This window comes from Streptomyces sp. TRM68416, from assembly GCF_014596915.1.
Classification (GTDB): domain Bacteria; phylum Actinomycetota; class Actinomycetes; order Streptomycetales; family Streptomycetaceae; genus Streptomyces.
In genome coordinates this window covers 169,298-225,807 of the sequence record NZ_JACVWU010000015.1, presented here as the reverse complement: position 1 = coordinate 225,807, position 56,510 = coordinate 169,298, and the positions used below count along the sequence as shown (strand labels likewise).

Sequence of the window (56,510 nt, the reverse complement as noted above, 5' to 3'; positions counted from 1 at the left end):
ATGAAGCTGCGGGCCGTCGTCATCCCGGCCACCCCGCTGCTGGGCCCCGCCGACCTGCGCGACCGGGTGGAGCGCGGACGCGTCCGGCATGTGATCGCCCGTGCCGCGGACACCGGCAAGTTCGACGACGTCCCCGGCGACTACACCCGCATCACGGTCGGCGGCCCCCGCGAGGGCTGGCAGCGCTACGAGGACGCCTACGCCGCCTCCCCGGACTTCGCCCCCGACGGCGAGACCCGGGCCGACGACCCGCTGATGCTCTACTTCACCTCGGGCACCACCGCCCGGCCCAAGCTGGTCGAGCACACCCACACCTCGTACCCGGTCGGCCACCTGGCGACCATGTACTGGATCGGCCTCAAGCCCGGCGACGTACACCTGAACATCTCCTCGCCCGGCTGGGCCAAGCACGCCTGGTCGAACCTGTTCGCCCCCTGGAACGCCGAGGCCACCGTCTTCCTCCACAACTACACGCGCTTCGACGCCGCCCGCCTGATGACGGAGATGGACCGCGCGGGCGTGACGACGTTCTGCGCCCCGCCGACGGTCTGGCGCATGCTCATCCAGGCCGACCTGACCCAGCTCCGCACGCCCCCGCGCGAGGCCGTGGCGGCGGGGGAGCCGCTCAACCCCGAGGTCATCGAGCAGGTCCGGCGCGCCTGGGGAGTCACCGTCCGGGACGGCTTCGGGCAGACCGAGACCGCCGTCCAGGTCTCCAACAGCCCCGGCCAGCCCCTCAAGACGGGTTCCATGGGCCGGCCGAGCCCGGGCTACCGGGTGACACTGCTGGACCCGGTCACCGGCGCGCCCGGCGTCGACGAGGGCGAGATCGCGCTGGACCTGTCGGCACGCCCGGTCGGCCTGATGACCGGCTACCACGGCGACCCGGAGCGTACGGCGGAGGCGATGGCCGACGGCTACTACCGCACCGGGGACGTCGCCTCGCGGGACGAGGACGGCTATCTGACCTACGTCGGCCGCAGCGACGACGTCTTCAAGGCCTCCGACTACAAGATCAGCCCCTTCGAGCTGGAGAGCGCCCTGCTGGAGCACGAGGCGGTGGCCGAGGCGGCCGTCGTGCCCGCGCCGGACGAGCTGCGGCTCGCCGTGCCCAAGGCGTACGTCGTCCTGGCGGACGGCTGGGAGCCGGGGCCCGACACCGCGAAGGTGCTGTTCGAGCACGCGCGGGAGACGCTGGCCCCCTACAAACGCATCCGCCGCCTGGAGTTCGCCCCGCTGCCCAAGACCGTCTCCGGCAAGATCCGCCGCATCGAACTGCGCGAGGCCACCGCGGCCGGTTCGGACGCCGAGTACCGCGAGGAGGACTTCCGCTGACCCCTGCGCTCAGGGAACCGACGGGACCGCGCTCCCCGGCGACACGGTCGGTGTCCGGAAAGGTGCGCAAGATCGAGCTGGGGGAGAGGTACGCCGACCGATCCACCGCCGGGGCGGGGCGCGGCCCGTAAGATCAGGTGCCCTTGGGGGTGATTATGGGCAGGCAGCGTCTCGGCTCGCCGACGCTGGAGCAGGTCGCCGCCCTCGCCGGCGTCGGGCGAGGGACCGTGTCGCGGGTCATCAACAACGCGACGGGCGTACGGGATTCGACGCGCCGCGCCGTCGAGCGGGCCATCGCCGAACTGGGCTACGTGCCCAACCTGGCCGCCCGCTCCCTGGCCGGGCGGCGTGCGGACGCCGTGGCGCTGGCGATGACGGAGCGGGACTGGCGGCTGTTCGGGGAGCCGTTCTTCGCGGAGATCGTCCGGGCGGTCGGCGACGCCCTCGCCGACACGTCGGTGCAGCTGCTGCTCACCCTGATCCGCACGGACGACGAGCGGCGGCGCTTCGTGGAGTTCGCGCGCGGCGGGCGGGTGGACGGGGTCCTGCTGATGTCGGTGCGCGCCGACGACCGGCTGCCGGACATGCTCGCCGAGGCCGGACTGCCCACCGTGCTGCTGGGCCGGCGCTCGGGTGACGAACACGTCACCTACGTGGACGCGGACAACGTGGGCGGCGCCCGCGGCGCGGTCGAACACCTGCTGCGCGGCGGGCGCAGGCGGATCGCCGCCGTCACCGGGCCGCTCGACATGTACGTCACCCAGTGCCGGCTGCGCGGCTACCGGGAAGCGCTGGTCGCCGCCGGTCTGGAGCCGCTGACCTCGCTGGTCGTGGAGGGTGATTTCACCGAGGACAGCGGCCGCCGGGCGACGACCGCCGTCCTCGAACGGCACCCGGACGTCGACGCCGTCTTCGCCGCCTCGGACACCATGGCCGCCGGGGCACTGGCGGTGCTGCGGGCGGCCGGCCGCCGGGTGCCCGACGACGTCGCGGTGATCGGCTTCGACGACTATCCGCTCGCCCGGCACACCCACCCCGCGCTGACCACGGTCCGCCAGCCGCTGGAGGAGATCGGCCGGACCCTGGTGCGGCTGCTGCTGGAGGAGACGGAGCAGCCCGAGGTGGCCTGGCGGCATGTCATCCTGCGCACCCGGCTGGTGGTCCGCGACTCGGCCTGAGAGGCCCGCATCGGGAGCGCTCCCAAGTTTCGCGGTGAATGGGGCGGTCGCGCGCCTCCCTGTGACCTGCGACTTCGAAATACCTTCGACGCATTCGTGCGCGCAGGGTTGTCAGGGACATGGGCGGACTCCTACAGTCCGGACCGAACCGGTGGGGTGGGAGCGCTCCCATCAGTGGGGAGGTGGGAGCGCTCCCGTACCGACCTCCGTATCGGCCCGCACCGGTCCCGTACTGGCTCCGTCGAATCCGGACCCACCTCCGAGAGAGGCACCCGCATGCGACTGTTACCGCACCGTCCCCGCACCGCGCGCGTCCTGTTCACCGCACTGCTCTCCGCGCTCGCCCCCGTCGTGGCACTCCTCGTCGCGACGCCGCCGGCCCAGGCCGACACCACGATCTGCGAACAGTACGGCTCGGCTGTCATCCAGGGCCGGTACGTCGTCCAGAACAACCGCTGGGGCACCAGCGCCCCCCAGTGCGTCACCACCACCGACACCGGCTTCCGGGTCACCCAGGCCGACGGCTCGGTCCCCACCAACGGCGCCCCGAAGTCGTACCCCTCGGTCTTCAACGGCTGCCACTACACCAACTGCTCACCGGGCACCGCCCTCCCCGCGCGCATCAGCACCATCTCCAGCGCGCCCAGCAGCATCTCCTACGGCTATGTCTCCGGCGCCGTGTACAACGCCTCGTACGACATCTGGCTGGACCCGACGCCGCGGACCGACGGGGTGAACCGGACCGAGATCATGATCTGGTTCAACCGGGTGGGCCCGGTCCAGCCGATCGGATCCCCGGTGGGCACGGCCAACGTCGGCGGGCGTTCCTGGGAGGTGTGGACCGGCAGCAACGGCTCCAACGACGTGATCTCCTTCGTCGCTCCCTCGGCGATCAGCAGCTGGAGCTTCGACGTCATGGACTTCGTCGGCCAGGCCGTCGCCCGGGGGCTGGCGCAGAACAACTGGTACCTGACCAGCATCCAGGCCGGGTTCGAGCCCTGGCAGAACGGTGCCGGGCTCGCGGTGCACTCGTTCTCCTCGACCGTGAACACCGGTGGTGGCGGCCCGGGGCCCGGTGACCCGACGACCACCTGCCAGGTGTCGTACGCCACCAATGTCTGGCAGGGCGGCTTCACCGCCGACGTCACGGTCAGGAACACCGGCACCGCCGCGGTCGACAACTGGCGGCTCGGCTTCACCCTGCCCTCCGGCCAGAGCGTGACCAACGCGTGGAACGCCACGCTGTCCGGTTCGTCGGGTGCCGTCACCGCGAGCCCCGCGGCGCACAACGCGCGGATCGCGCCCGGCGGCAGCCAGACCTTCGGCTTCCAGGGCACCTACGGCGGCACCTTCGCCAAGCCCGCCGGGTTCAGCCTGAACGGAACGCCCTGCACCACCGCGTAACCCCAGCCGGTGCCCCACGGCACCGCCCCCTTCCGGGGCCCGCCCCACTTCCCCCACGCCACGAGGGCGGGCCCCGGACCCCCCTCCCCCCTCGCCCCTCCGGCCCGCACCCGGAAAGGCCCGCCCCATGACTCCGAGCCGAAGCCCGTCCGTCGGCCGCGCTGCGCGCTCCGCCGGACATGGCGTGATGTGTCGTCGTTCGCCGCGGGTCCGTCGTGGCTGGTCGCGCAGTTCCCCGCGCCCCTATGGGGCGCTGCCGGACCGCAGTCGAATGAGCCGCGTTGCCCCGGGCGGGGGTGTGTCGGCTGCCGGTGTTCGGTCGGTGCAGGGAAAGGATGGTCGCCGATGACTCCGTCCCGACGCCCGTCCACCGGCCGCCGTGCCCGGGCTGCCCGTCGCCCCACCCGCGTCGCCGTCGTGCGCCCCGTGTCCCTTGCCCCGACCGGTTGCGCCGCCGCACGGCCGGTCGAGGTCCCGGTGGCGGCAGTCGCCGGGTTCGCCGGGGCTCCGCTGCCTGTCCCGGTCGTGTCCGCCGGGGGTGTGTCGGCCGCCGCCGTCCTGCCCGCACCCGGAAAGGCCCGTCGCCCATGACTCCGAGCCGAAGCCCGTCCGCCGCCCGCCGCGCCCTGCCCGGCCGCCGCTCCACCCACGTCGCCGTCCTGTGCGCCGCGGCCCTCGCCCTGACCGGCCTGGCCGCCGTACCTCCCACCGAGGCGTCGGTGACGGTCGCCGCCGGGCGTGCCGCGGGCCCGGCGGCTCTCGGCGCCCCGCCCGCCGAAGGCCGGGGTGCCGCCGCCGTTCTCCCGTACCAGGACCCCTCCGTGCCCGTGCCCCAGCGGGTCGCCGACCTGCTCGGCCGGATGGCGCTCGACGACAAGCTCGGGCAGATGACGCAGGTCGAGAAGGACGCGCTCGTCCCGCAGGCCGACCTCGCGGCCCACCGCATCGGGTCGGTGCTGTCCGGGGGCGATTCCACCGTCAGCCCGAACAACGCGCAGACCTGGGCCGACACCTACGACTCGCTCCAGCGCACGGCCCTGGGCACGCCGCTCGGCATCCCGGTGATCTACGGCATCGACGCGGTGCACGGCCACAACGCGGTCCGCGGGGCCACCCTGTTCCCGCACAACATCGGCCTGGGTGCCACGCGTGATCCGGCGCTGGTGCAGCGGGTCGGGCGGGCGGTGGCCGAGGAGGTGGCGGGGACCGGCATCGACTGGTCGTTCGCGCCCTGTCTGTGCGTGGCGCGCAACGACCGGTGGGGCCGCACCTACGAGTCCTTCGGCGAGACGCCCGAACTGCCCACGTCCATGGCCACGTTCGTGACCGGCATGCAGGGCACGGCCCTGGGCGCCGACCGGGCCTCCGTGCTGGCGACCGCCAAGCACTACCTCGGCGACGGCGGCACCACCGGCGGAGTCGACCAGGGCAACACCGAGCTGTCCGAGGCGGAGCTGCGCGCCATCCATCTGCCCCCCTTCCAGGAGGCGGTACGGCGGGGCGTGGGCTCGGTGATGCTCTCGTACAGCAGTTGGAACGGCGTGCGGTCGCACGCCCACAAGTACCTCGTCACCGACGTGCTCAAGGGCGAGCTGGGCTTCACCGGATTCGTCGTCTCCGACTGGGCCGCGGTCGACCAGCTCGACGGGCGGACCGGCTTCACGGGCGCCGAGATCGCCACGGCCGTCAACGCAGGCGTCGACATGGTGATGGTCCCGCACGACTACCGGAAGTTCCTCACCCTGCTGCGCGACGAGGTGACCGCCGGGCGGATCACGCAGGCGCGGATCGACGACGCCAACCGCCGCATCCTCACCAAGAAGTTCCAGCTCGGTCTCTTCGAACGGCCGCTCACCGACCGCTCGTTGACACCGGGCGTCGGCTCCGCCGAGCACCGGGCGCTGGCCCGGCAGGCCGTACGGCAGTCGCAGGTGCTGCTGAAGAACGACGGCGTCCTGCCGCTGGCGAAGGGCGCGAAGCTGTTCGTGGCCGGCAAGTCGGCCGACGACATCGGCAACCAGAGCGGCGGCTGGACCCTGGGCTGGCAGGGCCGCAGCGGACCGGTCACCGAGGGCACCACGATCCTCCAGGGCCTGCGCGCCGCCGCGACCGACCCGTCCCGGATCACCTACGACCGCTACGGCAACGGCATCGACGGCAGCTACACGGCCGCTGTGGCGGTGGTGGGGGAGACGCCGTACGCCGAGATGCACGGCGACCGGCCCGGCGGGATGGGCCTTGACCAGGAGGACCTGCAGACCCTGGACCGGCTGAAGGCGAGCGGGGTGCCCGTCGTGGTGGTCCTGGTGTCCGGGCGGCCGCTCGACATCGCCGCTCAACTCCCCGACTGGAGCGCCCTGTTGGCGGCCTGGCTGCCCGGCACCGAGGGCGCCGGGGTCTCGGACGTGCTCTTCGGCGACCACGCCCCGACCGGCAGACTCCCCGTGACGTGGATGCGCAGCGCCTCCCAGCAGCCCATCAACCACGGCGACGGCAAGAGCCCGCTCTTCCCCTACGGGCACGGCCTGACGTACGGCACGACCCCGGGACCGGATCCGGACCCGGACCCCGACCCGGAGCCCAGGGCCTGCACCGCCCGGCTCAAGGTCGTCTCGTCCTGGTCCGGCGGCCACCAGGCGGAGGTGACCGTCGAGAACACCGGCACCGGCCCGCTCACCGGCTGGTCCGTCGCCTGGGACCTGGGCGGGGCCACCGTCTCCAGTCTGTGGAACGGCTCCCTGACCGTGACCGACGGCCGTGCGACCGTGCGCAACGCCGCTCACAACGGCGCCCTGTCACCGGGCGCCACCACCTCGTTCGGCTTCACCGCGAGCGGCAGCCCCGGTACGCCCGCTCCCCGGTGCACCGGTTCCTGACGTACGGCCCGCACCACCCCCATACTCCCTCGCCCGGTCCCGAGCGGCGTCTTCCTCGGGCGGGCGAGGGGTTCCACAGCGGACGGCTACGACGAACGAGGAGGCACCATGGCTCGACGCAGCAGAAAACGGCTCCTCTCCTGGGCGGCGGTATTGGCCACCCTGCTCAGCGGGCTGGGCCTGGCCCTGCTCGGTCAGGGCAGCGCACAGGCGCACGGCGTGGCGATGATGCCCGGATCGCGGACCTACCTCTGCTATCTGGATGCCAAGACCACCACCGGCGCGCTGGACCCGACGAACCCGGCGTGCAGGGCGGCGCTCGCCGAGAGCGGTGCGACGGCTCTGTACAACTGGTTCGCCGTGCTCGACTCCAACGCGGGCGGGCGCGGTCCGGGCTACGTCCCGGACGGCAAGCTGTGCAGTGCCGGGGACCGGTCCCCGTACAACTTCACCGGGTACAACGCGGCCCGCGCGGACTGGCCCCGGACGCACCTGACCTCCGGGGCGACCATGCGGGTGCGGTACAGCAACTGGGCCGCGCACCCGGGCGACTTCCGGGTGTACCTGTCGAAGCCCGGTTACTCGCCCACCAAACCGCTGGGCTGGGGTGACCTGGAGCTCATCCAGACGGTCACCGACCCGCCCCAGTCGGGCGGACCGGGGAGCGATTCCGGTCACTACCACTGGAACCTCAACCTGCCCTCGGGCCGGTCGGGCGACGCGGTGCTGTTCATCCAGTGGGTCCGCTCCGACAGCCAGGAGAACTTCTTCTCCTGCTCCGACATCGTCTTCGACGGCGGCAACGGCGAGGTGACCGGCATCCGCGACCCGGGCGGCACCACCCCCACCCCGACGCCCACGCCGACCCCCACCCCGACGCCCACCGACCCGCACACCGGCTGCATGGCCGTGTACGCGGTGACGAACTCCTGGAGCGGCGGCTTCCAGGGCTCGGTCGAGGTGATGAACCACAACACGGCCGCGATGAACGGCTGGGCCGTGCGCTGGCGGCCGGGCGACGGCACCCGGATCAGCAGTGTCTGGAACGGCGCGCTCAGTACCGGGACCGACGGCACGGTCACGGTGAGGAACGTCGACTACAACCGGACCGTCCCGCCGGACGGCAGTGTCACCTTCGGCTTCACGGCCACCTCCACCGGCAACAACGTGCCGGTGGGCTCGATCGGCTGCGTCAACCCGTAGGCGCGTCTCCCTTCACCGCGGCGCCGGCTCCCACCCCTCCGGGAGCCGGCGCTGTCGTCAGCCCGCGGGGGACTCCAGCGCCTCGGCGTGGTCGTTGACCGGCTTCGGGGTGCCGGTGAGGTCCAGGACGAACAGCGGGACGCGCAGGGCGTCGGCGCGGACGCGGGCCTCGGGGGCGTATCCGGCGAGGGAGAAGTAGACGCAGTCCGACGACTCCGTCATGGCGGTCAGCCACAGGCACTCCACGTCCCGTACGCCGGCCGGGCGCACGGTCGGGTCCACCTGGGCGAGCAGGCCGCGGGCGGCGAGACCGATGCCGTGCGGGGGCCGCTGGTCGGCGCGGCGGATCTCCCGGTAGCCGAGCCACCGCAGGTACAGGGCGGCGGCCGTGACGGCGTCCCGCGCGGTGCGGATCGTCACGGGCTGGAAGGGGGCCCGCCGCCGCGGGGTGTCGAGGACCTGGGTGCCGGGGCGGGCCGGGGAGAGCGTCCCGGCCACCGCGATCCGCACCACCGTCCCGCACGCGCATCCCAGCTCCGGATGGGGCCACTGGTCGCTGCGGCCGCAGGAGGCGCACTGGACGGTGACCCACTCCTCGGCCCAGGTCCGGTGGGTGACGGCCGTCGGTGTCCCGCGCGGGTCGAGCGGCGGGGCGACGGGTGCTCCGCAGGCGCACGGGTAGGCCGGCGCGGCGTACTGGTGCTCGCGCCGGCAGGCCGGGCAGCGCACCGACACGCTCTGGGGCATGTCCCCATGGTGCTGCAGGAGTCCCCCGCTTGTCCGTCGCTTGTCCGTCTCTTGACGGCCTTGGAGCCGCCACTTACATTGATTCCAGATAGTAGAAGTTAGTTTCCGTAATGCGGAATAAATACGGAAGCGATACGGAACCAATACGGAAGAGCTCAACCGCGGGGCGCGACGGGAGTGCGAATCCGACAGCCGAAGCAGGAGTACTCGATGGCTCGAATGACCGCTGCCCGTGCGGCAGTTGAGATCCTCAAGCGCGAGGGCGTCAGTAACGCGTTCGGTGTGCCGGGGGCGGCGATCAACCCGTTCTACGCCGCGCTCAAGGCGTCCGGCGGCATCCACCACACCCTCGCCCGCCATGTGGAGGGCGCCTCGCACATGGCCGAGGGCTACACCCGCACCCACGCGGGCAACATCGGCGTCTGCATCGGTACGTCCGGCCCCGCCGGCACCGACATGATCACCGGCCTGTACTCCGCCATCGGCGACTCCATCCCGATCCTGTGCATCACGGGCCAGGCCCCGACCGCCGTGATCCACAAAGAGGACTTCCAGGCCGTCGACATCGCCTCCATCGCCAAGCCGGTCACCAAGATGGCGGTGACCGTCCTGGAGGCCGCGCAGGTCCCCGGCGTCTTCCAGCAGGCCTTCCACCTCATGCGCTCCGGCCGACCCGGCCCGGTCCTCATCGACCTGCCGATCGACGTGCAGCTCACCGAGATCGAGTTCGACCCGGAGACCTACGAGCCGCTGCCCGTCTACAAGCCGGCCGCGACCCGGGCCCAGATCGAGAAGGCGATCGGCATGCTGAACGCCGCCGGGCGCCCGCTGCTCGTCGCGGGCGGCGGCGTCATCAACGCCGACGCCGCCGAACTCCTCGTCGAATTCGCCGAGTTGACGGGTACCCCGGTCGTCCCGACCCTCATGGGCTGGGGCGTCCTGCCCGACGACCACGAGCTGAACGCCGGCATGGTGGGCCTGCAGACCTCGCACCGCTACGGCAACGCCACCTTCCTGGAGTCCGACTTCGTCCTCGGCATCGGCAACCGCTGGGCCAACCGCCACACCGGCAGGCTGGACGTCTACACGGCCGGCCGGACGTTCGTCCACGTCGACATCGAGCCGACCCAGATCGGCAAGATCTTCGCCCCGGACTACGGCATCGCCTCCGACGCGAAGGCCGCCCTCGAGCTGTTCGTCGAGGTGGCACGGGAGTTGAAGGCGGCGGGCAAGCTGCCCGACCGCTCCGCCTGGGCCGCGTCCGCGCAGGAGCGGAAGGCCGCCCTCCAGCGCCGTACGCACTTCGACGACATCCCGATCAAGCCGCAGCGCGTCTACGAGGAGATGAACAAGGCCTTCGGCCCCGAGACCCGGTACGTCTCCACCATCGGCCTCTCGCAGATCGCCGGCGCCCAGATGCTGCACGTGTTCAAGCCGCGGCACTGGATCAACTGCGGCCAGGCGGGCCCGCTCGGCTGGACCGTCCCGGCCGCGCTGGGCGTGGCGAAGGCCGACCCGGACGCCCAGGTCGTGGCCCTGTCCGGCGACTACGACTTCCAGTTCATGATCGAGGAACTGGCGGTCGGCGCGCAGCACAGGATCCCGTACGTCCATGTCCTCGTCAACAACTCCTACCTGGGCCTGATCCGTCAGGCGCAGCGGGCGTTCGACATCGACTTCCAGGTCAAGCTGGAGTTCGAGAACATCAACTCGCCCGAGCTGGGCGTCTACGGCGTCGACCACGTCAAGGTGGCCGAGGGGCTCGGCTGCAAGGCGATCCGGGTGACCGACCCGGCGGAGCTGGGCACGGCCCTGGAGCAGGCGAAGAAGCTCGCCGCCGAGTTCCGGGTGCCGGTCGTCGTGGAGGCGATCCTGGAGCGCGTCACCAACATCTCGATGTCGACCACCAATGACATCAGCAACGTCGTGGAGTTCGAGGAGCTGGCGACCGAGCCCGGCCACGCGCCGACCGCGATCAGGACACTGAAGGTCTGACGCGGTACACACGACGAGGGGCGGTCCGGCCTGACGGCGGGCCGCCCCTCGTCGTGTGCTCCCCCGTGGTACCGCTCGCGGTACCGCTTCCCCCGTGGTACCGCTTCCCCCGTGCGGAGCCCGCCGCCCCCGTGCCGGCGGGCTCCCCTGTGACGGCAATCTGCCCCACTCCGGGGGTGGTTGAAGCCTCCCGGCGCGTCTTCAGAGGATGATTTGAGGGTTCCGTAGCCCGTGTACGCCATGGTGCGTACGCGGGTTCAGTCGTCGTGGTGCTCGTGGAGCCCCGGCCAGTCGTCCGGGCCGCCGCCCTGCCACTCGACGAGGTCGCTCTCCGCCACGTCGGTCACGTACAGATCGGCCAGTCTCAGGAACTCGCTGACGTCGTCGATGTGCGAGGCGACGCCCAGGGTCTCGTCGCCCGAGGTGACCCGGCGAGAACCTCCCCCACTGCCTTAAGGGCGTGGGAGGTGCCCCCATCGCGCCGGAGCGTGCACCACGATGTGCGGACCGTCCATGCCTCAAGAGTGCCGCCGGGGCCACGGGAACGCACGTCGGAGGGAACGCGAAAGCGCTCCCTGTGCCGGTCGCGCGGACCGGCACAGGGAGCGCCGTGGACATGTCTGGGACCGCGGCGGGCGGCGACGGTGCCGGGGCTCCTTCCCCTCAGGTCGAAGAAGGAGGCCTCGGCCCTTTACCACCGCACTGGCTCGCACGCCGCCGCGGTCCGCACCCTGTCCGTGCCGTGTACTGAGGACCACCCCTCATCCGGGTCGCTCAGTGGCCGGGCGCGGACAGGGAGTCTCAGTCCTCGCGCAGGGCGCGGACCGCCTCCTCCACGCGCCTGCCGTACTCCGGGTCGGCGGCGTGGAAGTGGGCCAGGTTCTTCTCGATCACGTCGTTGCGGGAGACCTGGGAGAGACCGCCGGCGATGTTCGCGATCAGGCGGGACTTCTCCTCGGCGGACATCAGCCGGTACAGCTCGCCCGCCTGCACGAAGTCGTCGTCCTTGGTGTGCTGCGGAGCCTCGTGCGTGCCGGTCCAGCCGGTCACCGCCAGCGGCGCCGACAGCGGGCGGCCGGTCTCCACGGGGCCGTCGTAGGAGTTCGGCTCGTAGTTCTTGGCGTGCCGTCCCTGGCCGTTGACGGCCATGAAGCCGTCCCGGCCGTAGTTCTGCGCGGTCGTCGCCCGCGGGGCGTTCACGGCCAGCAGGGTGTGGTTGACACCCAGGCGGTAGCGGTGCGCGTCCGCGTAGGCGAACAGGCGGCCCTGGAGCATCTTGTCCGGCGACGGGCCGATGCCGGGGACGAAGTTGTTCGGGGAGAACGCGGCCTGCTCGACCTCGGCGAAGACGTTGTCGGGGTTGCGGTTCAGGACCAGGCGGCCCACGCGCCGCAGCGGGTAGTCCCGGTGCGGCCAGACCTTGGTGAGGTCGAAGGGGTTGAAGCGGTAGTCGGCCGCTTCCGCCGCCGGCATGATCTGGACGTACAGGGTCCAGGACGGGTGCACGCCCCGCTCGATCGCCTGGAGCAGGTCCGTCTGGTGGGAGGTCGGGTCCTGGCCCGCCTGCTCGGCCGCCTGCTCACTGGTCAGGCAGCGGATGCCCTGGTCGGTCTTGAAGTGGTACTTGACGAAGAAGGCCTCGCCCTCGGCGTTCGTCCACTGGTAGGTGTGCGAGCCGTAGCCGTTCATGTGGCGGTACGACGCCGGGATGCCGCGGTCGCCCATCAGCCAGGTCACCTGGTGCGTGGCCTCGGGGGCGTGCGCCCAGAAGTCCCAGACGTTGTCCGGCTCCTGACGGCCCGTGAACGGGTCCCGCTTCTGCGAGTGGATGAAGTCCGGGAACTTGATCGGGTCCTTGATGAAGAACACCGGGGTGTTGTTCCCGACGAGGTCGTAATTGCCTTCCCGCGTATAGAACTTGACCGCGAAGCCGCGCGGGTCGCGGACGGCGTCCGCGCCGCCGAGCGAGTCCGCCACGGTGGAGAAGCGCAGGAAGACCTCGGTGCGCTTGCCGACGGTGTCGAGGAAGTCGGCGTGCGTGTAGCCGGTGACGTCGTCGGTCACCTCGAAGTGGCCGTACGCGCCGGAGCCGCGGGCGTGCACCACGCGCTCCGGGATGCGCTCACGGTTGAACCGGGCGAGCTTCTCCAGCAGGTGCTGGTCCTGGAGGAGGAGCGGGCCGCCGACGCCGGCGGAGGCTGAGTTCTGGTTGTCGGCGACCGGGGCGCCGGACTCGGTCGTGAGCACGCGCTTCGACATCGTGGACCTTCCGTGCGGGTGTCAGCGGAAAACTGTTTCCGCTTTGTGGAGCCTAGGAGGGGGTGGACCGAGCGTCAACAGTTTGTTGAAGTGGATTCCGGGCGGCGCCACCGCCTGGGCGCGACAGGACAGGTGTCAGCGGCGACGCCGCCCGGAGTTCTCGGGGAGGGTCAGACCTGCGCGCCGGAGAGGCGCTCGACCGCGCGCAGCAACGCGGAGTGGTCCAGGCCCCCGTCGCCCTGTGCCCGCAGCGACGCCACGAGCTGGGCGACCACGGCCCCGACGGGCAGCGCGGCGCCGACATTGCGGGCGGCGTCGGTGACGATGCCCATGTCCTTGTGGTGCAGGTCGATGCGGAAGCCCGGCTTGAAGTCGCGCTGCAGGAAGTTGTCCTTCTTGCGCGTCAGCACGGTCGAGCCCGCCAGGCCGCCGTTGAGCACGTCCAGGGCGGCCTTCAGGTCCACGCCGGACTTCTCCAGGAAGACCACGGCCTCGGCGCACGCCTGGATGTTGACGGCGACGATCAGCTGGTTGGCGGCCTTCACGGTCTGGCCCGAGCCGTGCGGGCCGCACAGCACGATGGTCTTGCCGAGGGCTTCCAGTACGGGCTTGGCCTCGTCGAAGTCGGCCTGCTCGCCGCCGACCATGATCGACAGTACGGCCTCGACGGCGCCGGCCTCACCGCCGGACACCGGGGCGTCCAGTACGCGGATGCCCTTGTCCTTGGCGGCCTCGGCGAGGTCGACCGAGGTCTGCGGGGTGATCGAGGACATGTCGATCAGCAGTGCGCCGGGCTTCGCGTTCTCCAGGATGCCGTCGGGGCCGTAGGAGATGGCCTCGACCTGCGGGGAGGCCGGGACCATCGTGATGACGACGTCGGCGTCCTTCACGGCCTCGGCGATGGAACCGGCGGCGGTGCCGCCCGCGGCGGCCAGGCGGTCCAGCTTGTCCTGCTCCAGGGTGAAGCCGGTGACGTCGTAGCCCGCCTTGATCAGGTTCTCGGACATGGGGGAGCCCATGATGCCGAGGCCGATCCACGCAATCGCCGGGCGGGTCGGGTGGGAAGAATCTGCGAGGTTGTTGCTCATGGTCGGGGATGCCTCTCGGTGCAAGGGGGTCAGCGGGACAGCCAGTCGAACGCCTGGGCGCTGGGGCGGTCGCCCGGCTTGTACTCCAGGCCGACCCAGCCGTCGTATCCGGCCTTCCTCAGCTGGTCGAGCAGTTCCTCCAGCGGGAGGTTGCCGGTGCCGGGGGCGCCGCGGCCCGGGTTGTCGGCGATCTGGACATGGCCGGTTTTCGCCGCGTACTCCTCGATCACCGACGGGAGGTCCTCGCCGTTCATGGACAGGTGGTAGAGGTCCATCAGGAACTTCGCGTTGCCGAGGCCGGTCGCCTCGTTGACCTTGTCGGCGATGCCCACCGCGGCCGGGGCCGAGACCAGGGGGTACCGCGGCGACTCGGGCTGGTTCAGGGCCTCGATCAGCAGGATCGCGCCGATCCGGTCGGCCGCCCGTGCCGCGAGGACGAGGTTCTCCAGCGCCAGCGCGTCCTGCTCGGCCGGGTCGACGCCGTCGACGCGGTTGCCGTACAGGGCGTTCAGCGCCGTGCAGCCCAGTGACTGTGCGAAGTCGGCGGTCACGTCGATGTTGGCGCGGAACCGCTCCGACTCCTCGCCCGGAATCGACAGGGCGCCGCGGTCGGGGCCCGGCAGCTGTCCGGCGTAGAAGTTCAGCCCCGTGAGCCGGACGCCCGCGTCCTCGATCGCCTTCTTCAGGGCGTCGAGCTCGGACCGCTCGGGGGTCGGGGAGTCGATCCAGGGCCACCACAGCTCGACCGCGGTGAAGCCGGCCGCGGCGGCGGCCGCGGGGCGCTCCAGGAGCGGGAGTTCCGTGAAGAGGATCGACAGGTTGACGTTGAAGCGCTGCTCGTCGAATCCCATGGGGTCCGGCGCTCCCTTCCGTTCTGGCTATTCCGTATTGCGGAAGTTGCTTTCTGCTTAACGGAAGACTGCCCGTGGAGGGGGAGGGCTGTCAAGGGCCGTACGCGCAGAACACCCCCGCGCGTGATGCGCGGCGGCAGGCTCGAACGGCTGATCGGCGCGGCGGTCCGGGAGTGAAAACCCGGCGTTAGTGAATGCAATCCGATGGTCCGGCGCCTGCAACCCGCAGCGCCCGAGAAGTGTGTTAGAGAGCGAGACTCGTGCGCGTCCTGACCAGCGCGCACACGGGAAGGAAACGGGGTGCACCCTGGTGCGTGTGATGACCGGCGACGCTCTCTTCTGTGCGTACGCCGTCGGCGAGGAAACGGCCGACACGGAGGGGCGGGGGCGATGAGCGGAGTACTGATTCATCTGCCGCAGGAACCCGCGGTGACGGTGCGGCTCGGCCCGGGTGAGTCGGCCCGCTTCGGCCGCGGCTCGGGCACCGCCCCTGTGGACCTGCGGCTCGACGACCCGGCGGTGTCGCGGTTGGCCGGGGAGGTTCGCGTGCGCGACGACCACTGGCTGCTCAGCAACTTCAGCGCCACGCAGAGCTATCTGGTGGAGAACCCGGAGGGCGCCGGGGAGTACCTGAGAGTGCCACCGCGCCGGGTCGGGGCCCCCGTCCCGTTCGAGTTCGCGCGGATCGTGCTGCCCACGCGGGGAACCGGGGTGAGCTTCCAGGTCTTCGCACCCGATCACGTCTACCTCGATCCGGACGGCCCCGAAGGCGGCGTACGGGGCACCCAGACCCTGACCGCCTACTCGCTGGACGAGACGGCGACGTACTTCCTGGTACTGGTCGCCCTGTGCGAGCCGCGACTGCGGGACGAGTCGGCGCTCGCGGTGCCGACCACGCCCGAGATCGTCGAACGGCTGCGCGCACACCCGCGGTACGCGCAGCTGACGGCGCGCGCGGTGAGCGCGCACATCGACTACCTCGCCGAGGAGAAGCTCCGCGTCCACGCCCCGGCCGGGGGAGAGGCCGCCCGGGGCGGCCGCCGCAACGGCAAGCGTGAGGCACTCGTCGCCGTCGCCCTGCGCTTCGGCCTGGTGGGCGAGGGCCATCTGCGGCACCTGCCGGCGCGCGCTCCGGCCGGGCCCTGCGGGGTCCGCGTCGGCGGGGCGGTGCACCGGTGAGCGCGGCGGCGGCCGAGCGGGTGCCGCGTGGATACCGGGTCGGCGCGTGGGAAGTCGGCGAGCCGATCGCGGACGGCGGCTGGGGGTGGGTCTACGAAGGCCGGAGCATGAGCGGGGCGGACGCCGACACCGTCGTAGCGCTGAAGTTCCTGCCCACCGCGGGTCTTGCTCCCCGGCAGGTCAGAGGGCTGGTGGAAAGTGCCCGCAGGGAGAGCGACTTCGGGCGCCGGACCAGCCATCCCCGGCTGATCCGGCTGATCGACTCCGTCGTGCTGGCGGACGCGCACCGCCCCGAACTCGACGGAGCCGTCGTGCTGGTGATGGAGCGGGCCGAGCGCAGCCTGCGCGAACTGCTCGAACGGGAAGGCGAGTTGCCGCCGGACGAGGGGGAGCGGATCCTGACGGAGGTCTGTGAGGGGCTCGCGCATCTGCACGGCCTCGGCTGGGTGCACGGCGACCTCAAACCCGACAACGTCCTGCTGATGAAGGACGGTTCGGTCCGCCTGTCGGACTTCGGACTGGCCGCCGAACTCGACGGCACACACGGCACGCACGCGTGGATTCCGCCGCTGGGCACCCCGGACTACCTGCCGCCCGAACGCTGGAAGGCCCCGCTCGGCGAGCGGGGCGTCCAGGCCCGCCAGAGCGGGGACATCTGGGCCCTGGGCATCATGATCCACCAGGTGTTCGCCCGCGGTGCCTCTCCCTTCCCCGGCGCGACGCCGGCGGGGCGCGGCGCCGCCGTACAGGAATACGCCGCCGGACGGGCACCGCTGCGCCCGGACCCCGCCGTACCGGCACCCTGGCGTGACCTGGTCGGAGACTGCCTGGCGCCGACCCATGAGCTGCGTGCCGGGCACACCGCGGGCGATCTGCTGGCCCGCATGGCCCGCGTCCGGGCGGCGGCCACGGCCGGCCGTCGCGCGAACGCGATGTCCGGTGCCCGACGGCGGAAGCGCGCGTTCGTGGCGGCGGCCGCCACCACGATGGGCATGACCACCGCCCTGGTCTGGTCGTTGGCCGCGCACGACCCGGGCGGCGGGGCGGACGACCCCCCGGTCCACGCGCAGAACCTCGCCGACTCCACCGACCGCGTCACCGTCTTCAACGTGGAGCGGGTCTGCCGGAACCGGGCGGCCGCACGCGAGCCGCAGTGCAGCCTCGGGCTGGCCATTGATCCGTCCCTTCCGTACACCGTTGACAACGTTGTAGCCACGCGCGTGTGGCACGGAGACGCGCTCCCCGTGGAGTGCCGACTGCGCCGGGGCAGCCCGGTCACGGACGAGACGGGCACGCGCTCCGCCGAGTGGTACCGGGTCCGGCTGCCGGACGGCGCCGCGCAGCCCACCGCGTGGTTCCCGGCCGTCCGCACGAGGGACCGGCCCGCTGTGGCCGAGTGCGGGTGAACGCCGTGGTCCGGCCGGAGGGCACGGGGTGACCCGCCGTGGTCCGGCCGGGGGTGCAGGGTGGCCCGCCGTGGTCCGGCCGGGGTGCAGGTTGGCCCGCCGGCCGGATCAGTCGCACCTGCGGATGTCGCGGCCGTCGTTGTCCCTGGCCTCGTCGTTGCCCCATTTCTGGAGGTAGTAGGCGGAGACGTACGCCCGCCCCCGGCCGCCCGGTGCCACCTCGTCGAGGTCGGTGAGCAGCCACCAGTGGTTGTACGTTGCGTCGTTGCCCACCCGGTCGCCCCACTTCTTGCACAGGACGTAGTTGGTGCCCTTGCGCAGGGTGCCCTGGGGTGCGCAGCGCGGGGTGGTGTCGCCCACGCAGTCCACGTCGGGGTAGCCGGTGGCGTCGGCGTAGGTGTCCACCCAGAACCGGTCCGGTTCGCCGCCGCCGCCGTCGCAGGCGTTGGTGCTGGTGACACGCGGGAACGGGCCGCTCGGGCTCAGCCGGTACTCGGTGCCCTGAAGGACCGGGTGGACCATTTCGTCCGTCTCGCCGTCGTTGTCGCCGTTGGAGTCGTAGAGCTGCTCGTAGTGCAGATGGGCCGAGTCGGTGCCGACCAGCCCGAGCCGCCCGAGGGGGGTGCCGGAGGCGACGCGCTGCCCCAGGCGTACGTCGATACGGTCCAGGTGCAGATAGACCGTGAACCAGCCGTCGCCGTGATTGATCTCCAGGCCGCCGGGCTCGAAGAACTCGGTGACCGTGCCGGCGGCGGAGGCGACGACCGTCCCACCGAGGGTGGGGCCGCCGACCCGGTACATGTCGAGCTTCTTGTCGTCGGGCGCGTGGCCCGCGTACGTCTGGAGCTGCCAGGTCTGTCCGCACGGGAACGGCAGTCTGAAGTCCGGGCGGGCGGCGGGCGCCGCCGACGCGGCCGGTGCGCTCGCGCACAGCCCCACCGTCATCAGCAACGCCGCCACCCGCCCCGCATTTCTGCGCAGCCACAACCTCACGGGCCCTCGCCCTCCTCCTCGACGGTGCACCGGTGATCCGGTGCGCTGGTGCGACAGTGCCGCACCGGGGCGGAGAAGGGACTCCGGCACGTTACGGGGTGACGCGGGTCAGGTGCCGCACCGGCGCGTCACACCGCCGGTCTCGTCGCCCTTGAGATAGATGCCGCTGACGTATCCCACGCCCCCTGCCCGCAGCGGGAGTTCGATCCACTTGTCGCTCGTGTAGCCCTCGGCGGTGATGCTTTGGCCGGTCTTCCAGCAGTTCGCCGGGTAACTCTCGTTGGGGTAGACCTTGCTGACGATGTCGCAGTTGGTGATGCCGGCACAGGAGCGGACGTTCGCCTCCGCCCAGGCGGTCACCGTCGTCTGCCCGCCCCCGCCGCCGTCGGCGGGCTGGAACGTGACGTCCACCCAGTCGTTGTCCGTCATGCCGAGGCCGTCCCAGAAGGTGCCGTCGGCCACGTCGATGCCGGCCGGGTTGGCGACCCGGCGGCCGAACTCGTCGAGGCCGCCGTTGTAGCCCGACTGGTAGGCCGCCTGCGCCTGCGGGGTGCCCTGCGGCAGGTCACGCCACATCTGGCGCTCCCCGGGCGGATTCCAGTAGTCGTCCCGGGTGTTCCAGGGGCCCACGTCCCACACGGGGGCGGTCTCGCAGCGTCCCGTGCGCCGGTAGCAGAGCCGCACCTGGTACTCGCGGCCTCCCTTGCTCGCCAGCATCCGCCGGGAGGGCAGGGCCACGAAGTGGTCGCGGGGCTGGATGACATGGCCGTTCGCCGTGGTGTGCCCGGTCAGTCCCTCGCGGGTGGCGAAGAGGCGGTACGTCACCGATGCCGTCGCCGTCGCACCGGTGCCCGCACGGGCGGTGCGCGTCGCGGGGTCGGCGTGCACGGAGACCTCCGAGACCACCGGGGAGGCACTCCGGGTGCCCAGCAGGGTCAGCCGCACCTGGAGGACCGAGACGGCCTCCGACAGCCGTAGCCTGCCCGTCGTACCGGCGTCGGTCCACTGGGTCCACCGGCCGGGATGGCTGCTGCCGCGCACCTCGGTCAGGACGCGGGTTCCGGACGGCGCGTCGGCCCGGGTGCTGACGGTGAAGGCGTCGGTCTGCCGGCCGAGGCTCCGGGCGGGGGCCGTGTAGAGGGCGAACGCCTTGCCGGGCTCGGACGGGGTGCTCAGGCGGCGGTCGCGGATGGCGAGGCCGCCGTCGGCACGACGGGAGATGTTGTGCCGCTCGTCCGCCGTACCGGCGAGATCCACCTGCCAGTCGGTCACGGGCCGCGCGGCGGCGGGTCTCTCGCCGTCAGTGGCCGCGGCGGCGGTGACGGGTGTCAGCCCGCCCACTATGAGCAGGGCGCACAGGCCCCGTAGCAGTCTCCTGCTGGTGGATCGCACGATGAATCTCCCCGATCGGGCTCGCGGCACCCGGCGTGTGCCGAGGTCCTGTGTCTGCCGAGGTCTTGTGTCTGACCAGGCAGAGGCCTATCGGGTCGCGCCGGCCGCTGTCATTCCGGAACGTTCCGGATGTCGCCCCCGCGGCGGGCGCGGATAGCTTCCGAGCCGTCCTCGCAACGAACCAGGAGAGGAAGCTTCGTGCGTCTGTATCAGCGCGCCGGACTCGTCACGGCGGCCGCAGTGGCCCTGCCCCTGATCGGGGCGGTACCGTCCGTCGCCGCACCGGCCACCGCGGCGGCCGCGTTCGCGGCGTCGTGCCCCGCAGCCGGAGTGGTCACCCAGGGCTACAGCAGCGGCCATGACGGTGTCGACATCGCCAACGCCCAAGGCACACCCATCTACGCCGTCGGCGCCGGCGAGGTCATCGCCTCCGGCCCCGCCAGCGGCTACGGCCAGTGGATCCGCATCCTGCACAACGACGGCACGGTGACCGAGTACGGGCACATGTACCAGCGGGACGTCGCCGTGGGGCAGCACGTCCAGGCCGGACAGCGCATCGCGCTGATGGGCAGCGAGGGCCAGTCGACCGGCCCGCACCTGCACCTGCGTGTCCGCGTCGGCACGTCCACCACGGTCCGCGGCATCGACCCGGTGCCGTACCTGCGCGACCGAGGGGTGAACCTGCCCTGCACGCCGGGCGGAGGCGGCGGGGGCGGGCAGACCACGGTGACCGCCTGGGCGGAGGCGAACGTCCGCTCCTGCGCCGCCGTCACGAACTGCGACATCGTCAGCAAGGTCTACCCCAACGAGAGTTACCCGGCGAACTGCTGGAAGACCGGCCAGAGCATCACCGCCGAGGGCTACACCAACGACAAGTGGATCGAACTCCCGCTGCGCGCGGGCGGCGTGGGATACGTCAGCGCGATCTACCTCAAGGGCGACGACAAGGGCAACGTCAGCCGCGAGTGCCGCTGACGCCACCACCCTCCGCTTCGCCCGACCGCACCTTCTCCCGCCTGTACCTCACCTCACCTCATCTCGCCACACCGCACTTCACTTCACTTCACCTCACCGAAGGGAACACCATGTCCATCTCCAGCACCCTCGTCCGCGCGGCGGCGCTCGGCACCTCTGTCGCGGCGCTCGCCTTCCTGCCGGCGACCACGGCGTCGGCCGCCGACGTGATCAACACGTTCAAGAACCAGGCCACCAACCGCTGCATCGACGACACCAACCAGGGCTTCCGCACCTGGAGCTGCAACGACTCCAATGCCCAGAAGTGGATCGTGCACAAGTGGAACGACGGCACGGTCCAGCTGAAGAACGTCAACACCAACCGCTGCATGTACGACAGCGACCAGGGCTTCAAGACCCTGCCCTGTGACGACAGCCGCAACCAGAGCTGGTACGTCAAGAAGTGGGCCGACAACACGATCGAGCTCAAGAACCAGGCGACCAACCGCTGCATCGACGACAGCAACGTCGGCTTCCGCACCCTGGGCTGCAACGCCGGCACGTTCCAGAGCTGGTTCTAGTAGGTTCCGGAGCTGGTTCCCGCAGCTGGTTCCAGTACCGCCTCCAGTTCGTCTGCCGCCGAGGGCCGTCGCCTCCACCACCAGGGGGGCGGCGGTCCTCGGCCGTATGCGCCGTGGGGGAGTCCGTTAAGGTCGTGGTCGGGGCGCATCGACGCTGCGATGATCCTGCACGTCTACAGCGGCCTCCTCCCTGGGGAATGTGATGATGCGACTGAGAGTGGAATTCACGACCGAGCCCTTCGACCTGGACGAGGCCCCCGCGCACGCGCTGGTGGCCCGTGAGGTCGTCGAGGCGGCGGAGCTGGACGCGGTGGACGTCGGTCCGTTCGGGAACACCGCGGAGGGCGGGGCCGATGCCGTGCTCACCGCCGTGGACGCGCTGCTGCGCAAGACCCTGGAGGCCGGGGCGACCCGGGTCTCCCTCCAGGTCAACGTGATCGGGGAGGAGGCGTGACCGGCACCGGGGGCGACTCCTTCATCGCGGCCGTCAAACCCCTGGTCGACGCCATCGGCGGCGAGATCGTCCCGCCCGACGAGGCGGGACCGGACGACGTCGTGCTCGCCTGGGAGGGCGCCGACATCGTCGCCGTACGCCTGCCGCAGCTCGCGGACTCCCTCGACCACATCCTGGCCGCCATGGAGCGCAAGCGGGGCAAGCCGCTGGCCGACCTGGACCGCAAGTCCAAGCAGGAGGTGGTACGGATACTCGAGGCGCGCGGCGCCTTCTCCGTGCGGCACGGGGTGGAGACCGTGGCGAGCGCCCTCGGCGTCAGCCGCTTCACCGTGTACAACTACCTCAACCGCGACAAGGAGGCATGAGGGGCCAGGGGGGTCGCCGGGTTTCGTAACCCGGAATTTTCAACAAAGTGTTGACGTCGCCTCGTGGAGGGCGTTAGCTATCCGCAGCCCGTACAGCACAAGGCCACGGAGGCTCCCGTGACGTCCACATCCACGCCGGGCCTGGTCCGGTTCAACGCCCTGGAGGAGCACGCGGCCCGCGCCGCGCTCCACGAGGCGTGTGCCTCCCGGGCGTGGGGCGAGCGGCTCCTCGCCGCCCGCCCGTACCCCACCGTCGAGGCCCTCTACGCCGCCAGCGACGCCGCCATGGGCGAGCTGACCGCCGCCGACCTCGACGAGGCGATGGCCGGCCACCCACCGATCGGCCGTCCCAAGCCGGGCGACCCGACCTCGGCCCGCGAACAGCGCGGCATGGCCGGAGCCCCGGAAGAGCTCAAGGCGGAGATGCTGGAACTGAACCTTGCCTACCAGGACAAGTTCGGCCACGTCTTCCTCATCTGCGCCACCGGCCGGACCGGCGAGCAGATGCGCGACGCCGTCAAGGAGCGGATCGGCAACGCGCCGGAGCAGGAGCGCGAGATCGTCCGCGCCGAACTGGGGAAGATCAACCGCATCCGACTGGCCCGACTCGTCGAAGAGGAAGCCTGACCCCATGAGCACCAGCACCACCGCATCGGTGTCCACGCACATCCTGGACACCAGCATCGGCCGCCCCGCCGAGGGCGTCGCCGTCCACCTCTCCGCCCGCTCCGGGCGCGAGGCGGACTGGCAGGCGCTCGGCGGCTCCGCGACCGACGCGGACGGGCGCTGCAAGGACCTGCCGGCCCTGCCGGAAGGAACCACCCACGTACGCCTCGTGTTCGAGACCGAGACGTACTTCGCCAAGAAGCAAGCCGCGGCCCAGCAGGACGCCCCCGCGCTTCGGGACAGCGAGAACGGACGGCCCGTGTTCTTCCCCGAGGTCACCATCGCCTTCGCGGTGGTGCCCGGCGAGCACTACCACGTTCCGCTGCTGCTCAACCCGTTCGGCTACTCCGTTTACCGAGGGAGCTGACCGACACATGACCCGCTTCGTCCTGGGACAGAACCAGTACGGCAAGGCCGAGAACCGCGTCGTCAAGATCACGCGAGACGGCGACACGCACCACATCAAGGACCTGAACGTCTCCGTCGCCCTCTCCGGCGACATGGAGGAGGTCCACCGCAGCGGATCCAACGCCAACGTCCTGCCGACCGACACCACCAAGAACACGGTGTACGCCTTCGCCAAGGAGCACGGCATCCAGAGCGCCGAGGACTTCGGCGTCCGGCTCGCCCGCCACTTCGTGGACAACAACGAGCCCATCCACCGGGCCCGCATCCGCGTCGAGGAGTACGCCTGGGAGCGCATCGAGACCTCGCAGGGCGGCGCCCGCTTCGTCGGCGCCGACGAGATCGCCCACTCCTTCGTCCGCAAGGGCCAGGAGACCCGCGTCGCGCAGATCACCTACGACGGCCACGGCATCCAGGTGCTCTCCGGGTTCAAGGACCTCACCGTCCTGAACACCACCAACTCCGAGTTCTGGGGCTTCCTGAAGGACAAGTACACCACCCTGCCGGAGGACCGCGACCGCATCCTCGCCACCACCGTCTCCACCTGGTGGCGGCACAACTGGGACGGCATCGACTCGCACGCCCCCGACTGGGACCGCTCGTACAACGGGGTGCGCAAGCACGCGCTGCAGGCGTTCGCCGAGACCTACTCGTACTCGCTCCAGCAGACCCTCTTCGAGATGGGCGTACGGGTGCTGAACACCCGCGACGAGGTCGAGGAGATCCGCTTCTCGATGCCCAACAAGCACCACTTCCGCTCGGACCTGTCGCCCTTCGGGATCGACAACGAGGCCAAGGACGGCGCGGTGTACTACGCCGCCGACCGCCCCTACGGCCTGATCGAGGCCACCATCCTGCGGGACGGGGCCGAGCAGCTCATCCCGGTCGACATGACCAACCTGTAGACACCCCCCTCTCGGCACCCGCGGCCGGGCCTTGTGAACCCGGCCGCGGCACTCAAATCTCCAGGGTCCTGCCGTGCCCTCTCCACCACAGCGCAAAGGACGAACCATGGCAGCAGACCAGCGCATCGTCATCGAGAACTGTGCGATCGCGACCGTCGACGCCAACGACACCGAGTACCCGAGCGGTCACCTCGTCATCGTCGGCAACCGCATCGAGTCACTCGGCGCGGGCAGGGCCCCCGAGGGCCTGGAGAACGTCGTACGCCGCATCGACGCCACCGGCCACCTCGTGACCCCCGGCCTGGTCAACACCCACCACCACTTCTACCAGTGGATCACCCGGGGCCTGGCCACCGACCACAACCTCTTCAACTGGCTCGTCGCGCTGTACCCGACCTGGGCGCGCATCGACGAGCGGATGACCTACGCGGCCGCGCAGGGCTCGCTCGCCATGATGGCCCGCGGCGGTGTCACCACCGCCATGGACCACCACTACGTCTTCCCGCACGGCTCCGGCGACCTGTCCGGCTCGATCATCCGCGCGGCCCGCGAGATGGGCGTCCGCTTCACCCTCGCCCGTGGCTCCATGGACCGCAGCGAGAAGGACGGCGGCCTGCCCCCGGACTTCGCCGTCGAGACCCTGGACGGAGCCCTCGCCGCCACCGAGGCCACCGTCAAGGAGCACCACGACGCCTCCTTCGACGCGATGACCCAGGTGGCCGTCGCACCCTGCTCGCCCTTCTCCGTCTCCACCGAACTGCTGCGCCAGGGAGCCGAGTTGGCCCGCAACCTCGGCGTACGGCTGCACACCCACGGCTCGGAGACGGTCGAGGAGGAGCAGTTCTGCCATGAGCTGTTCGGCATGGGCCCGACCGACTACTTCGAGTCCACCGGCTGGCTCGGCGAGGACGTGTGGATGGCGCACTGCGTCCACATGAACGACTCCGACATCGCCGCCTTCGCCCGCACGAGGACCGGCGTCGCCCACTGCCCCTCGTCCAACGCCCGCCTCGCGGCCGGCATCGCCCGCGTCCCCGACATGCTGGCCGCCGGTGTCCCCGTGGGCCTCGGCGTCGACGGCACCGCGTCCAACGAGTCCGGCGAACTCCACACCGAGCTGCGCAACGCCCTGCTGATCAACCGCCTCGGCGCACACCGCGAGGCCGCGCTGAACGCCCGCCAGGCCCTGCGCCTCGGCACCTACGGCGGCGCCCAGGTCCTCGGCCGCTCCGCGGAGATCGGCTCGCTGGAGGCGGGCAAGCTCGCCGACCTCGTGCTGTGGAAGCTCGACACCCTCGCCCACGCCTCCATCGCCGACCCGGTCACCGCGCTGGTCTTCGGCGCGGCGGCCCCGGTCACCGCGTCCTTCGTGGGCGGCGAGCAGATCGTCGAGAACAACCGACTGCTCACCGTCGACGAGGACGCCGTCGCCCGCTCCACCCGGGAGCAGGCCCAGCGTCTGGCGCGGATCGCCGCCCAGAGCTGACCGGTTGAAGATCTCCGGCCGGGAGGGACGGCTCCCGGCCGGTGGCCGTGGACCCGAGCGGGGTCCGTGGCGGCCGTCTCCGGGGCGCGCATGGACGTGTGCGCCCCGGAACGGTCTTCCGTCCCCCTTCTGGAAACGGTCCCGCACGACCGCAGCACCACCTCCTTGACACCCACCGCCGCGACTCGCGTGGTGGTGTAACCGACCGGAGGAGAGCCGCCGTGTCCGCCCCACCCGTCCACCCCGTCGACGAGAAGCTCCCCGCCCTGAGAATGGCGACGACCGGCCTGCAGCACGTGGCCGCCATGTACGCCGGAGTCGTCGCCCCACCGCTGATCGTCGGCGCGGCCGTCGGCCTCAGCGCCACCGACCTGACCTTCCTCACCGGCGCCTGCCTGTTCACGGCCGGCCTCGCCACCTTCCTCCAGACCATCGGCATCTGGAAGATCGGCGCCCGGCTGCCCTTCGTCAACGGCGTCACCTTCGCCGGCGTCGCCCCCATGACCGCGATCGTCGCCTCCACCGACGACAAGTCCGACGCGCTGCCGATCATCTTCGGAGCGGTGATCGTCGCGGGTCTCCTGGGGTTCATAGCGGCCCCGTTCTTCAGCAAGATGGTCCGCTTCTTCCCGCCCGTCGTCACCGGCACCGTCATCACCCTGATCGGCGTCTCCCTCCTGCCGGTGGCCTTCGGCTGGGCTCAGGGGCCCAACCCCGCGGCGGCCGACTACGGTTCGACCACGAACCTGACCCTCGCCGGGATCACCCTGCTGCTCGTCCTGCTGCTGCGCCGCTTCACCCGGGGCTTCGTCAAGCAGATCGCCGTACTCCTCGGGCTGGTCGGCGGCACCCTGATCGCCATCCCCTTCGGAGTCACCGACTTCGGCCCGGTGGCGGACGCGAACGTGATCGGCTTCCCGAGCCCCTTCCACTTCGGTGCCCCGCAGTTCCAGCTCGCCGCGATCGTCTCGCTGTGCGTGGTGATGGTGGTGTCGATGACCGAATCCACCGCGGACATGCTGGCGTTGGGCGAGATAGTGGACCGCCCGGCCGACGAGAAGACGATCGCGGCCGGCCTGCGCGCGGACACCCTCGGCTCGGCGATCAGCCCGCTCTTCAACGGCTTCATGTGCAGCGCCTTCGCCCAGAACATCGGCCTGGTCGCGATGACGAAGATCCGCAGCCGCTACGTCGTGGCCGCGGGCGGCGGCTTCCTGGTCCTGATGGGCCTGTGCCCGATGGCCGCCTCCCTCATCGCGGTCGTACCGCGCCCGGTGCTGGGCGGGGCGGGCGTGGTGCTGTTCGGCTCGGTCGCGGCGAGCGGCATCCAGACCCTGGTCCGGGCCGGCCTGGAGAAGGACAACAACGTTCTGATCGTGGCCGTCTCCCTGGCCGTCGGCATCATCCCGATCTCCGCCCCGGAGTTCTACCACTCCTTCCCGGAGACCGCCCGGATCGTCCTGGACTCGGGCATCTCGACCGGCTGTGTGGTCGCGGTCCTGCTCAACCTCGTCTTCAACCACCTGGGCCGGGGCGGCGACGCCCAGGACGTGACGCATCCGATGGAGGCGGGGGAGGAGATCAGCGGCGTCTCCAAACCGGCCGCGGCAGCGCCGTGAGCACGACGAACACCTCGACGGGGAGAGCGTAGGGGTCTTCGCACGGGAGGCGCTCACCGTCGGGGTTCGCCGACCGTGAGCGCCTCCGGCTGCAGGTGCCGCTACGGGGTCATCAGGGCCGGGGCCGCAGTACCGCCGCCGCCAGCCCCAGGGCCGCCGCCGCGATCACCGCGGCCACCCGGAACGCCAGCTGGTAGCCCTCGGCGGTGGCCGCCACCGCCTCGGCGCCGCCGCTCAGCAGCCCCTCAGTCCGGCTCGCCGCCAGCACCGACAGCACCGCAAGACCCAGCGAACCGCCCACCACCTGCGTGGTGTTGAACAGTCCGGACGCCGCTCCCGAGTCCTCCTCCCGGGCCCCCGACATCGCGAGCCCCGTCAGCGCGGGCATCGCCGCGGCGAAGCCGACGGAGAGCAGGAGCATCGGCGGCAGGACGTCCGCCCCGTACGAACCGTCCGCCGGCGCGCGGCTGAGCAGGCCCATGCCCACGACGATGAGAGCGAGCCCCGCCAGCAGCACCCGGTACGGTCCGAAGCGCCCGACCACCCGCGCCGACAGGGTCAGCATCAGCACCCCGATCACGACCGGCGCCGGCAGGAATGCCGTACCGGTGAGCAACTCGCCGTATCCCAGCACGCGTTGCAGGTACAGCGCCCCGATGAACTGGAAGCCGTACATGGTGGCGACCATCAGGATCTGCACGGAGTTCGCGCCGGTGAGCAGTCGGGAGGCGAACAGGCGCAGGCGCAGGAGCGGACGGGCGGCCCGGGACTGGCGGACGGTGAACGCCACGAACAGGGCCACGGCCACGGCGGCCATCACCAGTGTGGTGGTGAGGTCACGCTCGCCCGACCCGACGATGGTGTACACCGTCAGCATCAGCGCACCCGTCACCAGTGCCGCCCCCGGGTAGTCGGCTCCCTTCCCGAGCCCCGCGCCCTCCTCCCGGTCCAGCACCCGCACCGCCGCCGCCCACGCGGCCACCCCGACGGGCAGGTTGATCAGGAAGATCCAGTGCCAGTTCAGGGCCTCGGTCAGCGCCCCGCCGAGGAACGTGCCGAGCGCCCCGCCCGCGGCGCCCACCGCACTGAACACCGCGATGGCACGCGCCCGTTCGCTCGGCTCCGGGAACAGCGCCACCAGCATCCCCAGCACCACTGCCGAGGTCATCGCCCCGCCCACGCCCTGCAGTGCCCGCGCGGCGATCAGCACCTCCTGGCTCGTCGCCACCCCGCACAGCACCGACGCCACGGTGAACACGGCAAGGCCCGCCGTGAACATCCGCTTGCGGCCCACCAGGTCACCGAGCCGCCCGGCCAGCAGCAACAGCCCGCCGAAGGGGATGAGGTAGGCGTTGACCACCCAGGCAAGACCGGACGCCGTGAAGCCCAGGTCGCTCTGGATGGCCGGCATCGCCACGGTCACGATGTTGCCGTCGAGGACGGTCATCAGCGTCCCCGCGCACAGGATGACGAGGGACAGCCAACGCGAGTACGTTCGTCTGGCCGTCGTAGGCGTTCGGGACTCGATGAGGGCCGTCATGGCGGCGTCGCCTCCGTCTTTCTTCCGGGCTTCCAAAGGTGCACGACTTGTAACGGGGAACATCGTGCGGAACCCTGGAGGCCGGCGTAAGGAGGCAGTTGAATGTCCCAGAGGCACACCGGTGTTACCTCGCAGGTCGTGAACGCGCACGCGTGTCCCGTCCGCGAAGTTCTTGACAGGGTCGCCGGAAAGTGGAGTGTGCAGATCCTGGTGGCCGCCGCCCACGGCCCCATCCGCTTCACCGAGTTGGAGCGCAGCATCGAGGGCATCAGCCGCCGCATGCTCACCCTCACGCTGCGCAACCTGGAGCGCGACGGACTGGTCACCCGCACCGTCCACCCCACGGTCCCGCCGAAGGTCGAGTACGAACTCACCCCGCAGGCGCGGGAGTTGCACGAGACCTTGCAGCGGCTGACCGACTGGGCGGAGCGCAACCGCGTCTACATCGCCGAGGCGCGGGCGGCCTACGACGTCGAACACGATCCGGAACTCGTCGACGCGTAGGCGCTCCGCGGTGGCCGCCGTTCGGTCCCCGGGCTCAGAGGCCGAACAGGCTCGGGTCGGTTGCCAGTTCCTTGAAGTAGTCCTGCGGGTTCGCCACCATGCGGCGGGCCGTCAGGTCCAGCAGTCCGCCGACCGCGGAGAGTTCGGCCGCCACGGTGCCGTCCGCCTTGGTGACGGTCTGCTCGATCCGGAAGGTCTTGCCGCCGCCCCACTCGAAGGCGCAGGACACGTCGACCTCGTCGCCGGCCAGCAGCTCCCGCTTGTAGCGGATGGTCGTCTCCAGGGCGACGGGGCCGACGCCCTTGGCGATCAGGCCGGCCTGGCTGATCCCCGCCGCCTGGAGCAGCGACCAGCGGGCGTGCTCGGCGTAGTTGATGTACACGCTCTGGTTGAGGTGACCCTGTACGTCGGTCTCGTATCCGCGGACGGTGATCCGGACGGAGAACGGCTCGCTCACGAAGTGCCTCTTTCTCATCATCGATGCCCTGTGCACTGATCCTGAGCCCGATCCTGGCACGCCGCTCACGTCCGCCGCGGGGAAGCCAGCAGATAGCGGGCGCGGGTACGGGGGTCGGTGTGCTCGCCGGTCTGCCAGCCGGCCTTCTCCAGGGTCCGCGCGCAGGCGGCGAGCGCCTCGGCGTCCGGCTGCCGCACGGCGACCGCCTCCGGCTGCGGGGTGGCACGCACCCGGTAGCCGTCGCTGTCGCCGCCACCGCTGTCGCCGTCCGGTCCGGCCGGACGATGGCCCGCGGCCTCCAGGGCGAGCGCGGCGGCCTGCACCAGATGCGTGCGCTCCCAGCCGCAGGGGCGGTCCGTGGCACCGTCCGGGTTCGTCATCCGGCGCAGCTCCAGCAGCCCCTGCCAGGCGCTGTGCACCTCGCGCACGCGGGCCGGGCCGTCCTCCGGGGGCTCTGCCTCGCCACCGATCCGGGCGGCGAACACACCCGAGTCGGCGGCGGAAGGCTCCTCGACGACCTCCTCGGGGACCGCCTCCCGTATCCGATGCCCGGCCGGGGTCAGGAAGTGGTCGTGCGGCGGCCGAGGATGCCGGAACGCCAGCCCCTGCCTCACCAGCGCCGCGAGCTGCGCCTCCGTACCGCCCCGCAGCCGCCCGGTCACCGGATCGGCGCCCTCGATCACACGCCGCTGAGCGGCGGTCGGCGGTCGCACCACGACACCCTCCCTCCCGGAGATCCCCACCGCTTCGAAGGCTACGACCCGGGTCTGACAGTGACAGTGGGTTACGGTCCCGGCTTGTTGTTCCAGCCCGCGATCACCGGGCGTCCGTGCTCGGTGCTCAGCCGGCACACCGTCCCCGTGGCCAACTGGAAGAGCGCGCCGTCCGCCGGGGGCAGTCCCAGGCGCCGTGCGGTGAGGACCCGTAGGAAGTGGCCGTGGGCCACCAGCACCACGCAGCCCTCGGTGTTGGCGAGGGCCGCGTCCACCTTGGCCAGGACCCGGTCGGCCCGCTCGCCGACCTGCTCCGGGCTCTCCCCGGGGTGTTCCGGCGGCCCGGGGGCGACACCGTCGGTGAAGAGGAACCAGCCGGGCCGGGTGCGCTGGATCTCCACGGTGGTGATGCCCTCGTAGCCGCCATAGTCCCACTCCCGCAGGTCCGGGTCGATGCGCGGACCCTGGAGCCCGATGAGTTCGGCCGTCTCACGCGCGCGCTGCAGCGGGCTGACGAGCGCCGCCCCGATCCGGTGCGAGCGCACCAGCGGCACCAGCCGGCGCGCTTCCGCCCGGCCGTGCTCGGTCAGCGGAACGTCCGTCGAACCGGTGTGCCGCCCGGACCTGGACCACTCGGTCTCACCGTGCCGCACCAACAGAAGATCACCCATGCCTCACAGGTTATGGGCCCAAGTCGCCAGACGCGCCACCGCCGGTACCCGCCCGCTACTGCCGGTACCCGCCGAGGAACCGCCCGATGCGCCCGATCGCCGCCTCCAGGTCCTCGGCGTGCGGCAGGGTGAGGATGCGGAAGTGGTCGGGGGCGGGCCAGTTGAAGCCGGTGCCCTGGACGACCTGGATCTTCTCCCGCAGGAGGAGGTCGAGGACGAACTTCTCGTCGTCGTGGATCCGGTGGACCTTGGGGTCGAGGCGGGGGAAGGCGTACAGCGAGCCCTTCGGCTTCACGCACGACACGCCGGGGATCTCGTTGAGCTTCTCCCAGGCCACCGTGCGCTGTTCGTGCAGCCTGCCGCCCGGCGCGGTCAGCTCGTCGATGGACTGGCGGCCGCCCAGCGCGGCCTGGATGGCGTACTGCGCGGGCGCGTTGGCGCACAGCCGCATGGAGGCCAGCATGGTCAGGCCCTCCAGGTAGTTCCTGGCGTGCTGCTTGGGGCCGGTGACCACCAGCCAGCCCGAGCGGAAGCCGGCCACCCGGTACGTCTTCGACAGGCCGCAGAAGGTCAGTACGACGAGGTCGGGGGCGAGCGCGGCGACCGAGTGGTGCACGGCGTCGTCGTAGACGATCCGGTCGTAGATCTCGTCGGCGAAGACCATCAGGCCGTGCCGGCGGGCGAGGTCGAGGATGCCCTCGATGATCTCCTTCGGGTAGACCGCGCCCGTGGGGTTGTTGGGGTTGATGATGACGACGGCCTTGGTGCGGTCGGTGATTTTCGACGCCATGTCGTCCAGGTCCGGGTACCAGTCGGCCTGTTCGTCGCAGAGGTAGTGCACCGCCTTGCCGCCCGCGAGGGTCGTCACGGCCGTCCAGAGCGGGAAGTCAGGGGCGGGGATGAGGACTTCGTCGCCGTCCTCGACGAGCGCGGTCACGGCCATCGAGATCAGCTCGGAGATGCCGTTGCCGAGGAAGACGTCGTCGACGTCGACCTCCAGGCCCAGGTTCTGGTAGCGCCCGGCGACGGCCCGGCGGGCGGAGAGGATGCCCCGGGAGTCGGTGTAGCCGTGCGCCTGCGGCAGCATCCGGATCATGTCCTGGAGGATCTCCTCCGGTGCCTCGAAGCCGAACAGCGCGGGGTTGCCGGTGTTCAGGCGCAGCACGCTGTGGCCGGCCTTCTCCAGCGCGTCCGCGTGCTCGATCACCGGGCCGCGGATCTCGTAACAGACCTCGCTGAGCTTGTTCGACTGCCGGAACTCCATCGCGCCCCTCCAGTAACTGGTGTTACTTGGTTTTACCAAGTCTCTGCTTGGAAAGTCCAACGACATGTCTAGACTGCGTCGCATGTCACCTCGCCGAAGCTACGACCAGTACTGCTCCGCCGCCCGCGCCCTCGACGTCGTCGGCGACCGCTGGACCCTGCTGATCGTCCGCGAGCTGCTGGCCGGCCCGCGCCGCTACACCGACCTGCACGCGGACCTGCCGGGCGTGAGCACCGACGTACTCGCCTCGCGGCTGAAGGACATGGAACGCGACGGCCTGACGACAAGGCGCCGCCTGCCCCCGCCCGGCGCGGCCTACGTCTACGAACTCACCCCGCGCGGCCGCGAGTTGATGCCCGTGCTGCAGGCGCTGGGCGGCTGGGGCGAGGCGGAGCTGGGGGAGCGGCGGCCCACGGACGCCGTACGCGCCCACTGGTTCGCACTGCCCCTGCTCAGGGCGCTGGAGGGCGAGGGGCTCGTCGAAGTGCACCTGGACGAGGGAGAGTTCCATCTTCACGTCGGTGCCGAGGAGGGGCCCGTGTACGGTGACGGGCCCGCCCCGGCCGAGCCCGACGCGCGCCTGACACTGGACACGGACACCTGTACGGCCGTGGCGCGGGGGGAGGCGAGCGTGGCCGACGCGGTCCGGGACGGCCGGATCGGCGTCACCGGCGAGGGGACGCTCGCCAAGGCCCTGCGGGAGGGATAGGCGCAGCGAAAGGCCCGCCGCGCCGAAGCGCGACGGGCCCTGTCGTACAAGGGAGTCAGGCCCTGGACGGCCGTCCCGGCCCGCGCGTCAGCGCATACCCGCCGACGCCCGCCAGCGCGGCCAGCACGCCCCCGATCGCGGTCCACACCCAGCGGTCGGACCACCAGCCGGACACCCAGCCGTCCTCCGGCTCGATGGCGGAGAGCACGGCCGAAGTCTCCTCCTCGGAACCGGACTTCATCGCGACACCCGGCACCAGCGGCTCGGCCAGCGAGCCGTCCACCGCGGCCGCGCCGCCGATCTCCTTGGAGTCGACCCGCACTTCGGCGCCGACGGGCAGGCCCCGGTCGCCCGTCGCCAGGTCCAGCGCCGTCAGCCGGACGTAGTACGTGCCCGGCAACGGGTCGTTCGCCCACGGCTCCGACCAGGCGCGGACCGTGCGCAGCACGCAGGCCAGCTCCACGGAACCGGCGTCCGCCGCGGCGGTGCGCGTCTGCGCCCCGTACTGGCAGGCCTGGCGGCGCCGCAGTCCGTCGTAGACGTCGATCTGCCAGGTCTCGGCGGCGTGCGTCTCAGGGAGCTTCACCGTCGCCTTGACAGTGGGGCGCTGCCCGGTGTCCGCGGGGAACGACCAGTAGAGGTAGTCACCGGCCGAGGCGCTCGCCGTGGCGAGCTGTCCCTGCTCGATCTCCGCCGCCGTACGGAAGGAGGTGCCCGCGGTGGTGGGGGCGGCCTCCTTCTCCGCCGGGTCGTCCGCCGCTGCCGGTGCCGCCGCGAGCCCGAGCAGCAGCAGGGCCGTGCTCAACGTACGTGTGATCCGCATCAGTTGGTCCTCCAGACCGCGACCCGCCAGCGCGACACCCAGCCCCAGAGCAGACCGGCGAGGAAGCCGGTGAGGACCAGCACCCCGAGCAGCCACCAGCCGCGGCCGAGGCCGAAGGAGGCCACGTCGCTCGATCCCGACGGCCCGTCGACGACGTCCACGGTCAGCTCCAGCGGCAGACCGGGCGTGGTCTGCACACCGGAGGCCGCCGAGAAGGAGTGGGTGACCTGGAGGCACACGGTCTCGGTGGGCGCCTCGTCGCGGTCGGCCTTCGGGTAGCGCAGGCCCGTGGAGGCCACGTCCGTACGGCCGTTGCCCGCCGCCTCACCGCGCACGATCTCCCGGCCGTGCACCGTGACCGCCCGCAGCAGCACCCCGTACGAGGGGTTCACGGCCCGGTCCGCCGCCACGCTCACCGAGGCGCGCAGCTCCTGGCCGGGCTCGACGTCCACCCGGTACCAGCGCTGCTGCCCGAACTCCGCGCGGTCGGTGTACAGACCGGAGTCCAGCGTCGGAGCCTTCGCACAGGTCGCGGCACCGTCGGTGGCCACCGGCGTCACCACCGGGTCGGCCGCCCGGTCCACCAACTGGTTGACCTTGTCGGTGAGTTCCTCGGTGTGCTCGATCGAGGTGAACGTCCCGCCGGTCGCCTCGGCGATGCAGCTGAGCTGCTGCCGCAGCTTGGTGTTCGGGACCAGGCCGAGCGTGTCGATGGTCAGCCCGATGCCCTTGGCGGCGATCTCCCGGGCCACCTCGCACGGATCGAGCGGGGCGCAGGTGTCCTCGCCGTCGCTGATCAGCACGATCCGCTTGGAACCGGTGCCGCCGTCGAGGTCGTCGGCCGCCTTCAGCAGCGCCGGACCGATCGGCGTCCAGCCGGTGGGGGCGAGGGTCGCCACCGCCGCCTTCGCCTCGGTGCGGTCCAGCGGGCCGACCGGATAGAGCTGCGCGGTGTCCTTGCAGCCCTCCTTCTGGTCGTCGCCCGCGTAGTTCGCGCCGAGGGTCCGGATGCCGAGTTCGACCTCCTCGGGCGTCGCGTCGAGGACCTCGTTGAACGCCTGCTTCGCCGCCGCCATCCGGGACCCGCCGTCGATGTCCCGGGCCCGCATGGAGCCGCTGACGTCGAGGACGAGGTTCACCTTCGGCGCGTCCTCGCCCGTGGGTTCGCCGGCGGCCGCTCCGGCCGGGAACGCGAGCCCGGCCGTCAGTGCGGCGAGCAGGGCGCAGGCCCCCGCCACCAACCGTGTTCTTGTGATCATCGGCGGATCCTATTGATCAGAGGCGCCCCACTCCAAAACGACCGGTCACCGCAACGACCGGTCACCGCAGCGGATTGGGCAGCATCGCCCACTGGTCCCCGGGCGTCCCCGGCGACAGCCGCATCAGCGTGAGCGCCTTCGTGGGCAGCGCCTGCCCGCACAGCGCGTCCAGGTCCGCGGTGCGCGGCAGATCCCGTACGGCCGTCTCCAGCGCCTCCCGCAGCGCCGCCGCCGAACCCGCCGTACCCGCGAGCGCGCCCGCCACCAGCGAACCGAACAGCTTGCGCCGCAGGGTGGTCTCGTCGTCCGTCACGATCCGTCCCGTCAGGGCGGGCACCGGGATGCCGTGCCGGGCCAGCCGGGCCGGGCTGACCCGGATGTCGGCGAGATCGCGGTAGACCAGACGCAGCGGGGTGCCGTCGGCGGCCAGCACGACGAGCAGGTTCTGGCCGTGCGCCTCCAGCGCCACGCCCAGCTCCAGCAGGTTCAGGCCGACGGTGAGCGCGAGCCGCGCGAAGTCGGCCAACCAGGCGGCGGAAGAGGGCAGTTCGGTGGTGGCGAGGGCGGCCACCGGCACCACACGCTCGCCCTCACCCGCGTAACACTGCGGCGACTCGCGCAGAACGGCCGCCAGATCGGGGGAGTCCGCGGTGGCCGCGCCCAGCGTGCGGGTGAAGTGCAGCAGTCCGCCCGTGCGCCCGGCCAGGGACTCCGCGAACGCCGACAGCGTCGCCGACATCGCGATCGAGTACACCGAGATGTCCCGCACCGAGGACGTCAGCCGGGCGCTCAGTGCGGTCTTGACGTGCGGCCCGCCGGGCAGGGCGAGGGTGCGCAGCGACATCAGCGGGCGCGCGCCGCCCCACGTCCGCCCACCCGAAGTCGCCTTCGTCACCGCCGCCTTGAGGACATGCTCCGCCTGCCACGGATGCACCGGCAGCAACAGCCGTTCCCGCTCGCGTAGTTCCTCCGGCCAGTCACCGCTCACCAGGCACTCGTCCACCGGCACCGGCCACAGCCCCAGCTCCACCACCGGCCGGTGCTCGGGCCCGTACGCCAACTGCTCGGCCACCGAGAAACCCGGCCGGGAACGGCAGTTGGGATGGAACGGATGCCCGTCGACCACCCGCTGCTCCCACTCCCAGTCCTGCCCCGGCCACCCCTCCGGGCCGTCCGGCTGCGCCGCCCGGGACAGCGCCAACGACGCCACACTGTGCCCGAGTTCGGCGGCGAAGGCCGTACCGTGCGGCACGCCCAGACCGGTCAGCAGCCGGGCCGGATCGTCGTACGCGACATCGTCCAGGTGCAGGGCGGTGACGTACGCGGCGGTCGCGTACGGGTCCGGGCGCGGACCGTGCAGACGGCGGCCGTCGGCGAGCCGCAGGGTGACATGGTCCCGGCCGGGCTCGCGGCCGGTGACCCAGGGCAGCGGCTCATGGGTGAACGCCCGCCACAGCCGGGTCAGCACGGCCGCGCGGGCACCGGGCAGCTCGGCCGCGTACCGGGGCGCGAGACCGGGGCGTACTTCGGCCAACTCGGCGGTGACCTCGGCCTCTGCGGTGGGGGAACGGTGCACGGTCGGGCTCCTCGGGTACGACTAGGGACGTCAGGGCGGGCGGACGACAACAGACATACTGATCGTCTTCGCCCGAACAGCCCGTAGAGAACGAGTGAAACGCGTGGACCTCATGCCCCTGCCCGCCGGCGCCGACGCCGCGACGCCCGACCCCGTCGCGGACCGCGCCGACGCGTACGCGGCAGCGCCCCTGCTCAACTGCCTGCTGCGGGAGGTGGCACAGCCGCTCCCGGCACCGGGGGACCACCGGCTGCCCAGCGGCCGGATCCTCCATGTGCGCGGCGGGCGGCGCCCCGCCGCACCCGAACTGCACACGGACGGCGGCCGGCGCCGCGTCGGCCACGCCGAACTGGTCAAACTCGTCGTCGAGGAACTGCGCCTGCACACCGGTCTGACCAACCACGAACTGCCCGCCGAGATGATCGACAGCCGGGACGCGGTCGCCGCGCTGCTCACCGCACGCGCGCGGGCGACGCCGCCCGAGGACCCGTACCTCCGTTCCGAACAGGCCCTGCTCACCGGCCACCCCCACCACCCCGCGCCCAAGGCGCGCGGCGGCGGCCCGGTCGCCCGGTGGCTGCCGTACGCGCCCGAGGCGCACGCCCGCTTCCCGCTGGTGCTGCTCGGCCTGCGCGAGGACACCGTCGTAGAGGAGGGCGACACCACTGCCCTGGACGCCCTCGGCGAGGCGCCGCCCGGCTACCGGCTGCTGCCCGCCCACCCCTGGCAGCTCGACCTGGTCGACCTCGCGCCCGCCTTCGCCGACGGCCGCCTGATCCGACTCGGCACCACCGGCTTCGAGACCTGGCCGACGGCCGCGATCCGCACGCTGTACGCGCCCGCATCCGACCTGTTCCTGAAGTTCAGCCTCGACGTGCGCATCACCAACGACATCCGCCGGCTGTGGCGCCACGACCTGCTCAAGCTCCGCCGCACCGACGCGGCGGTCACCGCCGCCTTCGCGGACGGCCCCGCGGCCTGGCTCAGCGACCGCGGCTACCGCACCGCCGACTTCGCTTTCGAGGAACTGGCCGTCCTCGTCCGCGACGGCCTGCGCGACCACGTCCGGCCCGGCGCCACCCCGCTGCTCGCCGCCGGCCTGGTGGAGGGCTTCGACGGCAGCCCCCTGTCCGGTACGGCGGACCCGGCGGCCTGGTGGGAGGCGTACCTGGCCGCCGTCGTACCGCCCGCCCTCACCGCCTTCGCCGAGCACGGCGTCGTCCTCGAAGCCCACCTGCAGAACACGCTGGTCGCCTTCGACGCCGACGGCATGCCCGTGCAGGCGCTGTTCCGGGACGCCGAGGGCGTGAAGCTGCTGGCGGACGTGGACCGGGCGGCGGGCTGGGAGCGGCTGGTGTACTGCCTGGTCGTGAACCACCTGTGGGAGGTGGCGGCCGCCCTGTCCGAGCACCACCCCGGCCTCGACCCCTGGCCCGCCGCCCGCCGCGAACTGTCCCGCCACGCCCTCCCCGAGATCCCCGCCCTGCTCACCGTCCCCACCCTGCCCGGCAAGACGAACCTGCTGCTGCGCTGGACCGGCGCGGACGGCGCGGACGCCCGCTACCTGCCCCTCCCCAACCCGCTGGCCGGCGCCTGACCTGCTCCAGGCCGGCGGATGTGCTGCGTGACGTGACCGGTGTGCGATGTGTGACCCCGCTGCGGTCGGGCGGCTCCGTGCCCGGAGCGGCGGACCGAGGCGGGTGTCTTCTGAGCCGCTGGCCTGCTCACCAGTACTGAGGCTCGTACGGAGCGCTGCCGTTCTCGCTGTAGTAGGCGTGGACCAACGAGATACGGGCGACGGTTCGGTCCTCTGCCACTGCCTGCCCCGCGGCCTTCCGGCCCGCGAAACTCCGCTGCTCCCGCTCGTAGGTCTCGACACCCTCGAAACGGGGCGCGGCGTCCAGAAGGTCCAAAGCCTCACTGCCCCGGACCAGCGTGACGACGAGCCGGTCGTGCGTCCTTGCGTCGCGGTACTCGTGGCGTTCGGCGGCCGAGTCCCCGGCGACAGGGAACCAGGTCTCCGTGCCGGTCCACCGGGCGTCGCCGAGTGCCCCTGCCCAGGTGTCGCCGGCCGTGCGCGGATCCTCGTCGAGGACGAGGTAACGCTCCAGTCGCCACTGGCAGCTCAGCGGTCCGGAGGGCTCTCCTTCGAAGGGGAGGTTGCGCAGACAGCGGTCCGCTGCAGCGGCACCGAGCGGCCGCGGGGTGCCCGGAAGACCGCCGACGGTTTCCTGCAGCCGGTGCTCGGCCCGCGCCTTGGCCTGGCTGCTGGCCGTATCGACCTCACCGCTGCGCGACAGGGAGGCCATCGGCGCCCCTGGCAGCCGCACATAGCCGAACGACCAGGCCGTGGCCAGGAAGACCGTCAGTACGGTCACCACGACTGCCGTACCGGCGGCCCGATGCCGCCACCGTGGGGGTGTCGCTGTTCTCGCCATGCACAGATCTTCACAAGCCCACGTCACCGAACGGCTACGAGGGTGTTCTGCGTCGGCCTCCAGTCCCGCCCGTGGCCGCTCAGCCCTCTGCGGTGCCGCCCTGCTCGCTGACGCCGGACCGCATCAGGGCGTGCTCGTCCGCTGTCTGTCGTCCCTCGTCGGTCCAGCGACGGGCGGAGCGCCGAACAGCGCTGGCGTGGCGTGTGGAACGCGTCCTGCGCGGTACGGGACAGTCGACCAGCCGACCGCTTCCCACCGTCGAGGGGTTTCCGTTGCCTGCTCTGCTGACCGGTCTGTGGCCCCTGGGCTGGAGTGTCGCCGTCTTCCTCCTGGCCACGGCCGTCACGGTGGTGTGCAGCATCCGGCTCGCCGGGGTGGGCGACACCCTCGCCGATCGCACCGGCTGGGGGGAAGCGCTGTTCGGCGCGGTGCTGTTCGGGCTCGTGACGTCCCTTTCGGGCATCGTGATGACCGCGGTCAGCGCCGCCGCGGACCAGCCCGGCCTTGCGTACAGCAACGCGGTGGGCGGCATCGCGGCGCAGACCGTCGCCCTCGTCGTCGCCGACGCCTTCCTGCGGCGGGTCAACCTCGAACACGCCGCCGCCTCGGTGCCGAACATGCTGTTCGGCTGCCTGCTCATCGCCCTGCTGGGGATCGCGGTGATGGCGAGGTTCAGCCCGTCCGTCACCTTCCTGGGCCTGCACCCGGCGTCCGTGGTCATGGTGGCCTTCTACCTCGGGGGCCTGCGGCTGGTCCGCAGCCAGGGAGGGCCCATGTGGCGTGCGGTGCCCACCGGCGACACCGTCGCCGACGTCCCCGACGAAGACGGGGACGGGGACGACGGAGGACTCGCCCGCCTGCGGACATCGCGGCTGTGGACGGAGTTCGCCGCTGTCGCGGGTCTCGTGATGATCGGAGGGTGGGCGGTGGCCCGCGCCGCGGAGGGCATCGTGGAACACACGGGCCTGAACGCCGGCTTCGTGGGCGCGGTGTTCATGGGGCTGGTCAACGCCCTGCCCGAGACCGTCACATCCATCGCCGCCGTCCGGCGCGGCGCCGTCACCCTGGCCATCGCCGCGATCGTCGGCGGGAACTGCCTCGACGCGCTCAACCTCGTCGTCGGCGATGTCGCCTACCGGGGCGGATCCCTTCTGCACGCCGCGACCCGGGACGAACTGTTCCTCACGAGCGGCGCGATGGTCATGACGTCGGTCCTGCTCGGCGGCCTTCTGGTCCGCCAGAGGCGCGGCTGGCTCCGGATCGGATTCGACGGTGTCCTGCTTGTCGCCCTCTACGCGAGCATCGTCGTCGTCCTCGCCTTCTGACTGCCGGCACGCACCAGCCGTCGAAGCAGCGCGCTCACTGGGATCCCCGCGGTCCCGCGTCCTGTGCCGGCATGGGCAGGCGGCACATGCTCCGAGCTGGTGTCGGGTGGGGCGGGGCCGAGGTGCTCGTGGGCCCGGTCGCCGTGACATCACCAGCCGCACCCCGGGTCCGCGCCAAGGGCCGCAGCGGCGTTCCGAGTTCGATGCGCGTGCCCACGCTGCCCCGTGCCGCTACGGCCCCTGGCGGCGGCGTATGGCGCGCTGGTGGAAGGTTCGGCACCGCAAGACCAAGATCAGAGAACGGTGCCATGGCGTCCGGGGCGTTTCGAAGTGGACTGATTGCCTCTCATGTCTAGTGGTCCATCACTGGGTGCACAACGGATGAAACGACCGCGGGATGTGTCAGTAGGTCAGGACGACGCAGCCGTTCGCGCCGGGGAGGCTTTCGGTGTGCTGGTGGGCAAGGCCGTTTGCGGAGCCCGATCCTCCCGCTCCGCCGCTGCCCGCTCCGGCTCCGCAACTGCTGGGCGGAACGGCCCCGGGTGCGCCGCCGACGCCTCCCGCGCGGGTATCGGCATTCGCTGCGGCGCCTGCCTGGCCCGTGTAGACATTGGGGAAGCTGCCGACGCACCAGCTCATGCCGCGATCGCCTCCCGCGCCTCCGGTGCCGGGAAAGGCGTTTCCGCTGTGGTGCCCGCCGGCACCGCCCTGCGCACCGGCACCGGCCGTGTCGTTGACCGTGAGGGCCGAGTTCCCCCCGGGCGCGCCGTCTCGGTCCAGGCCACTGGCCGGCCCGCCGGCGCCGCCCGCGGCGACGGTGATGGTGATCCTGTCGCCGGGCTTCACGGTCAGGACGCAGGAGGAGTTCGCGCCCCCGCCTCCGCCCCCGCCGCCTGGCTGGCTCGTGCCGTCCCCGAACGCGGCGCCGGATCCGACCCCGCCACCCCCGCCGCCCCCGCCGGTCAGGCTCACCGCGACATAGGTAACGTCGCTGGGCACGATGACGGTGTAGCTTCCCGGAGTGCTGTAGGTCCGCGTCTCAAGGGCATGGGCGGGAGCGGCCGTGGCCAAGGACTGCACTACCCCGGCCATCGCCATGAGACCCACCATCCCCACTCGCGGACGGTAGATGGAGCGAGGACCGGACCAGCGCCGCGCGCCGGGGACAGTGATCATGTGTGTTGCGTCTCCTTGCACGTCCGCACCTGGCTGTCGATGCCACACCGTAGGGCTTCGGGCCTCACGGCCGGGAGGCATGTAGGGCCGGTTCACCCGTACGGCCTCCCGGCGGCCCCGATCAGGGAGACGATCAGGCCGGCCGTAGTCCAGTCCACGGCGCACACACGGGAGTTCACGGCCGCCAGGAAGCTCCCGGTAGGGTCGGACCACCCGGACCGGAGTCCCTGGACTCTGGGCCAGGGAGCACGTCAAGATGCTCACTTCGTGCCGGAGGCCGGAGGCCGGAGGCCGGAAGCTGGGGGCGGACAGCCGTCCGCTGTCCGAGGCACCAAGGCCTACCGTGGACTGCAAGGCTGAGGAGGCGGTGGCCTGATGAGGAAATGTTGAGAGAAGTCGCTGCGACCCGATACGTTGCGCCCCTGCACTCCGGCGGCTCCGTGCCCGGAGTGGTCGAGGCCGACGACCTGGGCACGTACGTCGTCAAGTTCACCGGCTCCGCGCAGGGCCGCAAGGCGCTGGTTGCCGAGGTGATCGTGGGCGAGCTGGCGCGCGCCCTCGGCCTGCGCTTCCCCGAGCTGGTCCTGGTGCACTTCGACCCGACCATCGCCGACACCGAACCGCACCAGGAGGTCCGGGACCTGCACGCCGCCAGCCACGGCCTCAACCTGGGCATGGACTACCTGCCGGGCGCCAGGGACTTCACCCCGGAGGTGGCCGAGGCGTTCCCGGTGGATCCACTGGAGGCGGGCCGGATCGTCTGGCTGGACGCGCTGACCGTCAACGTCGACCGTACGGTCCACAGCTCCAACCTGATGGTCTGGCCGACGTTCGGCACGGTCCCGCCGCGACTGTGGCTGATCGACCACGGAGCGGCCCTCGTCTTCCACCACCGCTGGGACGGCGCGGACCCCGAGAAGGCCTACGACTTCCGCCACCACGCCCTCGGCCGCTACGGCCCCGACGTACGGGCCGCCGACGCGGAGCTGGCACCCAGGGTGACGCGCGAACTGCTGCGGTCGGTCGTGGCCTGCGTCCCCGACGCCTGGCTCACGGACTTCGCGACCCCGGACGCGGCACGCGAGGCGTACGTGGACCACCTCCACGCGCGCGTGCGGGCCTCCGCGGCCTGGCTGCCCACCGACTTCCCCGCCCGGGAGGAGCTCGCCGCCGAGGAGGCCCTCCGGGCGGCGCGGACACAGGAAGGCCGGCCCGACTGGCTGAAGCGGGTCCCCGACCTGCACGGCAAGCCGGCCGCGGAACAGGATTGGTCGGTGCACCTCGGATGAGTGGCCGCGTCGAGATCGAGTACTGCACCCAGTGCCGCTGGCTGCCCCGCGCGGCCTGGCTGGCCCAGGAACTGCTCACGACCTTCGAGGCGGAGCTGACCGAGCTGGCCCTGAAGCCCGGCAAGGGCGGGATCTTCGTCGTCCGCGTCGACGACGAGGTCGTCTGGGACCGCAAGGAGCAGGGCTTCCCGGAGCCGACGGCGGTCAAGCAGGCCGTACGCGACCGAGTGGCCCCGGGGAAGCCCCTGGGCCACTCGGACAAGCCCGCTCTCTGAGGGCTCAGCCCTTGAGCTGCTCGTACGCGGGCAGCGTCAGGAAGTCCGCGTAGTCCTCGTCGAGGGAGACCTCCAGCAGCAGGTCGTGGGCCTGCTGCCAGTGGCCGGCCGCGAAGGCCTCCTCGCCGATCTCAGCGCGGATGTTCGCGAGTTCCTCGGCGGCGACCTTGCGGGCCAGTTCGGGGGTGGCCTTCTCGCCGTTCTCGAACTCCACGCCCGCGTTGATCCACTGCCAGATCTGGGAGCGGGAGATCTCGGCGGTGGCCGCGTCCTCCATGAGGTTGAAGATGGCGACCGCGCCGAGGCCGCGCAGCCACGCCTCGATGTAACGGATGCCGACCTGAACGGCGTTGACCAGACCGTTGTACGTCGGCTCGGCGTCGAGGGAGTCGACGGCGATCAGGTCGGCGGCCTCGACGTGGACGTCCTCGCGCAGCCGGTCCTTCTGGTTCGGCCTGTCGCCGAGGACGGCGTCGAAGGAGGCCATGGCGATCGGGACCAGGTCGGGGTGGGCGACCCAGGAGCCGTCGAAACCGTCGTTCGCCTCCCGGTCCTTGTCGGCCTTGACCTTCTCGAAGGCGACCTTGTTGACCTCCTCGTCGCGCCGCGAGGGAATGAACGCGGCCATGCCGCCGATCGCGTGCGCCCCGCGCTTGTGGCAGGTGCGCACGAGGAGTTCGGTGTACGCGCGCATGAACGGGGCCGTCATCGTGACCGCGTTGCGGTCGGGCAGGACGAACTTCCGCCCGCCGTCACGGAAGTTCTTGACGATGGAGAACAGGTAGTCCCAGCGTCCGGCGTTCAACCCGGAGGCGTGGTCGCGCAGTTCGTAGAGGATCTCCTCCATCTCGTACGCGGCCGTGATCGTCTCGATGAGGACGGTGGCGCGGACGGTGCCCTGCGGAATGCCGACGTAGTCCTGCGCGAAGACGAAGACGTCGTTCCAGAGGCGGGCCTCCAGGTGCGACTCGGTCTTCGGGAGGTAGAAGTACGGGCCCTTGCCGAGGCCGAGCAGGCGCTGGGCGTTGTGGAAGAAGTACAGGCCGAAGTCGACGAAGGCGCCGGGCACCTGCTGCCCGTCGACCTGGAGGTGACGCTCGTTCAGGTGCCAGCCGCGGGGGCGCATGACGACGGTGGCGAGCTCGTCGTTCGCCTTCAGGGCGTAGGACTTGCCGGACTTGGGGTCGGTGAAGTCGATGCTGCGGGTGTAGGCGTCGATCAGGTTGAGCTGGCCGAGGACGACGTTCTCCCAGGTGGGCGCGGAGGCGTCCTCGAAGTCCGCGAGCCACACCTTGGCGCCCGAGTTGAGGGCGTTGATGGTCATCTTGCGGTCGGTGGGGCCGGTGATCTCGACCCGGCGGTCGTTCAGGGCCGCGGGGGAGGGGGCCACCTTCCAGGAGTCGTCCGCGCGGATCGCCGCGGTCTCCGGGAGGAAGTCGAGCGTGGAGGTGCGGGCGATCTCGGCGCGGCGCTGCGCCCGGCGGGCGAGGAGTTCGTCACGCCGGGGCGTGAACCGGCGGTGCAGCTCGGCCACGAAGGCGAGGGCCGCATCGGTGAGGACCTCCTCCTGCCGGGGCAGGGGCTCGGCGTCGACGATGGCCAGCGGGGACGGCGCTGGTGCGGACATGAGCTGTCACTTCCTTCAGCGGTGGCACCGGGTGCCTATAGGGGCAAATGGGGAGGGTTCACACCCGCTGTGCGGTCGAGTGCTTCTGATCAGTGGATAGTAGTTTCCTCATTGTGGAACTTCAATGGTTTGTTGATGTCGAGATTCTCTGAGTCGAGGCAAGGTGTCGCTCAGTGCCACCTCGCTCACTCAAGGTGGACCAGGTCCTCGGGACGGTCGATGTCGTACGGCCGCGCGACGTCCCCGCACTCGACGAGGGTGAGATCGGACGCGTGCTCCTTCAGATAGGCGCGGGCGCCCCGGTCCCCGGTCGCGGCCGCCACGATGCCCGCCCAGTGGGCCGAGCCGAGCAGGACGGGATGGCCGCGTACCCCCTCGTAGGCGGCCGAGACCAGGGAATCCTCGCCCCGGTACGCGGCGAGCACCCGGGCCACCGCCTCCGGGCCGATGCCGGGCTGGTCGACGAGCGAGACGAGCGCGGCCCGGGCTCCGGCTCCGGCTCCCGCTTCCGTGAGTGAGGCGAGCCCGGCGCGCAGCGAGGTCCCCATGCCCTGTTCCCAGTCCGGGTTGTCCACGAGGACGCAGTCGCCGAGCGCCGCCCGCTCCCGTACGGTGTCGGCGCGTGCCCCGAGGACCACGTGGACGCGCGTGCACCCGGCCGCGCGCAGCACGGACACGGCGTGCTCCACCAGTGGCCGTCCCCGGTGTTCCAGCAGCGCCTTGGGCCGCCCGCCGAGCCGTCGCCCGCCGCCCGCCGCCAGCACCACCCCGGCGACCTGCCGTTCCTTCTGAGTCATGCGTCCTGCATACCTGACGCCGGGGCGGCGGCGCGGTTTCGCAGGGCTGAATTTCGGTCCGTACGCTGGCGCGCCCGCCGCCGGGTGGCGTTTACTGGCCCGCGTCCCCCGGCGCCCGGGCAGGCGCGTGGGGCGCGGAGCGGGAGTACGAGGTGGACGCGTACAACGGCGTACGCGGGGGGAGAGCTGTGTTGCGGAGCTTGAGGCAGAGGCCGGTGACCGGCAGCGACGAGGACCCGAGAGTGGCGGAACTGCGGACCGCGGTGTCCCGGCTGCGCCGCGAACTCGCCGCGCACTCGGCCGAGTTCCCCGACCGCGGCATCGCCGAGGACGAACTCGCGGCGCTGGCCGCGATGACGAACGGCGGAGCGCCGGAGATCCCCCGGCTGCGCCGGTCGTTACTGCTGATCGCGGGCGCGATCGGGTCGGTGAGCGCGCTGTCGCGAGGGCTGGCCGAAGTGCGGGATGCGGTGGAGTTGTTCGGGGAGCCGCGGCGGCGCTGAGCCCTGCGATGTGCATGGGGCTGTCGGTGGAGCCGCGGCGAGGGTGAGCCCCGAGGCGGTGCAGGGACGGTCGGGGGAGCCGCGGCGGCGTTGAGATTCCGCCGTGTCGTGTCAGCCGCCCGAGCTGGCCAGGGCCTCCGACAGTTCGACGGCCACCTGCTGGAGCACCGGCACGATGCGTTCCGTCGCCGTCTCCGTGACGCGCCCGGCCGGGCCCGAGATCGAAATGGCCGCAGCCGTGGGGGAGTTGGGCACCGACACCGCCAGACAGCGCACGCCGATCTCCTGCTCGTTGTCGTCGACCGCGTAGCCGAGCCGGCGCACGTCCGCCAGGGCCGCGAGGAAGCCGTCGGCGGTGGTGATCGTCTTCTCCGTGGCGGCCGGCATGCCGGTGCGGCCGAGCAGTGCGCGCACCTCGTCGTCCGGGGTGTTGGCCAGCAGGGCCTTGCCGACCCCCGTGGAGTGCGGCAGGACGCGGCGGCCGACCTCGGTGAACATGCGCATGGAGTGCTTCGACGGCACCTGCGCCACGTAGACGATCTCGTCGCCGTCCAGCAGCGCCATGTTCGCCGTCTCGCCGGTCTCCTCGACCAGGCGCGCCAGGTACGGGCGGGCCCAGGTGCCGAGCAGTCGGGACGCGGACTCGCCGAGGCGGATCAGGCGCGGGCCCAGGGCATACCGCCGATTGGGCTGCTGGCGGACGTATCCGCAGGCCACGAGGGTGCGCATCAGGCGGTGGATGGTGGGCAGCGGCAGCCCGCTGCTCGCGGAGAGCTCGCTCAGGCCGACCTCACCGCCGGCATCCGCCATGCGCTCCAGCAGGTCGAAGGCGCGCTCCAGGGACTGAACGCCTCCGCCGGCGGAGGACTTGGCGGAGTCGGTGGTGCTGGCGCTGGACGTCGGCACGGCGCGTTCCTTTCGGGACTGGCGGAAGAGCAGAAGCCTACCCGGCAGTCGGTTGACTCCCCGCTTGTGCGTAGCTACGTTCTGCTTGCCGGAATTCTAATTCCGCTTTGTGGAAACGTCCAGAGTGGATGCGGGGAGGGCGCTCGACAGCAGTGTGCCCTTGACGGCGCGGGAACGGGAGTGAAGACTCCTTCAACAGAACGTTGAATTCCGTAACGTGGAAGTCAATCCCGTTACCGGAAGTCAAGCGGCGGCAGAGAGGGGTTCGGGTGTCCGACGTAGAACTGGTGCTGCGCTCGACGCGCGTCATCACTCCGGAGGGGACGCGGGCCGCCTCGGTCGCGGTCGCCGCCGGGAAGATCACCGCCGTACTGCCCCACGACGCCGAGGTGCCCCCCGGTGCCCGGCTGGAGGAGCTCGGCGACCACGTCCTGCTGCCCGGCCTGGTCGACACCCACGTGCACGTCAACGACCCCGGCCGCACCGAGTGGGAGGGCTTCTGGACCGCCACCCGCGCCGCGGCGGCCGGCGGCATCACCACGCTCGTCGACATGCCGCTGAACTCCCTCCCGCCGACCACGACCGTCGACCACCTGCGGATCAAGCGGGACGTCGCCGCCGACAAGGCCCACATCGACGTCGGCTTCTGGGGCGGCGCCCTGCCCGACAACGTCAAGGAACTGCGCCCGCTGCACGAGGCCGGGGTCTTCGGCTTCAAGGCGTTCCTCTCCCCGTCCGGCGTGGACGAGTTCCCCCACCTCGACCAGGACGGGCTCGCCCGGTCCCTGGCCGAGATCGCCTCCTTCGGCGGCCTGTTGATCGTGCACGCCGAGGACCCCCACCACCTCGAAGCCGCCCCGCAGCACGGCGGCCCGAAGTACGCCGACTTCCTCGCCTCCCGCCCGCGCGACGCCGAGGACACCGCGATCGCCCGGCTCATCGACCGGGCCAAGCGGCTCAACGCGCGCGTGCATGTGCTGCACCTGTCGTCGAGCGACGCGCTGCCGCTGATCGCCGAGGCCAAGGCGGAGGGCGTACGCGTCACGGTCGAGACCTGCCCCCACTACCTCACCCTCACCGCCGAGGAAGTCCCGGACGGCGCAAGCGAGTTCAAGTGCTGCCCGCCGATCCGCGAGTCCGCCAACCAGGACCTGCTGTGGCAGGCGCTGGCCGACGGCACCATCGACTGCGTGGTCACCGACCACTCGCCGTCCACGGCCGACCTGAAGACCGACGACTTCGCCACGGCGTGGGGCGGTATCTCCGGCCTCCAGCTGAGCCTGGCGGCGGTGTGGACCGAGGCGCGCAGACGGGGACACGGCCTGGAGGACGTGGTCCGCTGGATGTCGTCGCGTACGGCGGAGCTGGTCGGCCTCGACGCGCGCAAGGGCGCCATCGAGGTCGGCCGGGACGCCGACTTCGCGGTCCTCGCGCCGGACGAGACGTTCACCGTGGACCCGGCCGCGCTCCAGCACCGCAACCGCGTCACCGCGTACGCGGGCAAGACCCTCCACGGCGTCGTGAAGTCGACCTGGCTGAGGGGCGAACGCATCGTGCTGAACGGCGAGTTCACGCCCCCGAAGGGCCAACTCCTCACCCGTACCCCCTGATTCCCGCGCACCAGCAACGGCCGACCCCCCCGAAAGGAACTCTTCGTGACGGCGATTCCGAGCTTCACCGGCGACGCGAGCCCCTACGGAGGGGGTGACCCCTACGCGGACTACCGCACCGCCGACTTCCCCTTCACCCAGTACGCCAACCTCGCCGACCGGCAGCTCGGCGCCGGGGTGATCGCCGCCAACGACGAGTTCTTCGCCCAGCGGGAAAACCTTCTCGTACCCGAGCGGGCCGAGTTCGACCCCGAGCACTTCGGGCACAAGGGCAAGATCATGGACGGCTGGGAGACCCGGCGGCGGCGCGGCGTCTCCGCCGAGCACCCGTGGCCCACGGCCGAGGACCACGACTGGGCGCTGGTCCGCCTCGGCGCGCCCGGCGTGATCCGGGGCATCGTCGTCGACACGGCCCACTTCCGGGGCAACTACCCGCAGGCCGTGTCGGTCGAGGGCACCTCGGTACCCGGCTCGCCCTCCCCGGAGGAACTGCTCGGCGACGACGTGAAGTGGACGACGCTGGTCCCGCGGACACCGGTCGGCGGGCACGCGGCGAACGGCTTCGAGGTCTCCGTCGAACAGCGCTTCACCCATCTGCGGGTCAACCAGCACCCGGACGGCGGCATCGCACGGCTGCGCGTCTACGGCGAGGTCGTCCCAGACCCCGAGTGGCTCGCCGTGCTGGGCACCTTCGACGTGGTCGCGCTGGAGAACGGCGGCCGCGCCGAGGACGCCTCCAACCTCTTCTACTCCCCGGCGTCGAACACCATCCAGCCCGGCCGCTCCCGCAAGATGGACGACGGCTGGGAGACACGGCGCCGCCGTGACCAGGGCAACGACTGGATCCGGTACCGCCTGGCGGCCCAGTCCCAGATCCGCGCCATCGAGATCGACACGGCCTATCTGAAGGGGAACAGCGCCGGCTGGGCATCGGTGTCGGTGCGCGACGGAGACGACGGCGCCTGGACGGAGATCCTCCCGCGCACCCGCCTCCAGCCCGACACCAACCACCGCTTCGTCCTCCCCGAGCCGGCCGTGGGCACCCACGCGCGCGTGGACATCTACCCCGACGGCGGCATCTCCCGCCTCCGCCTCCACGGCTCCCTCACAGAGCAGGGCAAGACCAGCCTCCACACCCACCACCAGGAACTGGGCACCTGACCCGTCGGTGTTCCCATCCCATCCGGCACTTCAGGACACAGGCCGGCATATACAGCCCGTCCGGCGTTTGAGGACGAGGCCGTTCAGGCCGAAGGGGGGTCTGGGGGGGCGCAGCCCCCAGCGGGGCCGGGGGGCGCAGCCCCAGGAGGGGAGCAGGGGACGCAGTCCCCGCTGGGGGTCCAGGGGGCTCCGCCCCCTGGACGGGGTCGAAGGGGCGGAGCCCCTGGGGATGGGACGGGTAGGGGCGGCGGGGGCGAAAAACCCCTCACGGCATCACGCCGCATGCCCCCCATCCACCGCGAACTCCGCCCCCGTCACATACCCCGCCCCGGCCAGACAGGCAACCACCCCGGCCACCTCCTCCGCCCTCCCGAACCGCCCCACCGCCGTCATCGCCGCCTGCCCCGCCGCATACGGCCCGTCCGCCGGATTCATATCCGTGTCGATCGGCCCCGGATGGACAACATTCGCGGTGATCCCCCGCACCCCCAGCTCCCGGGCGAGCGCCTTCGTCAACCCCACCAGTGCCGCCTTGCTCATCGTGTACAACGTCCCCCCGGGCCCAGGCACCCGCTGCGCCATACACGACCCGATCGTGATGATCCGCCCCCCGTCCACCATCCGCGCGGCAGCCGCCTGCGAGGCCAGAAAGACCCCGCGCACATTGACCGCCAGCACCCGGTCCACATCGTGGAGCGACAGGCTCTCCAGCGGCCCGAGCACCCCCACGCCCGCGTTGTTCACCAGCACGTCCAGCCCGCCCAGCGCCGCGACCGTACGCTCCACGGCCCCCGCCGCCTCACCCGCGTCCGCGGAGTCCGCACGCAGGGCCACCGCCCGCCGCCCGAGCGCCTCGACACCCCGCACGACCTCCTCGGCCGCCTCCTTGCCCTGAACATACGTAACCGCAACAGACGCCCCTTCCCGCGCCAGCCGCAACGCCGTCGCCGCCCCGATACCCCGGCTGCCCCCGGTCACCAGAGCCACCTTGCCGTCAAGCTCTCCGTAAGAAGTCATGCCTCCATCCCAGCCGCCGCGGGGTCGCAGCGCTGGCGGCGAACGGACATGGAGATCCAGGGCCCGGTGCTTCGTCCTGGAGGCTTCGTCCTGCAGCAGTTCACCGGGGCCTTCGAGGAGGGCATCCAGGACGGCATCCAGGACGGCATCCGGCGCGTCGTCCGGCCGAACCGATGAGTTGCGGGGGCCCGCGGGGTCTGAGCTGATGACAGCAGACCCCGCACCAGGAAGCAGGTACCCGCCATGGGCAGGCTCATCTCCACGATCTTCGTCACCCTCGACGGCGTCTACCAGGCGCCCGGCGGCCCCCAGGAGGACACCCGGGACGGCTTCCAGCAGGGCGGCTGGAGCTTCCCGTACGCCGACGACGACTTCGGCGGGTTCATCAACGAGGTCTTCGACGACGCCGGCGCGTTCCTCCTGGGCCGCCGTACGTACGACATCTTCGCCTCGTTCTGGCCGAAGGTGACCGACCCGGCCGACCCGGTCGCCTCCCGGCTCAACGCCCTGCCGAAGTACGTCGCCTCCGCCACCCTCACCGACCCGGAGTGGCCCGGCACCACCGTCGTCGGCGGCGACCTCGCCAAGGAGGTCACCGCCCTCAAGGAGCGCACCGACCGCCAGCTCCAGGTGCACGGCAGCGGCGGCCTCCTGCACTCGCTGCTCGCCCTCGGCCTCGTCGACACCCTGCACCTGCTGACGTTCCCGGTCGTACTGGGCGCAGGCCGCCGCTTCTTCCAGGAGGGCGCCGCCCCGACCGCCTTCCGGCACACCGGCGGGCGGATCACCTCCACCGGCGTCTCCATCCAGTCGTACGACCTGGCCGGCCGCCCGCAGTACGGGGAGTTCGAGCTTCCGGAGGGTGCCTGACGGTCCTGCCGTCCGGTCCGTGTGAAGGCGCCGGGCGGCAGGTTAACTTCCCGAAAACTCATCGGACTTGACGGGAAACTCTGCAGGGTTGTCATTGACATGCCAGTGTCTACGCGCGTCATCATGGGGGCCATGAGATTCCCCCCACGCATCACTCGTATCGGCGCCGCGGCCGCCGTACTGTCCGCACTCCTCGTCGGCGGCACCGTCACCGCGACCCCCGCGGCCGCCGCCGTGGGCAGCATCTGTTACGGCGACCTGCCCTCCCAGGCCCACGACACGCTCGAACTGATCGAGCGGGGCGGGCCCTACCCGTACACCCAGGACGGCACCGTCTTCCAGAACCGGGAAGGCATCCTGCCCAGCCGGTCCACCGGCTACTACCACGAGTACACGGTCATCACGCCCGGCTCCTCCACGCGCGGTGCCCGCCGCGTCGTCACCGGCGAGGAGCACCAGGAGGACTACTACACGGCCGACCACTACGCGTCGTTCGACCTGATCGACTACGGCTGCTGAGGCGCCGGCCGGAGGTCCGGGCCGGGTTCAGCCGGACCTCCGGCTCTCCGCGGCGGCGAACAGGGCGAACGCCAGTACGAGCAGGGCGACGCTCGCGTAGATCTCGTAGCCGTCGAGGAAGCCGATCCGCTGCACGAGGCCCCAGTCCCAGCTGGTGAACTCGTGCACGAGGCCGGCGATGCCCTGCACCAGGGCGACGAATCCGAGAATCTCCAGTACGTGCTTCATGGGAGGACCCTCGCCCCGCGGACCCCCCGCGCACATCGGCCGCGGGGCGAGACGCCTCCCGACGGAAGTCGGCGGTCCGCCGGGCCCGGGTGCGGCGAAAGTCTTCGATGCCACGACTTTTGTCGGTGATCCCGGCCGGAGAGCGGTGACGCGGGCTGTGGCTGCGTAGATTTGTCGATCGTGAGTGGTGACGCATCGGCGCCCGAACCGCAGGCCTTCGTCGAGCGGCGCTGGCTGCTGCCCTCGGCCGTGGTGCAGGAACTCGACCCCGACGGCGAGCGGCCCGGGCGGCGGCCCCGGCGCACCGCGCGTGACTGGGCGGTCGACTTCTCCTGCTTCCTGCTGGCCGTCCTCATCGGCCTGATGGCCGCGGACTCGATGCGGCAGGAGAACCTTCCGGAACCGCTGGCGGCCGTCGACCAGCTGCTGGGCGCGCTCTCCTGCGGAGCGGTCTGGCTGCGCCGCCGCTGGCCGCTCGGGTTCGCCGTGGCCATGATCCCCGTCAGCCTGGTCTCCAGTACCGCGGGCGGCGCGGCCCTCGTCGCCCTCTTCACCCTCGCCGTGCACCGCCCCTTCCGGTACGTGGCCTGGGTCAGCGGCATCGCCCTGGCGGTGACCCCGGTCTTCTACTGGTTCCGCCCCGACCCCGACATCCCCTACGGCTGGGTGATCTTCCTCAGCGCGGTGATGACCGGAGCGGTCGTCGGCTGGGGCATGTTCGTACGCTCCAAGCGGCAGCTGATGCTCAGCCTGCGCGACCGTGCCCGGCGCGCCGAGACCGAGGCGCGGCTGCGCGCCGAGCAGGCGCAGCGGCTGGCGCGCGAGGCCATCGCCCGGGAGATGCACGACGTCCTCGCCCACCGGCTGACGCTGCTGAGCGTGCACGCGGGCGCGCTGGAGTTCCGGCCGGACGCGCCCCGCGAGGAGATCGCGCGGGCGGCCGGTGTGATCCGGGAGAGCGCCCACGACGCCCTCCAGGACCTGCGGGAGATCATCGGCGTGCTGCGGGCCGGCGACCGCGACGACGCCAGCCGCCCCCAGCCGACCCTGGGCGCCCTGGAGGCGCTGGTCGCCGAGTCCCGCGAGGCCGGCATGAAGGTCACCCTCGACCACCGCGTCACCGACCCCGCGGCCGTCCCCGCCTCCGTCGGACGTACTGCCTACCGCGTCGCCCAGGAGGGCCTCACCAACGCCCGCAAGCACGCCCCCGGCACCGAGGTCACGGTGTCGGTCACCGGCGCCCCGGGCGAGGGCCTCGTCGTCCGTGTGCGCAACCCCGCCCCGGACCGGGAGGCACCGCACGTCCCCGGCTCCGGCCAGGGACTGATCGGCCTCACGGAACGCGCAACCCTGACCGGCGGCACCCTCGAACACGGCACCACGCCGAACGGCGGCTTCGAGGTGCGGGCCTGGCTGCCGTGGGAGTGAGGGGAGCGAGGGGAGCGAGGGGTGTGAAGGCAGTGCGGGTTGCCGGTGCTCCGGGCGTCGACGCCACGACGGGAGCAGGGTCGGGATCCGTGACCTCGGCCTCCCCTCGGAGTGCCGAGCGATCCGGTCGCCGTGGGCGCCCCGGAGCGGCAGGCATGATTACGTACAGCCCATGAATGCGATCAGACTGCTCCTCGTCGACGACGACCCGCTGGTCCGGGCGGGTCTGGCCCTGATGATGGGCGGGGCGGACGACATCGAGATCGTCGGCGAGGCCTCGGACGGCGCCGAGGTGGGGGAACTCGTCGAGCGCACCCGCCCGGACGTCGTCCTGATGGACATCCGGATGCCCTCGGTGGACGGACTGACCGCCACGGAACGGCTGCGCGGCCGGCCGGACGCCCCGCAGATCGTCCTGCTCACCACCTTCCACGCCGACGACCAGGTGCTGCGCGCCCTGCGTGCGGGCGCCGCCGGGTTCGTCCTCAAGGACACCCCGCCCGCCGAGATCGTCGACGCGGTGCGGCGCGTCGCGGCGGGCGATCCCGTTCTCTCGCCCACCGTCACCCGGCAGGTGATGGCACACGCGGCCGGCGCCGCCACCGACGTCCGCCGCACGCACGCGCGTGCTCGCGTCGCCGCCCTCAACGACCGTGAGCGCGAGGTCGCCGTCGCGGTCGGCCGGGGCCTGTCCAACGCCGAGATCGCCGGCGGCCTCTACATGAGCGTCGCCACCGTGAAGACCCACGTCTCCCGCATCCTGACCAAGCTCGACCTCAACAACCGTGTACAGATAGCCCTGTTGGCGTACGACGCGGGACTTCTGGAAGAACCGGGGGCGGACGGGCACTAGCCGTGGCCGCCGCGCGTTGAAGAGGGTGCCGGGGGAGCCGTGCGAGGGGGAGGGCCATGGGTGACGTGATCGATCTGGGCGAGTTCGGCAAGGAGTTCCGCGACGACCCGCACCCGGTGTACGCACGGTTACGGGCCCTCGGTCCGGTCCACCGGATCCGGCCGCCCGGTTGGGAGGACGAGACCTGGCTGGTCGTCGGCCACGAGGAGGCGCGTGCGGCGCTGGCCGACCAGCGGCTGTCCAAGGACGGCGCCAAGGTCGGCCTGGCCACGCTCCCCGAAGAACTGCTCGGGAAGAACCTGCTGGAAAGCGACCCGCCCCAGCACACCCGGCTGCGCGGGCTGATCACCCGCGCCTTCACCGCGCGCCGGATGGAGGCGCTGCGGCCGAGGATCCAGCAGATCACCGACGACCTGCTCGACGCGATGCTGCCGCAGGGCCGTGCCGACCTGGTGCAGTCCTTCGCCTACCCGCTGCCGCTCACCGTCATCTGCGAACTGCTCGGCGTGCCCGAGATGGACCGCGCGGAGTTCCGCAGGATGTCCAACGAGTCGGTGGCCCCCAGCAGCCCGGGCAGCGAGCACGACGCCTTCGTCGGCCTCGCCGCCTACTTCAGGGAACTGATCGAGGACAAGCGGGCCGCCGGTCCGAGCGACGACCTGCTCAGCGACCTGATCCGCACCACCGCCGAGGACGGCGACCGGCTCTCCCCGGACGAGCTGCGGGGCATGGCCTTCATCCTGCTGATCGCCGGCCACGAGACCACGGTCAACCTCATCACCAACGGCGTCCACGCCCTGCTCACCCACCCCGACCAACTCGCCGCGCTACGGGCCGACATGACTCTCCTGGACGGCGCGGTGGAGGAGATGCTGCGCTACGAGGGCCCGGTGGAGAACGCCACGTTCCGGTATGCCGCCGAGCCCCTGGAGATCGGCGGAGTCCAGGTGGCCGCGGGCGACACGGTGATGATCGGCCTCACCGCGGCGGACCGGGACGGGGAGCGCTATCCCGCCCCGGACCGCTTCGACATCCGGCGCGACACCCGCGGCCACGTCGCCTTCGGCCACGGCATCCACTTCTGCCTCGGCGCCCCGCTGGCCCGCCTCGAAGCGCGCACGGCGGTCCGTTCGCTCCTGGAGCGCGCCCCCGGCCTGGCCCTCGACGGCCCGCCCGGCGAATGGCTCCCGGGCATGCTGATACGGGGGATGCGGAGCCTGCCGGTGCGCTGGTAGGCCGGCCCGGGTGCGCTCACGCGGCGGTGGAAACCGGCCCGCCCGGGAGCTCCGCCAGCCGCACCGGTCTGTGCTCGCGCCGGGACACCTCGCAGGCCTCCGCGACCCGCAGGGCCTGGAGGGCCTCGCGTCCGTCGCAGGGGTTGGCCCGCTCGCCCCGGACCACGTCCACGAACGCCACCAGCTCCGCCTCGTAGGCGGGCCCGAAGCGCTCCAGGAAGCCGGGCCACGGCTTGTCCGCGGCCGGCGGCCCGGTCGGCTCGGTCGAGGTGACGGGCGTACGGTCGTCCAGGCCGACGACGATCGTGTCCCGTTCCCCGGCCAGCTCCATGCGCACGTCGTAGCCGGCGCCGTTGAGTCGGGTCGCCGTCGCGGTGGCGAGCGTGCCGTCGTCCA

At 71.7% G+C, this 56,510-nt stretch carries 53 protein-coding genes (2 of these 53 running past the window's edge); 31 read left to right on the top strand and 22 right to left on the bottom strand.

Going from position 1 to position 56,510, the window contains the following annotated elements; genetic code table 11:
• The 5 genes from ICC28_RS24320 to ICC28_RS24300 form a co-directional block, all read left to right on the top strand.
• On the top strand, window positions 1-1,335 hold the 3' portion of the coding sequence (locus ICC28_RS24320; RefSeq protein WP_188290804.1) for an AMP-binding protein. 330 nt of this gene lie to the left of the window's left edge; the window shows 1,335 of its 1,665 coding nt (coding positions 331-1,665); its start codon lies beyond the left edge, outside the window; its stop codon occupies window positions 1,333-1,335.
• Between the two features lie 155 nt (window positions 1,336-1,490).
• Window positions 1,491-2,513 (top strand): LacI family DNA-binding transcriptional regulator, encoded by a 1,023-nt coding sequence (locus tag ICC28_RS24315; RefSeq protein WP_188290803.1) that lies wholly within the window; start codon window positions 1,491-1,493, stop codon window positions 2,511-2,513.
• Between the two features lie 276 nt (window positions 2,514-2,789).
• Window positions 2,790-3,917 (top strand): GH12 family glycosyl hydrolase domain-containing protein, encoded by a 1,128-nt coding sequence (locus tag ICC28_RS24310; RefSeq protein WP_188290802.1) that lies wholly within the window; start codon window positions 2,790-2,792, stop codon window positions 3,915-3,917.
• 587 nt (window positions 3,918-4,504) lie between these two features.
• Complete coding sequence (locus ICC28_RS24305; protein ID WP_223189333.1) at window positions 4,505-6,793, top strand: glycoside hydrolase family 3 N-terminal domain-containing protein; 2,289 nt, start codon at window positions 4,505-4,507, stop codon at window positions 6,791-6,793.
• 108 nt (window positions 6,794-6,901) lie between these two features.
• Window positions 6,902-7,996, top strand: coding sequence for a lytic polysaccharide monooxygenase (locus tag ICC28_RS24300; protein WP_188290801.1), 1,095 nt, complete (start codon window positions 6,902-6,904; stop codon window positions 7,994-7,996).
• 57 nt (window positions 7,997-8,053) lie between these two features.
• Here the strand turns inward: ICC28_RS24300 and ICC28_RS24295 are convergent, their stop codons facing one another.
• Window positions 8,054-8,743 carry a hypothetical protein gene (locus ICC28_RS24295; RefSeq protein ID WP_188290800.1) on the bottom strand — a complete coding sequence of 230 codons (690 nt, stop codon included), beginning with the start codon at window positions 8,741-8,743 and terminating at the stop codon, window positions 8,054-8,056.
• 210 nt (window positions 8,744-8,953) lie between these two features.
• Between ICC28_RS24295 and gcl the strand changes: the two genes are divergently transcribed.
• Window positions 8,954-10,738, top strand: coding sequence for a glyoxylate carboligase (gcl, locus tag ICC28_RS24290; protein ID WP_188290799.1), 1,785 nt, complete (start codon window positions 8,954-8,956; stop codon window positions 10,736-10,738).
• A gap of 801 nt (window positions 10,739-11,539) precedes the next feature.
• Here the strand turns inward: gcl and ICC28_RS24285 are convergent.
• The 3 genes from ICC28_RS24285 to ICC28_RS24275 form a co-directional block, all read right to left on the bottom strand.
• Window positions 11,540-12,997, bottom strand: a complete 1,458-nt coding sequence (locus ICC28_RS24285) for a catalase (protein ID WP_188290798.1) — start codon at window positions 12,995-12,997, stop codon at window positions 11,540-11,542.
• A gap of 170 nt (window positions 12,998-13,167) precedes the next feature.
• A complete protein-coding gene (locus tag ICC28_RS24280) occupies window positions 13,168-14,085 on the bottom strand; it encodes a 2-hydroxy-3-oxopropionate reductase (RefSeq protein WP_188290797.1) in 918 nt (305 codons plus the stop codon).
• Window positions 14,086-14,114: 29 nt separating this feature from the next.
• Window positions 14,115-14,936: a TIM barrel protein gene (locus ICC28_RS24275; RefSeq protein WP_188290796.1), complete on the bottom strand. Its 822-nt coding sequence runs from the start codon at window positions 14,934-14,936 to the stop codon at window positions 14,115-14,117.
• Window positions 14,937-15,326: 390 nt separating this feature from the next.
• Here ICC28_RS24275 and ICC28_RS24270 point away from each other — a divergent pair, with 390 nt between their 5' ends.
• The gene (locus tag ICC28_RS24270; RefSeq protein WP_188290795.1) at window positions 15,327-16,115 is read left to right on the top strand and encodes a serine/threonine protein kinase; all 789 of its coding nucleotides are present in this window, start codon (window positions 15,327-15,329) and stop codon (window positions 16,113-16,115) included.
• Window positions 16,112-17,521: a serine/threonine-protein kinase gene (locus ICC28_RS24265; RefSeq protein WP_317454087.1), complete on the top strand. Its 1,410-nt coding sequence runs from the start codon at window positions 16,112-16,114 to the stop codon at window positions 17,519-17,521. Before ICC28_RS24270 ends, ICC28_RS24265 begins: the two co-directional genes overlap by 4 nt.
• Window positions 17,522-17,629: 108 nt before the next feature.
• Here the strand turns inward: ICC28_RS24265 and ICC28_RS24260 are convergent, their stop codons facing one another.
• The gene (locus tag ICC28_RS24260; RefSeq protein ID WP_317454086.1) at window positions 17,630-18,514 is read right to left on the bottom strand and encodes a M23 family metallopeptidase; all 885 of its coding nucleotides are present in this window, start codon (window positions 18,512-18,514) and stop codon (window positions 17,630-17,632) included.
• 108 nt (window positions 18,515-18,622) lie between these two features.
• On the bottom strand, window positions 18,623-19,906 hold the full coding sequence (locus ICC28_RS24255; protein WP_188290794.1) for an SH3 domain-containing protein: 1,284 nt from the start codon (window positions 19,904-19,906) through the stop codon (window positions 18,623-18,625).
• A 198-nt stretch (window positions 19,907-20,104) separates the two neighbouring features.
• On the opposite strand from ICC28_RS24255, the gene ICC28_RS40745 reads away from it, so the two are divergent.
• The 9 genes from ICC28_RS40745 (at window position 20,105) to ICC28_RS24210 (ending at window position 27,341) form a co-directional block, all read left to right on the top strand.
• Window positions 20,105-20,881 carry a M23 family metallopeptidase gene (locus ICC28_RS40745; protein WP_282701344.1) on the top strand — a complete coding sequence of 259 codons (777 nt, stop codon included), beginning with the start codon at window positions 20,105-20,107 and terminating at the stop codon, window positions 20,879-20,881.
• A gap of 110 nt (window positions 20,882-20,991) precedes the next feature.
• Window positions 20,992-21,441, top strand: coding sequence for an RICIN domain-containing protein (locus ICC28_RS24245; RefSeq protein WP_188290793.1), 450 nt, complete (start codon window positions 20,992-20,994; stop codon window positions 21,439-21,441).
• 205 nt (window positions 21,442-21,646) lie between these two features.
• Window positions 21,647-21,895, top strand: a complete 249-nt coding sequence (locus ICC28_RS24240) for a hypothetical protein (protein WP_188290828.1) — start codon at window positions 21,647-21,649, stop codon at window positions 21,893-21,895.
• Entirely contained in the window at window positions 21,892-22,260 is a 369-nt protein-coding gene (locus ICC28_RS24235; RefSeq protein ID WP_188290792.1) for a helix-turn-helix domain-containing protein, read from the top strand. Before ICC28_RS24240 ends, ICC28_RS24235 begins: the two co-directional genes overlap by 4 nt.
• A 117-nt stretch (window positions 22,261-22,377) precedes the next feature.
• Window positions 22,378-22,887 carry a 2-oxo-4-hydroxy-4-carboxy-5-ureidoimidazoline decarboxylase gene (gene uraD, locus ICC28_RS24230; protein WP_188290791.1) on the top strand — a complete coding sequence of 170 codons (510 nt, stop codon included), beginning with the start codon at window positions 22,378-22,380 and terminating at the stop codon, window positions 22,885-22,887.
• Between the two features lie 4 nt (window positions 22,888-22,891).
• Window positions 22,892-23,293, top strand: coding sequence for a hydroxyisourate hydrolase (gene uraH / locus ICC28_RS24225; RefSeq protein ID WP_188290790.1), 402 nt, complete (start codon window positions 22,892-22,894; stop codon window positions 23,291-23,293).
• A gap of 7 nt (window positions 23,294-23,300) precedes the next feature.
• Window positions 23,301-24,236 (top strand): factor-independent urate hydroxylase, encoded by a 936-nt coding sequence (gene pucL / locus ICC28_RS24220; protein ID WP_188290789.1) that lies wholly within the window; start codon window positions 23,301-23,303, stop codon window positions 24,234-24,236.
• 106 nt (window positions 24,237-24,342) lie between these two features.
• The gene (locus ICC28_RS24215; protein WP_188290788.1) at window positions 24,343-25,722 is read left to right on the top strand and encodes an 8-oxoguanine deaminase; all 1,380 of its coding nucleotides are present in this window, start codon (window positions 24,343-24,345) and stop codon (window positions 25,720-25,722) included.
• Window positions 25,723-25,943: 221 nt separating this feature from the next.
• The gene (locus ICC28_RS24210; RefSeq protein ID WP_317454085.1) at window positions 25,944-27,341 is read left to right on the top strand and encodes a nucleobase:cation symporter-2 family protein; all 1,398 of its coding nucleotides are present in this window, start codon (window positions 25,944-25,946) and stop codon (window positions 27,339-27,341) included.
• A 112-nt stretch (window positions 27,342-27,453) separates the two neighbouring features.
• Here the strand turns inward: ICC28_RS24210 and ICC28_RS24205 are convergent, their stop codons facing one another.
• Window positions 27,454-28,881, bottom strand: a complete 1,428-nt coding sequence (locus ICC28_RS24205) for an MFS transporter (RefSeq protein WP_188290787.1) — start codon at window positions 28,879-28,881, stop codon at window positions 27,454-27,456.
• Window positions 28,882-28,983: 102 nt separating this feature from the next.
• Between ICC28_RS24205 and ICC28_RS24200 the strand changes: the two genes are divergently transcribed.
• The gene (locus ICC28_RS24200) at window positions 28,984-29,385 is read left to right on the top strand and encodes a winged helix-turn-helix transcriptional regulator (protein ID WP_188290786.1); all 402 of its coding nucleotides are present in this window, start codon (window positions 28,984-28,986) and stop codon (window positions 29,383-29,385) included.
• Between the two features lie 34 nt (window positions 29,386-29,419).
• On the opposite strand, the gene ICC28_RS24195 is transcribed toward ICC28_RS24200, so the two are convergent.
• The 4 genes from ICC28_RS24195 to ICC28_RS24180 all read right to left on the bottom strand — a co-directional run bounded on the left by ICC28_RS24195 (window position 29,420) and on the right by ICC28_RS24180 (window position 32,490).
• A complete protein-coding gene (locus tag ICC28_RS24195; protein ID WP_188290785.1) occupies window positions 29,420-29,842 on the bottom strand; it encodes an acyl-CoA thioesterase in 423 nt (140 codons plus the stop codon).
• Between the two features lie 65 nt (window positions 29,843-29,907).
• A complete protein-coding gene (locus tag ICC28_RS24190; RefSeq protein WP_188290784.1) occupies window positions 29,908-30,558 on the bottom strand; it encodes a hypothetical protein in 651 nt (216 codons plus the stop codon).
• 68 nt (window positions 30,559-30,626) lie between these two features.
• Window positions 30,627-31,226 carry a histidine phosphatase family protein gene (locus ICC28_RS24185; protein ID WP_188290783.1) on the bottom strand — a complete coding sequence of 200 codons (600 nt, stop codon included), beginning with the start codon at window positions 31,224-31,226 and terminating at the stop codon, window positions 30,627-30,629.
• A gap of 55 nt (window positions 31,227-31,281) precedes the next feature.
• The gene (locus tag ICC28_RS24180) at window positions 31,282-32,490 is read right to left on the bottom strand and encodes a pyridoxal phosphate-dependent aminotransferase (protein WP_188290782.1); all 1,209 of its coding nucleotides are present in this window, start codon (window positions 32,488-32,490) and stop codon (window positions 31,282-31,284) included.
• Between the two features lie 82 nt (window positions 32,491-32,572).
• Between ICC28_RS24180 and ICC28_RS24175 the strand changes: the two genes are divergently transcribed.
• On the top strand, window positions 32,573-33,199 hold the full coding sequence (locus tag ICC28_RS24175) for a winged helix-turn-helix transcriptional regulator (RefSeq protein ID WP_188290781.1): 627 nt from the start codon (window positions 32,573-32,575) through the stop codon (window positions 33,197-33,199).
• 55 nt (window positions 33,200-33,254) lie between these two features.
• Here ICC28_RS24175 and ICC28_RS24170 read toward each other — a convergent pair whose 3' ends face one another.
• The 3 genes from ICC28_RS24170 to ICC28_RS24160 all read right to left on the bottom strand — a co-directional run bounded on the left by ICC28_RS24170 (window position 33,255) and on the right by ICC28_RS24160 (window position 36,857).
• Window positions 33,255-34,022, bottom strand: coding sequence for a hypothetical protein (locus ICC28_RS24170; RefSeq protein WP_188290780.1), 768 nt, complete (start codon window positions 34,020-34,022; stop codon window positions 33,255-33,257).
• Window positions 34,022-35,281 (bottom strand): VWA domain-containing protein, encoded by a 1,260-nt coding sequence (locus ICC28_RS24165; protein ID WP_188290779.1) that lies wholly within the window; start codon window positions 35,279-35,281, stop codon window positions 34,022-34,024. The genes ICC28_RS24170 and ICC28_RS24165 overlap by 1 nt, the downstream gene beginning before the upstream one ends.
• Before the next feature lie 61 nt (window positions 35,282-35,342).
• Entirely contained in the window at window positions 35,343-36,857 is a 1,515-nt protein-coding gene (locus ICC28_RS24160) for an IucA/IucC family protein (RefSeq protein WP_188290778.1), read from the bottom strand.
• Between the two features lie 112 nt (window positions 36,858-36,969).
• Between ICC28_RS24160 and ICC28_RS24155 the strand changes: the two genes are divergently transcribed.
• Window positions 36,970-38,454 (top strand): IucA/IucC family protein, encoded by a 1,485-nt coding sequence (locus ICC28_RS24155; RefSeq protein WP_188290826.1) that lies wholly within the window; start codon window positions 36,970-36,972, stop codon window positions 38,452-38,454.
• A gap of 127 nt (window positions 38,455-38,581) precedes the next feature.
• Here the strand turns inward: ICC28_RS24155 and ICC28_RS24150 are convergent, their stop codons facing one another.
• A complete protein-coding gene (locus ICC28_RS24150) occupies window positions 38,582-39,295 on the bottom strand; it encodes a hypothetical protein (protein WP_223189331.1) in 714 nt (237 codons plus the stop codon).
• A gap of 281 nt (window positions 39,296-39,576) precedes the next feature.
• Here ICC28_RS24150 and ICC28_RS24145 point away from each other — a divergent pair, with 281 nt between their 5' ends.
• Window positions 39,577-40,620: a sodium:calcium antiporter gene (locus tag ICC28_RS24145; RefSeq protein WP_188290825.1), complete on the top strand. Its 1,044-nt coding sequence runs from the start codon at window positions 39,577-39,579 to the stop codon at window positions 40,618-40,620.
• A gap of 402 nt (window positions 40,621-41,022) precedes the next feature.
• On the opposite strand, the gene ICC28_RS24140 is transcribed toward ICC28_RS24145, so the two are convergent.
• The gene (locus ICC28_RS24140) at window positions 41,023-41,796 is read right to left on the bottom strand and encodes a hypothetical protein (protein WP_188290776.1); all 774 of its coding nucleotides are present in this window, start codon (window positions 41,794-41,796) and stop codon (window positions 41,023-41,025) included.
• A gap of 383 nt (window positions 41,797-42,179) precedes the next feature.
• Between ICC28_RS24140 and ICC28_RS24135 the strand changes: the two genes are divergently transcribed.
• Window positions 42,180-43,085: a HipA family kinase gene (locus tag ICC28_RS24135; protein WP_188290775.1), complete on the top strand. Its 906-nt coding sequence runs from the start codon at window positions 42,180-42,182 to the stop codon at window positions 43,083-43,085.
• Window positions 43,082-43,360, top strand: a complete 279-nt coding sequence (locus tag ICC28_RS24130; RefSeq protein WP_188290774.1) for a SelT/SelW/SelH family protein — start codon at window positions 43,082-43,084, stop codon at window positions 43,358-43,360. Before ICC28_RS24135 ends, ICC28_RS24130 begins: the two co-directional genes overlap by 4 nt.
• 4 nt (window positions 43,361-43,364) lie before the next feature.
• Here ICC28_RS24130 and aceB read toward each other — a convergent pair whose 3' ends face one another.
• Together aceB and ICC28_RS24120 are read right to left on the bottom strand one after the other, a co-directional pair.
• Window positions 43,365-44,987, bottom strand: coding sequence for a malate synthase A (gene aceB / locus ICC28_RS24125; RefSeq protein WP_188290773.1), 1,623 nt, complete (start codon window positions 44,985-44,987; stop codon window positions 43,365-43,367).
• A 185-nt stretch (window positions 44,988-45,172) separates the two neighbouring features.
• Window positions 45,173-45,784, bottom strand: a complete 612-nt coding sequence (locus ICC28_RS24120) for an NTP transferase domain-containing protein (protein ID WP_188290772.1) — start codon at window positions 45,782-45,784, stop codon at window positions 45,173-45,175.
• Between the two features lie 215 nt (window positions 45,785-45,999).
• Here ICC28_RS24120 and ICC28_RS24115 point away from each other — a divergent pair, with 215 nt between their 5' ends.
• Window positions 46,000-46,287, top strand: a complete 288-nt coding sequence (locus ICC28_RS24115; protein ID WP_317454084.1) for a DUF5955 family protein — start codon at window positions 46,000-46,002, stop codon at window positions 46,285-46,287.
• Window positions 46,288-46,398: 111 nt separating this feature from the next.
• Here ICC28_RS24115 and ICC28_RS24110 read toward each other — a convergent pair whose 3' ends face one another.
• Window positions 46,399-47,193, bottom strand: a complete 795-nt coding sequence (locus ICC28_RS24110; RefSeq protein ID WP_188290770.1) for an IclR family transcriptional regulator — start codon at window positions 47,191-47,193, stop codon at window positions 46,399-46,401.
• Between the two features lie 269 nt (window positions 47,194-47,462).
• Between ICC28_RS24110 and allB the strand changes: the two genes are divergently transcribed.
• Entirely contained in the window at window positions 47,463-48,803 is a 1,341-nt protein-coding gene (gene allB / locus ICC28_RS24105; RefSeq protein ID WP_188290769.1) for an allantoinase AllB, read from the top strand.
• A gap of 45 nt (window positions 48,804-48,848) precedes the next feature.
• A complete protein-coding gene (gene alc / locus ICC28_RS24100) occupies window positions 48,849-49,964 on the top strand; it encodes an allantoicase (RefSeq protein WP_188290768.1) in 1,116 nt (371 codons plus the stop codon).
• A 273-nt stretch (window positions 49,965-50,237) separates the two neighbouring features.
• Here the strand turns inward: alc and ICC28_RS24095 are convergent, their stop codons facing one another.
• The gene (locus tag ICC28_RS24095) at window positions 50,238-50,981 is read right to left on the bottom strand and encodes a 3-oxoacyl-ACP reductase family protein (protein WP_188290767.1); all 744 of its coding nucleotides are present in this window, start codon (window positions 50,979-50,981) and stop codon (window positions 50,238-50,240) included.
• A gap of 243 nt (window positions 50,982-51,224) precedes the next feature.
• Between ICC28_RS24095 and ICC28_RS24090 the strand changes: the two genes are divergently transcribed.
• A complete protein-coding gene (locus ICC28_RS24090) occupies window positions 51,225-51,851 on the top strand; it encodes a dihydrofolate reductase family protein (RefSeq protein WP_188290766.1) in 627 nt (208 codons plus the stop codon).
• Window positions 51,852-51,983: 132 nt separating this feature from the next.
• Window positions 51,984-52,370: a ribonuclease domain-containing protein gene (locus ICC28_RS24085; RefSeq protein WP_188290765.1), complete on the top strand. Its 387-nt coding sequence runs from the start codon at window positions 51,984-51,986 to the stop codon at window positions 52,368-52,370.
• Window positions 52,371-52,397: 27 nt separating this feature from the next.
• Here ICC28_RS24085 and ICC28_RS24080 read toward each other — a convergent pair whose 3' ends face one another.
• Window positions 52,398-52,598, bottom strand: coding sequence for a hypothetical protein (locus tag ICC28_RS24080; protein WP_188290764.1), 201 nt, complete (start codon window positions 52,596-52,598; stop codon window positions 52,398-52,400).
• Window positions 52,599-52,769: 171 nt separating this feature from the next.
• Between ICC28_RS24080 and ICC28_RS24075 the strand changes: the two genes are divergently transcribed.
• The 3 genes from ICC28_RS24075 to ICC28_RS24065 all read left to right on the top strand — a co-directional run bounded on the left by ICC28_RS24075 (window position 52,770) and on the right by ICC28_RS24065 (window position 56,114).
• Window positions 52,770-54,026: a sensor histidine kinase gene (locus tag ICC28_RS24075; protein ID WP_188290763.1), complete on the top strand. Its 1,257-nt coding sequence runs from the start codon at window positions 52,770-52,772 to the stop codon at window positions 54,024-54,026.
• A 172-nt stretch (window positions 54,027-54,198) separates the two neighbouring features.
• The gene (locus tag ICC28_RS24070; protein WP_188290762.1) at window positions 54,199-54,879 is read left to right on the top strand and encodes a response regulator; all 681 of its coding nucleotides are present in this window, start codon (window positions 54,199-54,201) and stop codon (window positions 54,877-54,879) included.
• 56 nt (window positions 54,880-54,935) lie between these two features.
• The gene (locus tag ICC28_RS24065; RefSeq protein ID WP_188290761.1) at window positions 54,936-56,114 is read left to right on the top strand and encodes a cytochrome P450 family protein; all 1,179 of its coding nucleotides are present in this window, start codon (window positions 54,936-54,938) and stop codon (window positions 56,112-56,114) included.
• A 16-nt stretch (window positions 56,115-56,130) separates the two neighbouring features.
• Here the strand turns inward: ICC28_RS24065 and ICC28_RS24060 are convergent, their stop codons facing one another.
• Window positions 56,131-56,510: the final stretch of a Gfo/Idh/MocA family oxidoreductase gene (locus ICC28_RS24060; RefSeq protein WP_188290760.1), read on the bottom strand. It continues 643 nt past the right edge of the window; the window shows 380 of its 1,023 coding nt (coding positions 644-1,023); its start codon lies off the right edge, out of view; it ends in the stop codon at window positions 56,131-56,133.

Bases quoted from the DNA above. Each gene is read 5' to 3' on its own strand.
- ICC28_RS24245 (WP_188290793.1), top strand. From the start codon at position 20,992: ATGTCCATCTCCAGCACCCTCGTCCGCGCGGCGGCGCTCGGCACCTCT.
- ICC28_RS24175 (WP_188290781.1), top strand. From the start codon at position 32,573: ATGTCACCTCGCCGAAGCTACGACCAGTACTGCTCCGCCGCCCGCGCC.
- ICC28_RS24280 (WP_188290797.1), bottom strand. From the start codon at position 14,085: ATGAGCAACAACCTCGCAGATTCTTCCCACCCGACCCGCCCGGCGATT.
- ICC28_RS24065 (WP_188290761.1), top strand. From the start codon at position 54,936: ATGGGTGACGTGATCGATCTGGGCGAGTTCGGCAAGGAGTTCCGCGAC.
- ICC28_RS24120 (WP_188290772.1), bottom strand. From the start codon at position 45,784: ATGACTCAGAAGGAACGGCAGGTCGCCGGGGTGGTGCTGGCGGCGGGC.
- aceB (WP_188290773.1), bottom strand. From the start codon at position 44,987: ATGTCCGCACCAGCGCCGTCCCCGCTGGCCATCGTCGACGCCGAGCCC.
- ICC28_RS24135 (WP_188290775.1), top strand. From the start codon at position 42,180: ATGTTGAGAGAAGTCGCTGCGACCCGATACGTTGCGCCCCTGCACTCC.
- ICC28_RS24155 (WP_188290826.1), top strand. From the start codon at position 36,970: ATGCCCCTGCCCGCCGGCGCCGACGCCGCGACGCCCGACCCCGTCGCG.
- gcl (WP_188290799.1), top strand. From the start codon at position 8,954: ATGGCTCGAATGACCGCTGCCCGTGCGGCAGTTGAGATCCTCAAGCGC.
- ICC28_RS24240 (WP_188290828.1), top strand. From the start codon at position 21,647: ATGCGACTGAGAGTGGAATTCACGACCGAGCCCTTCGACCTGGACGAG.
- pucL (WP_188290789.1), top strand. From the start codon at position 23,301: ATGACCCGCTTCGTCCTGGGACAGAACCAGTACGGCAAGGCCGAGAAC.
- ICC28_RS24185 (WP_188290783.1), bottom strand. From the start codon at position 31,226: ATGGGTGATCTTCTGTTGGTGCGGCACGGTGAGACCGAGTGGTCCAGG.
- ICC28_RS24180 (WP_188290782.1), bottom strand. From the start codon at position 32,490: ATGGAGTTCCGGCAGTCGAACAAGCTCAGCGAGGTCTGTTACGAGATC.
- ICC28_RS24300 (WP_188290801.1), top strand. From the start codon at position 6,902: ATGGCTCGACGCAGCAGAAAACGGCTCCTCTCCTGGGCGGCGGTATTG.
- uraH (WP_188290790.1), top strand. From the start codon at position 22,892: ATGAGCACCAGCACCACCGCATCGGTGTCCACGCACATCCTGGACACC.
- ICC28_RS24315 (WP_188290803.1), top strand. From the start codon at position 1,491: ATGGGCAGGCAGCGTCTCGGCTCGCCGACGCTGGAGCAGGTCGCCGCC.
- ICC28_RS24285 (WP_188290798.1), bottom strand. From the start codon at position 12,997: ATGTCGAAGCGCGTGCTCACGACCGAGTCCGGCGCCCCGGTCGCCGAC.
- ICC28_RS24200 (WP_188290786.1), top strand. From the start codon at position 28,984: ATGTCCCAGAGGCACACCGGTGTTACCTCGCAGGTCGTGAACGCGCAC.
- ICC28_RS24275 (WP_188290796.1), bottom strand. From the start codon at position 14,936: ATGGGATTCGACGAGCAGCGCTTCAACGTCAACCTGTCGATCCTCTTC.
- ICC28_RS24140 (WP_188290776.1), bottom strand. From the start codon at position 41,796: ATGATCACTGTCCCCGGCGCGCGGCGCTGGTCCGGTCCTCGCTCCATC.
- ICC28_RS24295 (WP_188290800.1), bottom strand. From the start codon at position 8,743: ATGCCCCAGAGCGTGTCGGTGCGCTGCCCGGCCTGCCGGCGCGAGCAC.
- ICC28_RS24305 (WP_223189333.1), top strand. From the start codon at position 4,505: ATGACTCCGAGCCGAAGCCCGTCCGCCGCCCGCCGCGCCCTGCCCGGC.
- ICC28_RS24270 (WP_188290795.1), top strand. From the start codon at position 15,327: ATGAGCGGAGTACTGATTCATCTGCCGCAGGAACCCGCGGTGACGGTG.
- ICC28_RS24130 (WP_188290774.1), top strand. From the start codon at position 43,082: ATGAGTGGCCGCGTCGAGATCGAGTACTGCACCCAGTGCCGCTGGCTG.
- ICC28_RS24085 (WP_188290765.1), top strand. From the start codon at position 51,984: ATGAGATTCCCCCCACGCATCACTCGTATCGGCGCCGCGGCCGCCGTA.
- ICC28_RS24095 (WP_188290767.1), bottom strand. From the start codon at position 50,981: ATGACTTCTTACGGAGAGCTTGACGGCAAGGTGGCTCTGGTGACCGGG.
- ICC28_RS24170 (WP_188290780.1), bottom strand. From the start codon at position 34,022: ATGCGGATCACACGTACGTTGAGCACGGCCCTGCTGCTGCTCGGGCTC.
- ICC28_RS24310 (WP_188290802.1), top strand. From the start codon at position 2,790: ATGCGACTGTTACCGCACCGTCCCCGCACCGCGCGCGTCCTGTTCACC.
- ICC28_RS24150 (WP_223189331.1), bottom strand. From the start codon at position 39,295: ATGGCGAGAACAGCGACACCCCCACGGTGGCGGCATCGGGCCGCCGGT.
- ICC28_RS24070 (WP_188290762.1), top strand. From the start codon at position 54,199: ATGAATGCGATCAGACTGCTCCTCGTCGACGACGACCCGCTGGTCCGG.
- ICC28_RS24205 (WP_188290787.1), bottom strand. From the start codon at position 28,881: ATGACGGCCCTCATCGAGTCCCGAACGCCTACGACGGCCAGACGAACG.
- ICC28_RS24080 (WP_188290764.1), bottom strand. From the start codon at position 52,598: ATGAAGCACGTACTGGAGATTCTCGGATTCGTCGCCCTGGTGCAGGGC.
- ICC28_RS24215 (WP_188290788.1), top strand. From the start codon at position 24,343: ATGGCAGCAGACCAGCGCATCGTCATCGAGAACTGTGCGATCGCGACC.
- ICC28_RS24090 (WP_188290766.1), top strand. From the start codon at position 51,225: ATGGGCAGGCTCATCTCCACGATCTTCGTCACCCTCGACGGCGTCTAC.
- ICC28_RS24165 (WP_188290779.1), bottom strand. From the start codon at position 35,281: ATGATCACAAGAACACGGTTGGTGGCGGGGGCCTGCGCCCTGCTCGCC.